The following is a 56951-nucleotide window of genomic DNA, read 5'->3' on the forward strand; positions in this document are numbered from 1 at the left end:
CCGGGGCCGCCGCCCATCCCGGGGATGCCCGGCATGCCCGGCATTCCGCCGCCCTGGGCCATGCGGGACATCATCTTGCGCGCTTCGAAGAACCGCTCGACGAGGTTCTTGACGGCGCTGACCTCGACGCCGGAACCCTTGGCGACACGGGCGCGGCGGGAGCCGTTGATGATGTGCGGGTCCTGGCGCTCGGCCGGGGTCATCGACTTGATGATGGCGGCCATGCGGTCGACGTCGCGCTCGTCGATGTTGTTGATCTGCTCCTTGATCTGCCCCATGCCGGGCAGCATGCCGAGCAGCTTGGAGATGGAGCCCATCTTGCGGACCTGCTCCATCTGGGCCAGGAAGTCGTCGAGCGTGAACTCCTTGGGGCCCTTGGCCAGCTTGGCCGCCATCTTCTCGGCCTCGGCCTGCGAGAAGGTCTTCTCGGCCTGCTCGATGAGGGTGAGCATGTCACCCATGTCGAGGATCCGGCCCGCCATGCGGTCGGGGTGGAAAGCGTCGAACTCGTCGAGCTTCTCACCGTTCGAGGCGAACATGATCTGCTTGCCGGTGACGTGCGCGATGGAGAGCGCGGCACCGCCCCGGGCGTCGCCGTCGAGCTTGGAGAGCACGACGCCGTCGAAGCCGACGCCGTCGCGGAAGGCCTCGGCGGTGTTGACCGCGTCCTGGCCGATCATGGCGTCGACGACGAAGAGGATCTCGTCGGGGCTGACGGCGTCGCGGATGTCCGCGGCCTGCTGCATCAGCTCCTGGTCGATGCCGAGACGGCCGGCGGTGTCGACGATGACGATGTCGAACTGCTTGGTACGGGCGTACTCGATGGAGTCCTTGGCGACCTGGACCGGGTCGCCCACGCCGTTGCCGGGCTGCGGCGCGTAGACGGCCACACCGGCGCGCTCGGCGACGACGCTGAGCTGGTTGACGGCGTTGGGGCGCTGGAGGTCGCAGGCGACGAGCAGCGGGGCGTGGCCCTGTCCCTTGAGCCAGAGGCCGAGCTTTCCGGCGAGGGTGGTCTTACCGGCACCCTGGAGGCCGGCGAGCATGATCACGGTGGGCGCGGTCTTGGCGAAGCGCAGCCGCCGGGTCTCGCCGCCGAGGATCGAGACGAGCTCGTCGTTGACGATCTTGAGGACCTGCTGGCCGGGGTTGAGGGCCTTGCTGACCTCTTCGCCGCGGGCGCGTTCCTTGACGTTCGCGATGAAGGAACGGACGACGGGAAGCGCGACGTCGGCCTCGAGGAGGGCGATACGGATTTCCCGCGCCGCAGCGTCGATGTCCTGCTCGGAGAGGCGGCCTTTGCCCCGGAGGGACTTGAAGGTCGCGCTGAGGCGGTCGGAAAGCGTATCGAACACGGTGGTCGCGATTCCTCGGGTCGGGGGCGTGTGGTCGTCCCCCAGGGTATCGGCCCTTTCCCGGTGGTGGGCCCGGCGGTCCGTCTGCGGTCCGGGGCCCACCGCCGGGCGCGCTCAGCGCAGGGCTGCCTCGACCGACGCCGCGAGCGCGGCGGCGGCCCGGGGAGGCAGGGGTTTGCCGTCCGGGTCGGTGACGTACAGGGTGTCCACCGCGTTCGCCCCGAGCGTGGAGACGTGCGCGCTGCGGACCCGGACGCCGCCCGCGTCCAGCGCCCTGCCGATCCGGTGGAGCAGTCCCACGGCGTCGGGGGCCCGCACCTCCAGGACGGTGGCCAGCGAGGACACGTCCACCACCGCCACCCGGGGCGGCGGCGGGACCACCCCGCGCCGGCGCGGGTACGCGGCCTCGCGGTCGGCCAGCTTCGCCGGGACGTCCAGCGAGCCGTCCAGCGCCCGGACCAGGTCCGTGCGCAGCCGGGCTGCCTCGGGCAGGGCCCCGTACTCGGCGGCCACCCGCCAGCGGAACACCAGTACCTCCCCCAGCCGCTCCGGCAGCTCCAGCGACCGCAGGTCGGCGGCCCGGACGGTGAGCCGGTGCAGCGCCAGTACCCCGGCCAGCGCGGGCAGCACCCCGGGCTGGTCGGGCACGGCCACCACCAGGTCGACCCCGACCGCGTCCTCCTCGTGGCGCGTCTCCAGGGCCAGCACCGGCTCCCCGGTGCGCAGCGCCTCCACCGCCAGGCGTTCCTGTTCGGTGACCGGGATGCCGAGCTCGGTGGTGGCGGCGGCCGCGCCCTTGAGGACCGCCCCGACCCGGGACACCAGGTCAGCCACGAGGGAGCCCCGCCACGCGCTCCAGGCCGCGGGGCCGGTGGCCAGGGCGTCGGCCTCGGTCAGCGCGTGCAGGAGTTCCAGGGTGCCCGCCGAGCCCACGGCCTCGGCGACGGAGCGCACGGTGGCGGGGTCGTCCAGGTCTCGCCGGGTGGCGGTGTCGATGAGCAGCAGGTGGTGGCGTACGAGGACGCCCAGCACCGCCACGTCCTCGGCGTCGAAGCCGACCCGGGCGGCCATGTCGCGGGCGATGGTCTCCCCGGCCAGGGAGTGGTCGCCGGGCCAGCCCTTGCCGATGTCGTGGAGCAGGGCGGCCATCAGGAGCAGGTCCGGGCGGCTGACGCGGCGGGTGAGGGCGGCGGCCCGGACCGCCGTCTCCACCAGGTGCCGGTCCACCGTCCAGGTGTGCACGGGGTTGCGCTGCGGCCGGCACCGCACCCGCTCCCAGTCGGGCAGCAGCCGGGTGATCAGCCCCTCGGCTTCGAGTGCCTCCCACACCCCGACCGTCGGCTCGCCCGCCCCGAGCAGCGTGACCAGCTGCTCCCGGGCCTCCGCGGGCCAGGGCACGGGCAGCGGCTTGCCCTGGGCCGCGAGGCGGCGTACGGAGTGCAGTGAGACCGGCAGGCCCGCCTGCGCGGCGGCCGCCCCGAAGCGCAGCGCGAGGACCGGGTCCCGGTCGGGCCGGGCGGCGAGGGCCAGGACGGCCTCGCCGTCGGACTCGACGACGCCCTCGGCGAGCGGCGCGCGCTCCACGGCGGGCCCGCGCGTGCCCAGCAGCAGGCCGCGCAGCCTCGGCCGGGCCGCGCGGGAGCGCAGTACCCGCCCGACCTCCCGCCAGGTGACGTCCCCGGCGTAGGAGATGACCCGCGCGGCCTCGTACACCTCGCGCAGCAGTGCGTCCGCGTCGAGCAGTCCGAGCCGGGCGGCGACCTGGTCCTGGTCCTGGAGGGAGAGCCGGTCGGTGGCCCGGCCCGTCACCAGGTGCAGGGCGTCGCGGGCGTCGAGGAGCCGTCGGCGGGCCTCGGCCAGCCCCTCCCTCGGGGCGTCGGCCAGCCACGACGCGGCCACGGCACGCAGCGCGGCGGCGTCGCGGAGCCCGCCGCGCGCCTCCTTGAGGTCGGGCTCCAGCAGGAACCGCAGCTCCCCGGCCTTCTCGGCGCGCTCGCGGCACAGGGCGTGCAGCTGCGGGAGCCGTTTCCCGGCCTGGTTGCGCCAGTCTGCGAGGACGGAGGTGCGCAGCCCGGCGAGGAGCCCCGCGTCGCCGGCCACGGGCCGGGCGTCGAGCAGCCCGAGCTGCACCTTGAGGTCCTCGGCGGCGGTCTTGCGGGCCTCGCCGGGGGTGCGCACCGAGTGGTCCAGGGCCATGCCGAGGTCCCAGACGGGGTACCAGAGGCGGTCGGCGAGCGCGGCCAGTGCCCTGGTGTCGGCCTTGCCGTCGTGCAGGAGCAGCAGGTCGAGATCGCTGCGGGGGGAGAGTTCGGCGCGGCCGTAGCCGCCGACCGCGACCAGGGCCGCCCCGCGGACGCCGGTCTCCCGTACGGCCCTCGTGAACAGGGCGCCGAGCCACTGGTCGGTCAGCAGGGCCAGGGCGGAACGCCGGGAAGGCCCGGACCGCGACTCCTCCTGGAGGAGCCGCAGCCGGGCCTCGGCGTAGCCGCCGGGTCCCGAGCCGTCCCCGTCCTGGCCGGACGGTTCGGCGGTCGTGTTCTCCACACTCGTCACCCGGGGGCTCCCGTCGCCTACAGCGCGTCCGCGCCGCGCTCGCCGGTGCGGACCCTGATGACCGAGTCCACCGGCACGCTCCACACCTTGCCGTCACCGATCTTGCCGGTGTGGGCCGCGGTGACCAGCACGTTCATCACGTCGTCGGCCGCGTCGTCCTCGACGACCACCTCGATGCGGATCTTCGGTACGAGGTCCACCGTGTACTCGGCGCCCCGGTAGACCTCGGTGTGGCCGCGCTGGCGGCCGTAGCCGCTGGCCTCGGAGACCGTGAGTCCCTGGACCCCGAACCGCTGGAGGGCGTCCTTGATCTCGTCGAGCCGGTGCGGCTTGACGATCGCGGTGATCAGCTTCATGCGTCAACCTTCTTGGTCGCGGCGGCGGCGTGGGCGGGTACGGCGGTGCTCCGGGAGGAGGCGCCGCCGCCTGCCCCGCTGAAGTCGTAGGCGGTCTCGGCGTGCTCGACCTGGTCGATGCCCGAGACCTCGTCGTCCTGGCTGACCCGCATCCCGATCGTCTTGTCGAGCAGGAAGGCGAGCAGTGCGGATGCGAGGAGAGAGTAGGCGAGGACGGCGAAGACGCCGACAGCCTGCTTGCCGAGCTGGTCCAGGCCGCCGCCGTAGAAGAGGCCCTTGGCGTCGGACTGGACGCCGCCGGTGGCGAAGAGGCCGACGAGGAGGGAGCCGATGATCCCGCCGACGAGGTGGACGCCGACCACGTCGAGCGAGTCGTCGAAGTTGAACCTGTACTTCAGGCCGACGGCCATGGCGCAGACGACGCCGGCGATGGCGCCGATGGCGATCGCGCCGAGCGGGGAGCAGGAGCCGCCGGAGGGCGTGATCGCGACGAGGCCGGCGACCGCGCCGGACGCGGCGCCGAGGGTGGTGAAGGAGCCGTGGCGCAGCTTCTCGTAGCCGAGCCAGGCGAGCATGGCGGCGGCGGTGGCGACCTGGGTGTTGACGAACATGACGGCGCCGACGCCGTCGTCGTTGCCGAGCCAGGAGCCGGCGTTGAAGCCGAACCAGCCGAACCAGAGCAGACCGGCGCCCAGCATGACCAGCGGGAGGCTGTGCGGGCGCATCAGGTCCTTCTTGAAGCCGACGCGCTTGCCGATGACGAGGATCACGCCGAGGGCGGCGGCGCCGGCGTTGATGTGGACGGCGGTGCCGCCCGCGAAGTCGATGACGCCGAGCTTGAAGAGCCAGCCGCCGGTGCCCCAGACCCAGTGGGCGACGGGGAAGTAGACGAGGCTCACCCACAGGGCGGTGAACAGGGCCCAGGCGCTGAACTTGACGCGGTCGGCGAGGGCGCCGCTGATCAGGGCCGGGGTGATGACGGCGAACATCAGCTGGAAGACGGCGAAGACGTAGACCGGGATGGTGTAGCCGTCCCAGAGCTCGGTGATGCCGATGCCGCTGAGTCCGACGTAGTCGGAGTTCCAGCCGATGAGCGAGCCCGCGTCGGTCCCGAAGGTGAGGCTGAATCCGTAGAGGACCCACAGGATCGTGACGATCCCGAGGCTGATGAAGCTCATCATGAGCATGTTGAGGCTGCTCTTGACGCGGACCATGCCTCCGTAGAAGAAGGCGAGTCCCGGGGTCATCAGCATGACCAGGGCGGAGCAGATGAGCATGAACCCGGTGTTCGCGGCAGACAGGGCCGGGGCGTCTGCCGCGAGGGTCGTGATGGCTGATGCCATCGGCGTCTCCTCGTCGTCGGTACGTTCGCGTGCGGGCGATCGTGGCTACCTAAGCGGCGCTCGGCATAAGCCCTGCTGGTGCGGGCCTAGAGGCTGGCCGGTTATTGCCCCTGAGATTCCCGCAGCCCGGTTTCCGGCGCCGCCGCTCGATGTTTCACGCCGATGACGAAGGCGTCCGGGCTGTTACAGCCCGATGAACACGAAAAAGGAGCCGGCCGCGGCGGGGACCCGGGTGGCCTGGCTGGGGGAGCCTGGTAGGGCTTCACGGGGGTCGGCCGCCGCGGCCGGGGCTTGGTGGGGACGGCTGCCGGGGCCGTCAGACGGCCTCCGCCGCTTCCGGGAGCCGGGCGGCGAGGTGGTCGGTCAGCCGGACCACGTCGGCGACGTCGCCGTACTCACGGGCCGCGCTGTCGACGGTCTTGCGCAGACGGGTGTTCACCCGTTCGGACCGTACTTTGCGCGCCACGTCCAGGGCCTGGTCGACGAGGACGGCCGCCTGCTCGGGCTCCCGCTGGAGGAGGTGGACCGTGGCCATGCCGATGAGGTTCAGGGCGTACGAGCGCTGGTGTTCGGGGTCCTTGGCGAACAGCTCGACGGCCCGTTCCATGACGGGCTCGGCGAGGGAGGCGTAGGTGGGGCTGCGCCCGGCGACGTAGGCCAGGTCCCGGTAGGAGTGGGAGTTCTCGCCGTTGAGCTCGGCCTCGGAGAAGAAGCGGATCCAGTCGGGCTCGGGCTCGGCGCCGAGGCCGACGTCGCCGAAGGTGTCCTCGGCCATCCGCACGGCGCGCTTGCAGCGGCTGGGCTGGCCCATGTTGGCGTACGCGCGGGCCTCCATCGCATACAGCATGGCCTGGGTGCGGGGCCCGGCGCAGTCGCGGCTTCCGTACTGGGCGAGGTGGATGAGTTCGAGTGCGTCCTCGGGGCGTCCGAGGTGGATCATCTGCCGGCCCATGTTGGAGAGGATGTACGAGCCGAGGGGCTTGTCGCCGCCCTCCTTGGCGGCGTGCAGGGCGAGGACGAAGTACTTCTGCGCGGTCGGGTGCAGTCCGATGTCGTAGCTCATCCAGCCGGCCAGTTCGGCGAGTTCGGCCGCGACCTTGAACAGGCGCTTCATGACGGGCGCCGGGTGGCTCTCCTGGAGCAGGTCGGTGACCTCGTGGAGCTGTCCGACGACCGCCTTGCGGCGCAGTCCGCCGCCGCACTGGGCGTCCCACTGGCGGAACATCACGGTGGTGGCTTCGAGCAGGTCGAGTTCCGGATCGGACAGCCCGGCGGGCCGGTAGCCGCCGACGGGGGCCGCCGGCCCGCCCTCGGTGCGGGATCCGGGGTCGGCGGCCGGGACCGGGACGAGCCAGCGCTGCATGGGCTCGATGAGGGCGGGTCCGGCGGACAGGGCGAGCGAGGTCCCGAGGAAGCCGCGGCGGGCCAGCATCAGGTCGCTGCGGGAGAACTCGCTGAGCAGCTCGACGGTCTGCGGTCCGGCCCAGGGCAGGTCGACGCCGGAGACGGAGGGGGTCTGGTGTGCGGTGCGCAGACCGAGCTGTTCGATGGCGACGACGGAGCCGAAGCGTTCGGAGAACAGCTCGGACAGGATGCGCGGGACGGGTTCGCGGGGCTGTTCCCCGTCGAGCCAGCGGCGCACGCGCGAGGTGTCGGTGCTGATGTGGTGGGCGCCCATCTGGCGGGCCCGGCGGTTGACCTGGCGGGCGAGTTCGCCCTTGGACCAGCCGCTGCGCACGAACCAGGAGGTCAGCTGTTCGTTGCGGACGACGGCTTCCGAAGACGCCGGCGAGGACGCGGACGCCTCCGAAGCCGCGGGCGACTGCCCGTTCGTTCCGCTTGCGCCGTTGCCGCTCACTGGAACGCCCCCATCCGTTAAGCCTCTTCCCCACAAACCCTGGCCGGATCGGCGGCCACCGCCAGGCACTTCACACATCCTTCACGGATTGCCACCGGCATACCCACGGATGGGCTCACCTCTGGGGTTCGTGCACCGAAAGTAATCCTACGATCACCCCTCGGGCGAGGCCGACCGTGGAAACGCCACCATTCGCCACCCCTTCGAATGAACTCGCCACCGGCCAGGCGCGATTCACTTGACAGGAAGGCGAAACGGAACGGTTGGACGGGAGTGCGGCCGGGGCGCGCGCGGCGAGGAGTGCGCCGGGCCGCCCTGACGCGAGCCGTACCCCCGCCCGACCGGACAGCAGGTCTCGCCGGCGTCGTAACCACCGGCGCGTCCGACCCGTTGGAGGGGGCATGGGCATGGGCTTCACGATCGGCGGCAGCCGCAGCACCAAGGAGTTCCGTTCCGGCTCGCGGCGGCGCGGACGGGCCTCGGAGTGCACGGCGGTGGCGGAGTACACCGGGCTGTGGGGCTGGGACGCGGTCCCCGGTGCCCGCGCCGCGGCACCCGGCCGCGACTGCTCCTGCGGTCATACGAATTGCCGCGCGCCGGGGGCGCACCCGCTGGACTTCGCCCCCACCGTGCCCGCGGGGGCGACCCTGGGCGAGGTCGCCGAGATCTGGGACGAATATGCGGGCGCCGCGATCCTGCTCCCCGTCGGCCGCGTCTTCGACGTCATCGAGGTGTCCGAGGAGGCCGGGCGGCGCGCGCTGGTCCGGCTGGAGCGGATGGGCCTGCCGCTCGGGCCGGTCACCGTGACCCCGGACGGCCGGGCGCAGTTCTTCGTGGCGCCGGGCGCCTCGGCCGGGCTGCCGCAGCTGCTCTACCGGATGGGCTGGGACGACGCCGATCTGGACCTGCGCGCCCTGGGCACCGGCGCCTTCCTGACGGCCCCGCCCTCCGACCACGCGGGGCTCGGCCCGGCGCTCTGGCTGCGCCCGCCCGCGCTCGACTGCGTGGGCGGGCCGCCGCAGGCCCGGCTGCTGCTGGGGACGCTCGCGTACATCTGCCACCGCTTCCGCCGCTGAGCCCCGTACGCGCACCAGTGCCCCCGCGTCCGGACCGGATGCGGGGGCACTGGTGGGGGCACTGGCGGCGGCCGCCGGCGGCTCGGGCGCGGGCCCTCAGTCGCCGATCAGCGCGTCGACGAACGCTTCCGGCTCGAAGGGCGCCAGGTCGTCCGGGCCCTCGCCGAGACCGATCAGCTTGACCGGGACGCCCAGCTCGCGCTGGACGGCGACGACGATGCCGCCCTTGGCGGTGCCGTCGAGCTTGGTCAGCACGATGCCGGTGATGTCCACGACCTCGGCGAAGACGCGCGCCTGGGTCAGGCCGTTCTGTCCGGTGGTCGCGTCCAGGACCAGCAGGACCTCGTCCAGCGGGCCGTGCTTCTCCACGACGCGCTTGACCTTGCCGAGCTCGTCCATGAGCCCGGTCTTGGTGTGCAGCCGGCCGGCGGTGTCGATGAGGACGACGTCCGCGCCTTCGGCGATGCCCTCCTTGACCGCGTCGTAGGCGATCGAGGCGGGGTCGCCGCCCTCGGGGCCGCGGATGGTGCGCGCGCCGACCCGGTCGCCCCAGGTCTGCAGCTGGTCGGCCGCGGCGGCGCGGAAGGTGTCGGCCGCGCCGAGCACGACGCTGCGGCCGTCGGCGACCAGCACCCGGGCCAGCTTGCCGGTCGTGGTGGTCTTGCCGGTGCCGTTGACTCCGACGACCATCACGACGCCGGGGGTGTCGACGCCGCTCTCGGTCCTCACCGCACGGTCGAAGTCGGTGCCGACCAGGGTCAGCAGCTCCTCCTTCAACAGGCTGCGCAGTTCGGCGGGGGTGCGGGTGCCGAGCACCCGGACCCGCTCGCGGAGCCGGTCCACCAGTTCCTGGGTCGGTACGACGCCGACGTCGGCGATGAGGAGGGTCTCCTCGATCTCCTCCCAGGTGTCCTCGTCGAGGTGCTCGCGGGAGAGCAGCGTGAGCAGCCCCTTGCCGAGCGAGTTCTGCGAACGGGCGAGCCGTGCGCGCAGCCGGACCAGGCGGCCGGCGGTGGGCTCGGGCACCTCGATCTCGGGGGCGGGCGCGAGCCCGACCACGGGGTCCTCGACGGCGACCGGCGATTCGACGGCGGTCTGCGCGTCGGGGAGCTCGACCTCCTCGATCGTGCGGCGCGGCTCTTGCGCCGTCGGTGCGGCGTCCTCCCCCACCTGCGGTTCGGCGGGCGGGGCAGTGATGGTCGGCGTGCTCGGCGGCGCCGTGGGCGGCAGCTGCTTCTTCTTGCGGCTGCTGACCACGAGCCCGCTGATCGCGCCGACCGCGACCAGGGCGATGACTACAGCGAGAATGAGGATTTCCATAACCCACTCAGTATGGCGTGAGGTGTCCCGGGGCCCGTGAGCAGGAGCTGTGGCCGGCGGGCGAATCCTCAATTTGTGCTTTTCCGTGTGTAAATACCATGATGTACGACTCCCCCCACGTCCCCCGGAGTAGTGCATGCCTGCCGAGCCCGCAGAGTCCGCGGTCGAGACCCGCGGACTGGAGCCCGTCCCCGACAGCGAGCGCGCCGGCCGCGTCCGCGAACTCGTCCCCACCTGGGTCGCCGCCAACATCAGCGTGCTGCTGCTGACCATGGGCGCGGGGCTGGTGATCTTCAACAAGCTGAACATCTGGCAGGTGCTCGTCGTGGCGCTCGCCGCGCCCGTCGTCTCGTACGGGATGGTCGGGCTGATCTCGATCGCGGGCAAGCGCGGCGGCGCCCCCGGCATGGCGCTCTCGCGGGCCGTTTTCGGGCAGCGCGGCAACCTCTTCCCCGGCGCGCTGATCTGGGTGGCCCGCTGGGGCTGGGAGACCATCAACGCGGTGAGCGGTGCCTACGCCGTCCTGACCGTCCTCGACCTGCTCTTCGGTGTGCGGGCGAACACCCCGCTGATCGTCGTCACGCTGCTGTTCTTCGTCAGCTGCACGTTCGTGGTCTCGGGGCTCGGCATCAACGCGCTGCGGGTCTGCTCGAAGTGGTCGACGTACCTCTTCGGGGCGTTCAGCGTGCTCGTGCTCGGCTACCTGGTCCTCACGACCGAGTGGGCCGCCGTCTTCGACAAGCCGGCCGGCTCCACCGCGATGATGATCGCGGGCATCGGCACGATCGCGGCCGGCGGCATCAGCTGGGTCCCGTCCGGCCCGGACTTCACCCGCTACCTGCCGCGCACCGCCTCCGCCAAGGGCATGGTCGGCGCGACGATCGGCGGCGCGGGGATCGTCGTCCTGCCCATGGTGCTGATGGGCGCGGTGATGGCGGTCGGCACCCCCGACCTGGCCAGCGCCGCGGACCCGGTCTCCTTCATCGGTGAGCTGCTGCCGGTCTGGCTGGCGGTCCCGTACCTGCTCATCGCCCTCGTCGGCATGCTGCTGATCAACTCGATGTCCATGTACTCGGCCGGGTTCACCGCGCAGACCCTCGGCATCAAGGTGCCGCGTGCCTGGGCCGTCAGCGTCAACGCCGTCATCAGCCTGGTGTTCGGCTTCCTGCTGATGGTGGTCGCGAAGAGCTTCTTCGGCTCGTTCATCTCCTTCCTGACCCTGCTGGCCGTGGCCTTCTCCGCGTGGATCGGCGTCTTCGGCGTGGACATGCTCCGGCGCAAGACCTACGACGGCCCCGCGCTGCTGGACACGACGCCGGGCAGCGCCTACTGGTACCGGGGCGGTTTCGCCTGGCAGGCCATGACGGCCTGGGGCGTGGCGCTGGTGGTGGGCCTGCTGTTCACGAAGGTGGACTGGTTCGCCGGACCGTTCTGCGACACCTGGGCCGGGCGCAACGGGCTCGGCTGGGTGGTCGGCATCCTCACCTCCGGCGCGCTGTACGCCGTACTGCCGCGCACCGCGCCGCTCGAAGACGCGGCCGGGGCGAAGGAGCCGGCGCTCGCCGGAACCCTGTCCAACTGACGCTACGTCAGCTAACGTCCCCCTTCGCCCGCGCATCCCACCCGGCGAAGGGGGACTCCGCCATGCCCGTCACCGTGGCCCGGTTCAATCTGGTCGACCCGAACGGCACTCCGGAGAGCCTGCGCGCCCGCTACCGCACCGCGCTGGAGATGGCCCGGTACGCGGACGACCGCGGGGTCGACACCATCCAGACCGAGGAGCACCACGGCACCGGCAACAACTGGCTGCCCTCGCCCTTCGCCTTCGCCGGCGCCGTGTTCGGGGCCACGCGCCGGATCGCCGTCACCGTCTCGGCGATCATCGGGCCGCTCCACGACCCGCTGAAGGTGGCGGAGGACATCGCCGTCCTCGACCTGCTGGGCGGCGGCCGGCTGGTGACCGTCGCGGGCATCGGCTACCGGCCGCAGGAGTACGAGCAGCACGGGGTGGAGTGGGGCCGGCGCGGCAAGCTCCAGGACGAGCTACTGGAGACCCTGCTCAAGGCGTGGACCGGCGAGCCCTTCACCTTCCGCGGCCGCACGGTACGGGTCACCCCGCGGCCGTTCACGCAGCCGCACCCGCTGCTGCTGGTCGGCGGCAGCTCCGAGGCGGCGGCCCGGCGCGCGGCCCGGCTGGGCCTGCCGTTCTTCCCGAGCGCGCACCTCCCGGAGCTGGAGGCGTACTACCGGGCGAAGCTGGTGGAGTACGGCACGGAGGGCTTTTGCATGATGCCCGCCGCCGAGACCCCGCTGCTGCACATCGCGCAGGACCCGGACCGCGTCTGGGCCGAGCACGGCGAGTGCTTCCTGCACGAGGCGGCGACGTACGCGTCCTGGCAGTCCGAGGACATCCGCAGCGCGGTGCGCTCGGCGGCGCGCTCGGTGGCGGAGCTGCGCGAGGAAGGCGTGTACCGGGTGCTGACCCCGGAGCAGGCGGTGGCGTACGCCCGCGGCGCGGGTGAGGCGGGGAACCTGGTGCTGCACCCGCTGTGCGGCGGGATGCCCGTCGACGAGGGCTGGCGCAGCCTGCAACTGCTGTGCGAACAGGTACTGCCCCGGCTCAAGGGATGAGCCGGGGCAGTACCTGTGTGAGAGGAGAGGGGGTGGTGGCGGGGATGGTTACCCCATCTCCTCCAACGCCTTGCCCTTGGTCTCCGGCACCCACTTGAGGATGAACGGGATCGAGAGCGCGGCGAAGACCGCGTAGATGACGTACGCCCCGGACAGGCTCCAGTCGGCCAGCGACGGGAACGTGACGGTGATGAGCCAGTTGGCGATCCACTGGGCGGAGGCGGCGACACCGAGCGCGGCGGCGCGGATGCGGTTGGGGAACATCTCTCCGAGCAGCACCCAGACCACCACGCCCCACGACAGGGCGAAGAAGAGGACGAACGAGTGCGCGGCGACCAGCGCCACCGTGCCCTGGGTGTCGGGCATGGTGATGTTGTCCCCGGTGCCCTCCTTGAAGGAGAACGCCCACGCGGCGACACCGAGGGAGATCGCCATGCCCACGGAGCCGATCAGGGCGAGCGGCTTGCGGCCGAGCCGGTCCACGAAGATCATCGCGATCACCGTGCCGATGATGTTGATCATCGAGGTGGTGAAGGAGTAGAGGAACGAGCTGGTGGGGTCGATACCGACGGACTGCCACAGCGCGGAGCTGTAGTAGAAGATCACGTTGATGCCGACGAGCTGCTGGAAGACGGAGAGGCCGATGCCGATCCAGACGATGGGCAGGAAGCCGAAGCGGCCGCCGAGCAGGTCCCGGAAGGTGGACTTGTGCTCGGAGCGCATCGCGTGCTCGATCTCGGCGGCCCGCGCGTCGAGGTCGACGCCCGAACCCTCGACCTCCCCCAGCACCTTCTTGGCCTCGTCGGTACGGCCGACCGAGATCAGGAAGCGCGGGGACTCCGGGATGACGAAGGACATCAGCCCGTAGAGCACGGCGGGGACGACCATGACGCCCAGCATCCACTGCCAGGCCTCCAGGCCCCCGATCTCGCCGCGCTGGTCGCCGTTCGCCAGGTTCAGGATGCCCCAGTTGACGAGCTGCGAGACGGCGATGCCGGTGACGATGGCCGCCTGCTGGAAGGAGGCCAGCCGGCCGCGGTAGGCGGCCGGGGAGACCTCGGCGATGTAGGCGGGGCCGATGACCGAGGCCATGCCGATCCCGAAGCCGCCGATGACGCGCCACATGGCGAGGTCCCAGAGGGCGAACGGCAGGGCCGAGCCGATGGCGCTCACGGTGAACAGGGCGGCGGCGATCTGCATGCAGCGGATACGGCCGATCCGGTCGGCGATGCGGCCGGCGGTGGCGGCGCCGATCGCGCAGCCGATCAGGGCTGCCGCGATCACTTGCGCGAGGGTCCCGGAGCCGACGTCGAAGCGGTCCCGGATCGCGACGACGGCGCCGTTGATGACCGAGCTGTCGTATCCGAAGAGGAAGCCGCCCATGGCCGCGGCCGCGGTGATGAAGATGACGTGCCCGAGGTGGTCGGGGTGGGGCGCGCGTCCGCCGCCCGAGGCCGACGCCTGCTCTGTGCTGCTGGTCAAGGTCTGCTCCTGCGTGCCCGGCTGCGGTGGCGGGTGGGGGTGGTTTCTTCCAGTGGCGCACAGGTGGGAGACCTGCACCACCCGAAGGGAAAAGGCAGCGGAGCAGAGCTTATGTGTTCAGTATGTGAAGTCAATACCTCGGTGGAGTTACCTCAGAGAGAACTGAACTTCACTTCTTGAATGCACAGTGGTCGGGTTCGGGGTGCTGGTCAGCGCAGGCGCTGACTGATGACCTTCGAAACGCCGTCGCCCTGCATCGAGACGCCGTAGAGGGCGTCCGCGATCTCCATCGTCCGCTTCTGGTGCGTGATGACGATCAGCTGAGAGCTCTCCTGGAGCTCCGCCATGATGCGGATGAGCCGCTGCAGGTTGGTGTCGTCAAGGGCTGCCTCCACTTCGTCCATCACGTAGAACGGGCTGGGCCGGGCCTTGAAGATGGAGACCAGCAGGGCTACGGCCGTGAGTGAACGCTCCCCGCCGGAGAGCAGGGAGAGCCGCTTGACCTTCTTGCCCGGCGGCCGGGCCTCCACATCCACCCCGGTGGACAGCATGTCGTCCGGATCGGTGAGGACGAGCCTGCCCTCCCCTCCCGGGAACAAACGCGCGAAGACACCCTCGAACTCCCGGGCCGTGTCCTGGTACGCCTCGGTGAAGACCTGCTCCACCCGCTTGTCGACCTCCTTCACGACTTGAAGGAGGTCGGCCCGAGTCTTACGGAGGTCCTCCAGCTGCTCGCTGAGGAACTTGTGCCGCTCCTCCAGGGCCGCGAACTCCTCCAGCGCGAGCGGGTTCACCTTCCCGAGCTGCTGGTACGCGCGCTCGGCCGCCCTGAGGCGCTTCTCCTGGCGGGCGCGGTCGAAGGGGCCGGGTCGGTTGCGGGGGTGCTCCGGGTCCTCGGGGAGCTCCTCCCCTTCGGCGGGCGGCGACGGCGGGACGGGCTGGTCCGGCCCGTATTCGGCGACCAGTCCGGCCGCCTCGACCCCGAACTCCTCCAGGGCCCGGCCCTCCACCTGCTCGATCCGCATCCGCTTCTCGGCGCCGAGCACCTCGCCCCGGTGCACGGAGTCGGTGAGCTTGTCCAGCTCCCCCTTGAGGTCGCGGCCCCGGGCGCGGGCGTCGGCGAGCTCCTGCTCCCGCAAGCCCTTGGCCTGCTCGGCGAGGGAACGCTCCCGCTCGGCCCGGCCGATCGACACCTCCAGGTGCGCGAGCAGCTGCCGGGCCCCGTCGGCCACCCCCCGGCCGACCTCGGCCTCGTGGCGCAGGCGCCGGCGGCGGTGCTCCGCTCGGGTCCGGGCCTCGCGCTCGGCGCGGGCGGCGCGGTCGAGCGAGTCGGCACGGCCGGCCAGGCCCTTGACCCTCTCCTCGTGGGTCCTGAGCTGGAGCCGGGCCTCCATCTCGGTCTGCCGGGCGTTGGCTCCGTCGGCGGCGAGCCGGTCCCGGGCGGAGGTGTCGGGCTCCTCCTCCACCGGCGTCTCCTCGGCGATCGCGAGCCGCTCGGCGCACTCCTCGACCTCCAGGCGGGCCTGGTCCAGCGCGTCCTGCGCCCGGGCCGCGGCCGCGGCGCTGCGCTCGGCCTCGCCCGCGGCGCCCTTGGCCTGCCCGGCCAGCCGGCCGAGCTGCTGCGCGACCTGGGCCCTGGCCTGCTCCCCGGCCCGGCGCCGCTCGGCCAGCTCCTCCACGAGGGCTGCCGCGGCACGGCGCCGGTCCTGGGCGGCGGCCTGGGCGGCGGCGAATTCCGCGCACGCGGCGTCCAGACGGGTGATTTCGGCGTCGGCCTCGTCCACGGCGGCCTGCACTTCGAGGAGGCTGGGCGCCCCGGCGGAGCCGCCGTGGGCGATGTGGGCCCCGAGCACGTCCCCGTCGGCGGTCACGGCGACGAGGTCGGGGTGCTCGGCCACCACCGCCTCGGCCTGCGCCAGGGTCCCGACGACGACGTACCCCCGCAACACCCACCGCACGGCCCCCATCACCGCGGCGTCCCCGTCCACCAGCTCCACGGCGGGCAACCCCGGGCCGGCCCCCACCGCGGCGGCACCGCACGCAACCTGCGCAGGACCCCCGCCGAAGGCCTCGGCCCGGCCGGGACCGTTGCCCGCGCTCCCGCCCCGCGCCGCGGCGCCGGCCGGGGAAGCGGCGCCGCCCGAGGGCCCACCGGGGGCGCTGTCCGCGCTGCCGGCCTGCCCGCCGGGCTCCGTCCGGGGGCCGCCGGGGCCGGGCTTGGGGCCGGCTCCGCCCGGGAACCCACCGGGGACGTCCTCTCCGGTGCTGCGCTGCGGCCCGAACGCGGCCGGGGTCACGCCCTCGGCGCTGCCCCGGCCGCCACCCTGCGGCCCGCGCTGCGCGGAAGTTCCGCAGGGGGTGGCTCCGTTCGGGGTGGCGGCGGGAGTGGCCGACTGGGGTGGGACGGTCGCAGGGGGGCGGGGGGTGATGAGGAGGGTGGCGCGGCCGGCGTCGGCGTCGCGGAGGTGGCGCAGGGCGTCGGCCGCCTCGGCCGGGGAGGCGACCGCCAGCGCGTCGGCCGCCGCGCCCAGCGCCGCCGCGACCGCGACTTCGTACCCCGGCGCCACCCGCACCCGTTCGGCTGCCGGCCCCAGCAGCCCGCCCAGCCGCGCCGCCAGCAGCGCCCCCGTGCCGTCCTTGCGCCGCAGACCCAGCGCCAGCGCGTCCCGCCGCGCCGATACCGCCGCGCGCGAGCGCTCCGCGCTGGTCAGCGCCTCGCGCGCCCCGGCCAGCGTCGCCTCTGCCTGCTCCAGCCCGGCCCGCGCAGCCTCGTACTCCGCCTGCGCCGACGGCTCGTCCCCGCCCCCGACCTCCTCCGCCAGCGCCTCGTACTCGGCCTGCGCGGCCTCCGCCCGGCTCCGCGCCTCGTCCCGCGCCGCGATCAACCGGTCGATCTCCGCCTGCGCCGCACCCGCCCGCGACCGCGCGGCGCCCAGCCGCCCCGTCAGCCGGGCCAGGCCCTCGCGCCGGTCGGCGATGGCCCGCGCCGCGTCCCGCAGCCGCCGTTCCTCCTCCGCCAGTGCCCGCTCCAGCTCCGCCCGGTGCTCGACGGTGTCCTCCAGCGCCCGCGAGGCCGCCTCCAGCGCCGCCGTCAGCTCCGCCTCCTGCTCGCGGATCCGCTCGGCCTCCCGTTCCAGCTCCTCGGGATCGCGCCCGCGCCGTTCCTCCTCGGGCGGCGCCGAGGCCGACTTGACCCGCGCCTCGGCCAGCGACGCCGTCCCCCGTACCCGCTCGGCGAGCTGGGACAGCTCGTACCAGGTCTGCTGCGCCCGCTGCAGACGCGGCGCGAGGTCCCGCACCGCTTCCTCCAGCTCGGCCTCGCGCCGCACCGCGCCCGCGAGTTCCCGCTCCGCCGACTCCTTGCGCTCCTTGAGCGCCGCCTCGTCGGCGATCTCCGCTTCCAGCGCCCCCCGCAGCGTGACCAGGTCGTCGGCGAGCAGCCTCAGCCGCGCGTCCCGCAGGTCGGCCTGGATCACCGCAGCCCGGCGGGCCACCGCCGCCTGCCGCCCGAGCGGCTTCAACTGGCGGCGCAGCTCGTCGCCGAGGTCCTGCACGCGCGCGAGGTTGGCCTGCATCGCGTCCAGCTTCCGCAGCGCCTTTTCCTTCCGCTTGCGGTGCTTCAACACCCCGGCCGCCTCCTCGATGAAGGCGCGGCGGCCCATCGGGTCGGCGTGCAGGACGGAGTCCAGCTGGCCCTGTCCGACGATGACGTGCATCTCGCGGCCGATGCCGGAGTCGGAGAGCAGCTCCTGGATGTCGAGCAGGCGGCAGGTGTCCCCGTTGATCTGGTACTCGCTGCTGCCGCCGCGGAACATGATCCGGGTGAGGGTGACCTCGGCGTACTCGATGGGCAGGGCGCCGTCGGAGTTGTCGATCGTGAGGGACACCTCGGCGCGGCCGAGCGGCGGGCGGCCCGTCGTGCCGGCGAAGATGACGTCCTCCATCTTCCCGCCGCGCAGGGATTTGGCTCCCTGTTCCCCCATGACCCAGGACAGCGCGTCCACCACGTTGGACTTACCCGAACCGTTCGGGCCCACGACGCAGGTGATCCCGGGTTCGAACCGCAGGGTGGTGGCGGAGGCGAAGGATTTGAAGCCACGCAGGGTCAGGGACTTGAGGTGCACGCCGCCGGACTCTACCTTTCGCGTTCGGTTTCGCCCTTGAAGGTCCCGGGCAGATCAGACGCTAAAGGAAACGGCCCCCATCTGGCCCAATGCCCCCGATCGGCGCACAGGTCACCGGAGGCGAAGGCGCAGAGAAGGGGCGAGGAGGCGGCGGAAAGGAAGAAGGGACGCCGAAGCGTCCCTTGCAGATCGTGCTGGCTGGAGTCGAGCGTCGACGCGAGAGCGCGGATCAGGTGAGCGCAGGCTCCGCCTGGGATACGTCGAGGGTGTCCAGCAACGTGTCTCCGTGCTGAGCGGCGGCCGCATTCAGTGCGTCGTTTTCGGACTGGATCCGTCCGAGTTCGGACTCGAGGTCCTGGACGCGCTGCTGAAGCCGTCGCATCTCGGCGAGGAGTCGCGGGTCAGAACCGCCGACGTAACCGAGAAGCGCCTTTGCCATGATGGATGGTCCTCCACACTGAGTGACCGACCGAAGCGGTGTGGGTCGTGAGGGAATCGCACCCGCGGCGGTCCGGCAGCAACTGTCAGTCACTGCGCTTGCTACTGTCAGCGCTGCCGAACAGCTCAGGTGCGCGGGGCTTCCAGCGTCTCACCAAAAAGTTTGACGGTCAACACGATCACGCCCTGTATCGGCGGGCAGCCCGGGCCTCGCACGGGGCGCGGAGATCATCCTCATCTCCGAGCCTTCCACGTTTCACCGGGCGCGGCAACGCCTCCGCGAGGAATTCGCAGTTCCGAGGCGGTGCGGACCGCCCGCGGATGCGATCAGCCCATGATCGGCTGATCGGTCACCGGATGGCGAACCCGTCGTAGCCACCGCGCGGTGTGCCCCAGATCTCTGTTACTCCGTCCACCCTCCCGGGCGTGTCGCCCGAGCGCAGCCAGTCCAGCAGCCGGTGGCAATTCTCACGTTGACCCTCGGCCACCACCTGTACTCGGCCGTCGTCCAGGTTCAGCGCGAAGCCGACGACGCCTCCGATCTCCAGCGCATTGGCCCTGGTGAACCAGCGGAAGCCCACTCCCTGTACTCGGCCGCGCACCCAGGCGGTCAGCCGGACGTCTTCGTTCATGCGTGAACGCTAACCGGACGATCACTTTCCAGGCACATCACCCCCCTGGGCCCATGGCGTACAGTCGCGCACCAATGAACTCACCCATTTGGGGGAGTTAGGGATGATCTTGTGAGGAAGGCCAGCCGGATGGGACGCCACCGACTCCACGCCGCACCGCCCGCCGGCGGCAAGCGCCGCACCGTCGTGCGCAACGGTCTGCTGGGCGTCTCCGTGGCCGTCGCCCTCGGCACGGCGGCCGTGACCACCGGTCTCGTACCGGTGGGCGACTCCTTCCCCTACGTGGGTACGGACTCCGGCTCCAAGACAGAGGCCAAGGCGTCGCCGACGCCGGACGCCGGCAGCTCCCTCCAGCAGCAGGGCGGCCTCACCGGGCTTCCGGGCCGGGCCGTGCCCTCCCCCGCAGCGAGCAGCGCCTCCCCCACCCCGTCCGCTTCGCCTTCCCCCTCGGCCTCCGCCTCCCCGTCGCCCACGCCCACGCCCTCGGCGTCCACCAAGGCTCCGGAGCCGGTGAAGACCACCGCCGCCCCGAAGCCCGCGGCTCCCAAGCCCGCCGCCCCCAAGCCGGCAGCGCCCAAGCCGGCCGCGCCCAAGCTTGCCGTCCCGGCTCCCGCGACGGGTGACAGCCACTCCTCCGAGGAGGCGGCCGTCCTCACCCTGGTCAACCAGGCGCGCGCCCAGGCGGGCTGCGGCGCGGTCCGGGCGAACCCCCCGCTCGCCTCCCTCGCGACGGCGTTCAGCAAGGACATGGCGGTCAGGGGCTTCTTCGACCACACCGACCCCGACGGGCACACCCCCTGGGACCGGGCCCAGGCCGCCGGCATCTCCGGCCTCGGCGGCGAGAACATAGCCCGGGGCCAGGGTGACGCGGCTTCGGTGATGAACGCCTGGATGAACAGCCCGGGCCACAAGGCGAACATCCTCAACTGCGAGTTCCGCACCCTGGGCGTCGGCGTCTACTTCGGCGCCGGCGGCCCGTGGTGGACGCAGGACTTCGGCTTCTAGCCGAGGCCCCGCGTCCGGCAGGAACCCCCCTGTCCCTGCCCCTGTCGCTGACCTGACCGGGCTCAGGCGGCCAGGGCGGCGCGGCCGGCCACGATGACGCGGGCGTGCTGCGCGACGCGGCGGCCGAGGTGTTCGGCGGTGGCTATGTCGGCCTTGTGGACGTCCTCCACCCCGTGGTCGGTGTGGGTCTGGGCGGCCGCACCGGCCGAGAAGCCGAGCCGGTTGAGGTCGTGCTCGGAGGCGGTGCTGGTGTTCCAGCCCGGCTTGAGACCGAGGTTGACCCAGCTCATGGCGTGCTGCGCGGCGAGGGTCTGGAAGAAGCCCAGCGTGCCGGACTTGTCGCCGTTCTTGGAGCCGGAGTTGGTGAAGCCGGCGGCGACCTTGTCCTGCCAGACATCGCCGAACCAGCGCTTCGAGGTGGCCTCGGCGAAGGTGTGGAAGGCGCCCGAGGCGGTGCCCATGTAGGTCGGCGAGCCGAAGACGATCGCGTCGGAGGCGTCGAGGAGCGCCCACTGCGCGTCGTCGATCTCGTCGACCTTGATCAGGTGGACCGTGGCTCCGGCCTCGGCGGCACCGGCCCGGACGGCCTCGGCGAGGACCGCGGTGTGTCCGTATCCGGAGTGGTAGGCGACGGAGACGACGGGGGCGTGGGCAAGGGCGGACATGGCGGTTCTCCTAAGAAGTGCTCGGGGCGCCCCCGCGGTGAGTGGCGGCGACGAACCCAAGAGAAGCACTAACTTTTGGAAAGCGCAAGCGCATGGTTAGCGCTGTGGAGGGGTACGCTGGTGTCATGGAGAAACCCCTCTGTCCCGAGACGACGTACACGGACCTCCCGTTCGACGTGTACGCGCGCACGTGCCCTTCACGGGAAACCCTGGAGCACGTCACGGGCCGCTGGGGCAGCCTCACCGTGAGCGCCCTGCGCGAAGGCCCGTGCCGGTTCAACGAGCTGCGCCGCCGGGTCGACGGCGTGAGCGAGAAGATGCTCTCGCAGACCCTGCACGCACTGGAGCGCGACGGCATCGTCAGCCGTGACGCCCAGCCGACCAACCCGCCCCGCGTGGACTACGAGCTGACGCCGCTGGGCCGGGAGGTCGCCGACCGGCTGCTGTCGCTGATCCACTTCGTGGAGGGCAGCATGCCCGAGGTCCTCGCCGCCCGGGAGTCCTACGACGGCAGCCGCGGCGGCCGCTGACAGCGCGGGCAGAAGTAGCTCGACCGGTTCATCCACGGCCGGCGCCGCATGGGCGTACCGCAGCGCCGGCAGGGCTCGTCCTCGCGCCCGTACGCATCGAGCGAGCGGTCGAAGTAGCCGGACTCCCCGTTCACGTTGACGTAGAGACTGTCGAAACTGGTCCCGCCGACCTGGAGGGCGGCGTTCATGACCTCCCGGACGTGCGTCAGGAGTTCCGCGCTGCGGGGGCGCGTGAGCGTGGCGGTGGGGCGCTCGTAGTGCAGCCGCGCGCGCCAGAGCGCCTCGTCCGCGTAGATGTTGCCGACCCCGCTGATCAGGGACTGGTCCAGCAGCGCCCGCTTGAGGGTGGTCCGCTTGGCGCGCAGGGCGAGGTGGTAGGAGGGCTCGTCGAAGAGGGGGTCCAGCGGGTCGCGCGCGATGTGCGCGATGACGTCGGGCAGCCCCTCGGGGCTCTCGGGGGCGGTCTCGTGCAGCGAGAGGCCGCCGAAGGTGCGCTGGTCGACGAAGCGCAGCTCGGTCCCGGCGTCGTCGGTGAAGCGCACCCGGATCCGCAGGTGCTTCTCGTCGGGCGCTTCGGTCGGCTGCACCAGCAGCTGCCCGCTCATGCCCAGGTGCCCGAGCACCGACAGGTCCCGGCCCTCCAGGGGCAGCCACAGGTACTTGCCGCGCCGCATCGCCACCCCGAAGGTCTGGCCGGTCAGCCGGGCGACGAAATCGGCCCCGCCGCCGGGATGACGGCGAACCGCCCGGGGGTGCAGGACCTCCACGGCGGCGACCGTCCGCCCGGCCACCCAGCGCTCCAACCCCCGCCGCACCACTTCGACTTCGGGCAGCTCGGGCACGGTGTTCCTCCGACGGGTACGTTTTTGCGGCTCACTCGCGAGCCTACCGGCCTGCCCCGCCGCGACTCCCCCGGGCCACCGGCGGACGAGCCCGTGACAAGGGCGGGCCGCCTCCCCGAGGAGCCGGCAAAACAGGACGCCCGCCCCTGCGAGGCAGGGGCGGGCGGTGGTTCCCGAAGGAAGCGTCAGGCGCCCGTCGCCGGACCGGCGGGCGTCGGCGCCCCGCCGTCCACGGCCGTGGCGTCGTCGGGCCCGGCCGTGGCCGGGACCGCCGCCGGAGCGGCGGCGGCCGCGGCCTGCGCCGCGATCCGCTCGTCCGCCGCGGTACGGATCCCGCGCCACGCGGACTCCGCCGCCTGCTGTTCCGCTTCCTTCTTGCTGCGGCCGGTGCCGGTGCCGTACGAGACACCACCGACGCGAGCGGCAGCTGTGAAGGTCTTCTCGTGGTCCGGTCCGGTCTCGGTGACCAGGTACTCCGGTACACCAAGGCCTTCGGCCGCCGTGAGCTCCTGGAGACTGGTCTTCCAGTCCAGGCCGGCCCCGAGGTTGGAGGACTTCTCGATGAGCGGGTCGAAGAGCCGGTGAACCAGCTCCGAGGCCGCGTCGAGGCCCTTGTCGAGGTAGACCGCGCCGATCACCGCTTCAAGCGTGTCGGCGAGGATGGAGGCCTTGTCCCGGCCGCCCGTGCCCTCTTCGCCCCGGCCGAGCCGGATGAAGGAGCCGAGGTCGAGGCCGCGCCCGACCTCCGCCAGTGCGCGCGAGTTGACCACCGCGGCCCGCAGTTTGGCCAGCTGGCCTTCCGGCAGGTCGGGGTGGGTCGTGTACAGCGTGTCCGTGACCACCAGGCCGAGCACGGAGTCCCCGAGGAACTCCAGGCGCTCGTTGGTGGGCAGACCGCCGTTCTCGTACGCGTACGAGCGGTGGGTCAGTGCACGCACCAGAAGGGCGGACTCGAGTTGGTACCCGAGCCGCCCTTCCAGAAGCACGTGGGACGAGGCCGCGTTGTTACTGTCTGCCTGCTTCTCAGCGTTGGACAGCTCAGACATTGCGCCTCTCACCAGCCGCTCAGACCTCGAGGACCTGGCGCTTGTTGTAGGTGCCGCAGCTCGGGCACGCAATGTGCTGGAGCTTCGGCTCCTGGCAACGCTCGCACGAAACCAGGGTGGGGACCGCAGCCTTCCACTGCGACCGGCGGTGGCGCGTGTTGCTGCGCGACATCTTCCGCTTCGGAACAGCCACGGCTACTTCTCCTGCTTCTCGGCGGCGCTCTGAACTCCGTCAGATGCAGTGCCGCTCATGTTGTCCTTCTCGTCGTCCTGATCGGTCACGACGAGTTCCTGCAGAGCCGCCCAACGGATGTCGACGGCGTCATGGTGGTGGTCCGGGTCCTCGTTCAGATTGAGCCCGCATTCGGGGCACAGTCCGAGACAGTCCTCCCGGCACACCGGCTGCAGCGGCAGTGCGAGCACCACCACGTCACGCAGCACGGGTTCGAGGTCGAACAAGCCGTCCTCAAGGTGGAGCGTGTCCTCGTCGTCCTCGGCGTCGTCGGCCGGCTCCGCCTTGGAGCGGGTCCGGTCGTCGGCGTCAGGGTACGAGAACATCTCCTGGAAGTCCGCCTTGAGCTCGCGCTCGACGGTCTCCAGACACCTTACGCACTCCCCCACGGCCCGGCCACGAGCGGTGCCTGTGACAAGCACCCCTTCCATGACCGACTCCATTCGGAGGTTGAGCTTCAACGGGGCGCCTTCCGGCACTCCGATGACGTCGGCGAGACCGAGGTCCGCCGGCGCCGCGATCTCGCGGGACAGCCGCTGCATGGCACCAGGACGCCGACCCAGCTCGTGCGTGTCGAACACGAGGGGGTTGCGGTGGTCGAGGCGGGTGTTCAGGGCCGGTTCCTGCTTTCACAGATCGCTGAAGATCGAGGACTGCGCCACAAGTGGGGCACTTGAGGGCAGCATGGATCGCGGTGCATACGCGCGACCGAACAGCCAGGATACCCGGCGCCGCGCCCAGCGCCCAATCCGGCCTAACGCCCCTGCTCGTACTGCCGCAGCTGGTCCAGGTCGATCATGCTCGTGTCGAAGAGGCTGGTCTCGTCGAGCGCGGGCTGCTGGGCGGCCTGGGGCTGGTGGTACGCCGCGTAGGGATCGGGCTGCTGCTGGTAGGGCATCCCGTACGGGTCCGGCTGCTGGACCTGCTGCTGGTAGCCGTACTGGTCCTGGTAGCCGGAGTACGGGTCCTGCTGCGGCTGCTGCTGGCCTTCGTAGGCATAGCCGCCGTACGCGTCGTAGGCCGGTTCCTGACGGGTCTGGGCGGGGACCGGAGCCGCGGCGGGTGCGGGTACCGGTTCGGCGAGGCCCGCCAGGAAGTCCGCGTCGCTCGCCGAGCGGGACTGCGAGGCGTCCGCAGCGTCCTGGGCGGCCATGTGCGCGCCCAGGTCGTCCGTCGGGACCCGGCCCAGCAGCTTCTGGCGGCCCCGGCCGACGGCCTCCAGGGTCTTGGAGAGCACCGCCTCGAAGGTCGCCAGCTTGGCGTCCACGTACGCGTCCGCCTGCTCGCGCTGCGTCTGCGGGTCACTGCTGCGCTCGGGGGCGTCCGTTTCGGGGTACCCGTGCTCGTCCAGCCCCGGTCCGCGGCCCAGCAGCTTCTCGCGGCCGCGGTCCACGGAGCCGATGGTCTTGCTGAGGACGACCTCGAAGTTCGCGAGCTTGCTGTCGACGTAGTCGTCCGCCTCGGCCCGGATCTCCCCGGCCTCCCGGCGGGCGTCCGCGAGGATCCGGTCGGCCTCGGCCTGCGCCCGCCGCGCGATCTCGGTGCCGGAGATCAGCGAACCGCGCTCGGCGTGCGCGGACTCGATGATGCGGTCCGCCTCCCGGCGGGCCTCCTCGACCATCTGGTCCCGGCCGCCGATCAGCTCCTGTGCCTGGGCGAGCGAGCCGGGGAGCGCCTTGCGGACCTCTTCCAGCTCGGCGAGCAGCTCCGCGCGGTTGATCACGCAGGAGGCCGACATGGGCATGGACCGGGCGCCGCTGACGGCCGCGACGATCTCGTCGAGCTTCTTCTGCACGTCCATGGGGGCTCGCACTCTCTCGGCCTCGGGCGGTTCCCGAGTCGGACGGGACGACTTTAAGGCCGCCGGGCGGGCGCGCGGGACCGGCTGGGGGAACGCCCCGCGGTCAGCGTTCGGCGAGTCGTGCCAGGAGCGCCGCGTGTACGTGCGCGGGCAGCAGGTGGGCGACGTCGCCGCCCCACGCCGCGACCTCCTTGACCAGGGAGGACGACAGGAAGCTGTAGGTGGGGTTGGTGGGCACGAACAGCGTTTCGACGCCCGACAGCCCCATGTTCATCTGGGCCATCTGCAGCTCGTAGTCGAAGTCGCTGACGGCGCGCAGACCCTTGACGATCGCCGGGATGTCCCGCTGCTTGCAGAAGTCGACGAGCAGTCCGTGGAAGGACTCGACCTGGACGTTGCCGTAGTCGGCCGTCGCCTCGCGGATCAGCTCGATCCGCTCCTCGACGGTGAACAGCCCCTTCTTGGACTGGTTGATCATCACGGCGACGTGGACGACGTCGTAGAGCCGGGAGGCCCTGCCGATGATGTCGAGGTGTCCGTTGGTGATGGGGTCGAACGACCCGGGACAAACGGCGCGGCGCAAGTGAAGTCCCTCGCTCTCCGGTGCGGGCATCATGACTCTTCGCTGGTGAAGGCGGCGCGACCGTACCAAAGGGTTCCTTCGCCGTACTTCCGCGACCGGAGCGGCTCGAACCCGTCGGGCCACGGGAAGGCGCCGCTCCTGGTGCTGCGTTCCACGGTGACCAGTGCGTCGTCCGTGAGCCAGCCATTGGACCGGAGTGTGAGCAGGATCTCCCGGAGATCATCGTGCCCGACGGCGTACGGGGGGTCGAGGAACACGATGTCGTAGGACTCCCCCTGGGGGGGCGCCGCGACGATCTGCTCCGCCTTCCCGGCCCGGAAGTCCGCGCCCGGCAGACCGACCGCCTTGATGTTGTCGCGGATCGCCTTGGCGGCCTTCGCGTCGGGCTCGACCAGCAGTGCGTGGCCGGCTCCGCGCGAGAGCGCCTCCAGGCCGACCGCGCCGGAGCCGGCGTACAGGTCAAGTACGCGGGACCCTTCCACGCCGTGCAGGGATTCCCAGGTGGAGAAGAGCCCTTCGCGCATCCGGTCCGAGGTCGGGCGGGTTCCGGTGCCGGGGGGCACGGCCAGCCGTCGCCCGCCGGCGCTGCCGGCGATCACGCGCGTCATCTGGGTCCTTGGGGTGGGGAGGAAGGGGAGTGCGGGGATGCTTGTGCGCTCCAACGATATGTCGTACCGGTCAGCCCTTCTCCAGGTACTGCTCGCGCTCGGTGTCCAGCAGGGCGTCCAGCGCGGTGCGCAGGCCCGGCAGGCCGGTCAGCTCGGGGTCCTCGGCGACCACGCGGGTGGCTTCCTCGCGGGCCTGGGCGATGACCTCCTCGTCCTCGATGACCGCGAGCATCCGCAGCGAGGAGCGCACGCCCGACTGGGCCTGGCCGAGCACGTCGCCCTCGCGGCGCTGCTCCAGGTCGATCCGGGACAGTTCGAATCCGTCGAGGGTGGCGGCGACGGCTGCGAGGCGGGCCCGGGCGGGGCTGGCCTCGTGCATCTCGCTGACCAGGAGGCACAGTCCGGGGGCGGAGCCGCGGCCGACGCGGCCGCGCAGCTGGTGGAGCTGGGAGACGCCGAACCGGTCGGCATCCATGATCACCATCACGGTGGAGTTCGGGACGTTCACCCCGACCTCGATGACGGTGGTGGCGACGAGCACCTTGACCTCGCCGGCGGCGAAGCGGCGCATCACGTCGTCCTTGTCGGCGGGGTCCATCCGCCCGTGCAGCACCTCGACCGACAGCCCGGCGAGCGGGCCCTTGACCAGCTGTTCGGCGATCTCCAGGACGGCCAGCGGAGGCCGCTTCTCGCTCTCGTCCTCGGCGGACTTCTTCTTCGGGTCGTCCGCCTCGTCGCCGATGCGGGGGCAGACGACGTAGGCCTGGTGGCCGTTCTCGACCTCCTCGCGGACCCGCTCCCAGGCCCGGGCGAGGAAGTGCGGTTTGTCCTTGGCGGGGACCACGTGCGTGGCGATCGGGGAGCGGCCGGCGGGCAGCTGGTCGAGGACGGAGGTCTCCAGGTCGCCGAAGACGGTCATGGCGACGGTGCGCGGGATGGGGGTGGCGGTCATGACGAGCAGGTGGGGCGGCTGCTTGCCCTTCGAGCGCAGGGCGTCGCGCTGTTCCACCCCGAAGCGGTGCTGTTCGTCGACCACGACGAGGCCGAGGTCGTGGAAGCGCACCTTGTCCTCGATCAGGGCGTGGGTGCCGATGACGATGCCGGCTTCGCCGGTGACCAGGTCGAGGAGTGCCTGCCGCCGGGCGGGCATTCCCATGGAGCCGGTCAGCAGCACCACTTTGGTGCCCTGGTCGCTGCCGCCGAGCATGCCGCCCTCGGCGAGCTCGCCCATCATCTCGGTGATGGAGCGGTGGTGCTGCTGGGCGAGCACCTCGGTGGGCGCGAGCATCGCGGCCTGCCCGCCGGAGTCGACGACGGCGAGCATGGCCCGCAGCGCGACCATCGTCTTGCCGGAGCCGACCTCGCCCTGGAGGAGGCGGTGCATGGGGTGTTCGGTGGCGAGGTCGTCGAAGATCTCCTTGGAGACGCTCTGCTGGCCCTCGGTGAGGGTGAAGGGCAGCTTCGCGTCGAAGGAGTCGAGCAGGCCGCCGGGGCTGGGGCGGCGGGCAACGGCCGGCAGCTGGGAGTCGGCGTGCCGGCGGCGGGCCAGGGCGACTTGGAGCACGAAGGCCTCGTCCCACTTGAGGCGCTGCCGGGCGTCCTCGATGTCGGCCTTGGTTCCCGGCCGGTGGATCTTGAGCAGCGCTTCGGGGAGCGGGACCAGGCCGCGCCCCTCGCGCAGCGCCGCGGGGAGCGGGTCCACGGTCTCCTGGGCCCTGGGCAGGACGGCGTCCACGCACTTGGCGATCTTCCAGGACTCCAGTTTGGCGCAGGCCGGATAGATCGGGATGAGCTGGTTGGCGAAGGCGGTGGCCGCGTCCCGGTCGGAGGCGTCGGCGCCGAGCGGCTCGTAGGCGGGGTGGGAGAGCTGGAGCTTGCGGTTGAACATGCCGACCTTGCCCGCGAACATGGCGCGGCTGCCGGGCAGCAGGTCCTTGTGCGGTTTGTGGACGCCCGCGCCGAAGAAGACGAGCTGGAGCCGGCCGCTGCCGTCGGTGATGGTGACTTCCAGGCGTTTCCCGCCGCCCCGGCTGCCCTGGTAGGTCAGGAGCCTCGCGTCGGCGACCTGCGCGACGACCGTCACGTGCTCGTCGATCTGGTCGGCGAGGTCGGCGAGGGGCGTCAGCTCTCCCCGCTCCGCGTACCGCCGCGGGTAGTGGTGGAGGAGGTCCAGGGCCGTGTGCAGGCCGAGCTGCTCGGCCAGCACCTTCGCGGTGGCGGGGCCGAGCGTCTTCTTGAGGTCTTCGTCGAGCGCGGGCACGTGTTCCATTGCACACCATGGCTCCGACAACGCGGCTATTCGACCCCGATGAGCAGCGGCGCCGAGTACCGGCCGCCGCGGTAGGTGACGGTGTCGACCGCCAGGTGCCCGTGCTGGACGTACGCCTCCAGGCGCGCCGCGAGGGCATCGGGGACCTCCGGTCCGAGGACGAGGGTGACGAGTTCCCCGCCGGAGCCGAGCATCCGCGCCAGGACGGCCTCCGCGGTCTCAGGCAGGCCCGATCCGATGACGGCGACGTCGCCGTCGATGAGGCCGAGCACGTCCCCGGCCTGGCAGATGCCGACGGAGGTGAAGGACTGCCGTTCGGCGACGGCCAGTTCCCCGTAGCGGGTGGCGCCCGCGGCGGCCGTCATGGCCACCACGTCCTCGTCGAAGGTGGCGTCCTGGTCGTGCACGGCGAGCGCGGCCAGGCCCTGGACCGCCGAGCGGGTGGGGATCACGGCCACGCGTACGCCGTCGGCGCGGGCCTCCTCGGCGGCCGCGGAAGCCGCCGCGCGCCACTCGCTGTCGTTGGGCAGCACGACCACCTCGCGGGCATGGGCCAGCCGGATCGCGTCGGCCAGTCCGGCGGCCGCCGGTGCCTCCCCGGGCCGGGCGAGGACGGTGGTCGCGCCCGCGTCCCCGCACAGGCCGGCCAGTCCCTCGCCCGGGACGACGGCGACCACGGCCCGCTGGACCCGCTCGGTCCGCGCGCGGCGCCGCTCGTCGCCGAAGTGGGTGATGCGGATGCGGTAGGGCCGCCCGGCGACCACCCCGGCCTCCACGGCCGCCCCGGGGTCGTCGACGTGGACGTGGACGTTCCAGAGCCCCTCGCCGCCGACCACCACCAGCGAGTCGCCGAGCCCGTCCAGCCGGGCCCGCAGGGTGGCCACGGCGACTTCGGTGGCCTCCAGCAGGTAGATCACCTCGTACGCGGGCCCGCCCAGGTCCTGCGCCTCGCAGGGCTGCGGCGGCTGCGGTACGGGCACGGCCCGGCCGCGTACGGGTTCCGGGGCGGGCTCTTGGCCGGACAGGGCCTGCCACAGTGCCCCGAGTACGGCGACCACCCCGCAGCCCCCGGCGTCGACCACCCCGGCCCGGCCCAGCGCGGCCAGCTGCCCCGGGGTCTCGGCGAGGGCGGCGCGGGCCCCGTCGTAGGCGGCGCGGGCCACGTCGGCGGCGGTCCCGGCGGCGGCGCCGGCCGCCCGCGCCGCGGCGGTGGCGACGGTGAGCATCGTCCCCTCCACGGGGTGCGCGACGGCCTGGTACGCCTCCTCGGCCGCCCGGGCCAGCGCCTGCGCGAGCATCGGGCCCGGCGCCTGTGCCCGCCGGTCCGGTTCCGCGCCCAGTACGTCGGCCACCCCGCGCAGCAGCTGGGCGAGGATGGTGCCGGAGTTGCCCCGGGCGCCTATGAGGGCTCCGTGTGCGAAGGCCCGTACGGCTTCGGGGAGGGAGGGGGCGGCCGTGGTCCGCGTCACGTCCTCGAAGGCGGCGGCCAGCTCGCGGTCGGCGGACTCGGCGGTGAGGTAGAGGTTCGTGCCGGTGTCGGCGTCGGCGACGGGGTAGACGTTGATGGCGTCGATGTCCTCGCGGGCCCGGTCCAGGGCGGCCAGGGCCAGCGAACTCCAGGTGCGCACCGCTTCGGCGTCGAGCTCGTCGGCGGACTGCGGCGCAGGCTCGTGCGGCACCGGGCGTTCCTCCTTGTGCGGGCCAGGGTTCACCGCAGGGTAACGAAGGCCGGCCGCCCGGGGCGGGGCCGGTGGAGCCCATGGTAGTTTTCTTGGACGGGCGCAGTCGTTGTATGCTGCTCCGGTTGCCCGATGAGAGTCGGGCCATTTCCCCCGGCAAACCACTTCGGATCTCTGATTCCGGTGCGCCGGATTCACTGTAAGTGCATCTGAAGTCTTTGGAGTGACCTGTGGCTGCCAACTGCGACGTTTGCGCCAAGGGGCCGAGCTTCGGCAACAACATCTCCCACTCGCACCGCCGCACCTCGCGTCGCTGGAACCCGAACATCCAGCGCGTCCGTGCCGTGGTCAATGGGACGCCGAAGCGCCTCAACGCCTGCACCTCGTGCATCAAGGCCGGCAAGGTCTCGCGCTGACGCCTTCCGTCGTCGTAGCGCAGCCCTTTCCGGTTGCCAAGAAGGCCGGTCCACCCAGTGGACCGGCCTTTTGCCTTTCCCGCGCGTGTGGGGCCGGTGGGTCCACCGGCCCCACACGTCGTTGCCCGGCCGTCCGGACCGGTGGCGGGCCCGACGGGGTGGGCAGGGCTCAGGCCCGCCGGCGCCAGGCGTGGTCAACGGGGCCGATGCCCGCACCGAGCGCGAAGCCGGCCGCGATGGCACCGGTGACGTACTCCTTGGCCGCCTTGACGGCCGCGGGCACCTCCAGGCCTTGTGCGAGGCCCGCCGCGACGGCACTGGCGAGGGTGCAGCCGGTGCCGTGGGTGTGCCGGTTGTCGTACCGGGGGGCGCGCAGCCAGTGTTCCTCGGCGCCGTCGGTCACCAGGTCCACGGCTTCGTCGCCGTGCGCCGTCAGGTGGCCGCCCTTGATCAGGGCCCAGCGCGGGCCGTAGCCGAGGACCGCGTCGGCGGCCCGGCGCATGTCGTCCTCGCTCTCCACGACGACGCCGGTGAGCTGCGTCACCTCGTCGAGGTTCGGCGTCGCCACCGTGGCCCGGGGCAGCAGTTCCCCGCGTACGGCGTCCAGCGCCGAGGCGGCGAGCAGCGCGTCGCCGTGCTTGGAGACGCCGACGGGGTCCACGACCACCGGGGCCGCGGTGCCGGCGAGGAGTTCGGCCACCGTCTCCACGAGGACCGCCGAGGACAGCATCCCGGTCTTGACGGCCTGCACCCCGATGTCGTCCACCACGGCCCGGTACTGGGCCCTGACGGCTTCGGCGGGCAGCTCCCAGACCCCGTGCACGCCCAGCGAGTTCTGCGCGGTCACGGCGGTGAGGACGCTCATCCCGTGCACACCGAGCGCCAGCATCGTCTTGAGGTCGGCCTGGATGCCGGCGCCGCCGCCGGAGTCGGATCCGGCGACGGTCAGGCACAGCGGCGGGCGGTTCACCGCGGGGGTTCCTCGTCGGCCGGGTCGGCGCCGAAGTGGTCCCACCCGCCGGTGCTGGTCCAGGGGGCGCCGTCGACGGTCACCTGGGGCAGCGCGGAGCGGTTCTGCACCTCGCCGATCACCTTCCAGCGGGCGGGCAGTTTCACGTCGGGCGGGAAGGTCGCCACGATCGCGTGGTCCTCACCTCCGGTGAGGACCCACTGGAGCGGGTCCACGCCGACCGCCTGGCCGATGTCGTACATCTGGCTCGGGATGTCGACGGCCGCGGAGCGCAGGTCGATCCGTACCTTGCTGGCCTCGGCGATGTGACCGAGGTCGGCGACCAGGCCGTCACTGACGTCGGTCATGGCGGTGGCGCCGAGGCCGGCGGCGGCGGGGCCCGCGTGGTAGGGCGGCTCGGGGCGCCGGTGGGCCTCCACGAAGGCCCGCGGGGAGCGGAAGCCGCGCGAGAGCACCGCGAAGCCGGCCGCGGACCAGCCGAGCCAGCCGGTGACGGCCACCACGTCGCCGGGGCGGGCGCCGGAGCGCAGCACCGGTTCGTGGTTGCGCAGGTCGCCCAGGGCGGTGATGGCGACGGTGATGGTGTCGCCGCGCACGACGTCGCCTCCGACCACGGCCGCGCCGGCGACCTGGCACTCGTCGCGGATGCCGTCCATCAGCTCGGTGGGCCAGGTCACCGGCAGTTCCGCCGGGACGACGAGGCCGAGCAGGAGCGCGGTCGGCACCGCGCCCATGGCGGCGATGTCGGCGAGGTTCTGGGCGGCGGCCTTTCGGCCGACGTCGTAGGCCGTGGACCAGTCGCGCCGGAAGTGCCGGCCTTCCAGCAGGATGTCCGTACTCGCCACGACCCGTCGGTCGGGGGCCGACACCACCGCGGCGTCGTCCCCGGGTCCGAGCCGGACCGCCGGGGTGGTGGTGAGCCGTGAGGTGAGCTCCCGAATGAGCCCGAACTCCCCCAGCTCGCCCACAGTGCCCTTCATCGCTGTGCCCCTTCTTGCCCAGTCCGCTTGCGGTCGCGAGCCGTCACAGCTCTGGGTACCGTCAACAGATACGTCAACTTCTGCTCCATGTGCGCCCCGCCGTGCGCGGTGCCGGGCTCGCGGGTCTCCCCGTGGCGCTCGGCGACGCGGTACCGTGGCGTCCCTTCTTCCCCGGGCCCACCCGCAGTTCCAGGGCCCAACCGAAGGTTAGGGGAAATGATCCTCGTGGCCGCCCTGGAGGTTCCGTGGTACAGGCGTACATCCTCATCCAGACCGAGGTGGGCAAGGCGTCGTTCGTCGCCGAGTCCATCGGCCGGATCCCGGGGGTGATCCAAGCCGAGGACGTGACGGGCCCGTACGACGTGATCGTGCGCGCCCAGGCCGACACCGTCGACGATCTCGGCCGCATGGTGGTCGCCAAGGTCCAGCAGGTGGAGGGGATCACCCGCACCTTGACCTGCCCCGTGGTCCATCTGTAGCCCCGTCTACTCTTGGCCGGTGATGTCTGCACACCACCGGCCGCTGCGTCTCCTGGCCCTGCCCGCCTGCACCGCCCTGCTGGCCCTGGCGGGCTGCGCTCCGGATGGTTCACCGGCCCGGCTGGAGCCACCGCCCACGCCGCCCGCCGAGGTCGCGGGACTCTGTGCGGCACTGCACGAGGAGCTCCCGGACTCGGTGGCCGGTCTGGAGCGGACCGGCACCGCACCGCAGTCGCCGCTGACCGCCTCTTGGGGCGGTTCGGCGATCGTACTGCGGTGCGGTATCCCCAAGCCGCCGCGGATGGCCGATCCGAAGCAGGACGGCGTCGAGGTCAACGGAGTGGGCTGGCTGGTGGAGAAGGTGCCCGACGGCGAGGGCGGCGGCTACCGGTTCACGACCGGGCTGCGGCTGGCGTACACCGAAGTCCGGGTGGACAAGGAGCACGCCACCGACGCGCAGATGCTGGTCGGGCTCTCCGCGGCGGTCGCCAAGACCGTTCCCGAGGGCATCGCCTCCTACTGAGGCACCGCCCTCTCCCCCGTTCCCACGAGGACCGCCCGCCGGAGATCCGGCGGGCGGTCCTTTCGTGCGTGGGCCCGGCCCGGGTCAGCGCAGTCCGGTGGAGCGGCGCAGCGCGGCCTGGATCAGGAGGTCCACCAGCTCCGGGTACTCGACGCCCGACTCCTGCCACATGCGCGGGTACATGGAGATGGGGGTGAAGCCCGGCATGGTGTTGATCTCGTTGATGACGAAGGTGCCGTCCTCGGTGAGGAAGAAGTCGGCGCGTACCAGGCCCTCGCAGGAGGCGGCCTCGAAGGCCTCGACCGCGAGCCGCTGCACCTCGGCGGTCTGCTCCGGGGTGAGCGGGGCGGGCACGATCCCGGAGGCGGAGTCGATGTACTTCGCCTCGAAGTCGTAGAAATCGTGGCTGGACACCGGCGGGATCTCGGCCGGGGCGCTCGCGCGGGGCCCGTCCTCGAATTCCAGCACGCCGCACTCGATCTCGCGGCCGCGCAGCAGCGCCTCCACGATGATCTTCGGGTCGTGGCGCTGGGCCTCGGCGACGGCCGCGTCGAGGGCGGCGGGGTCGTCGACCTTGGTGATGCCGATGGAGGAGCCGGCCCGGGCGGGCTTGATGAACAGCGGCCAGCCGTGTTCGGCGGCGAAGTCCAGGATCTTGCCGCGGGCGGCGTCCGGGTCGGCCCACTCGCGGGGGCGGATGGTCACGTACGGGCCGACGTTCAGCCCGAAGGAGGTGAACACCCGCTTCATGTAGTCCTTGTCCTGGCCGACGGCCGAGGCGAGGACTCCGGAACCGACGTACGGGACGCCGGCGAGTTCCAGGAGCCCCTGGAGGGTGCCGTCCTCGCCGTACGGGCCGTGCAGCACGGGGAAGACGACGTCGACCTCGCCCAGGGCCTTGGGAACGGCGCCCGGCTCGGTGTAGACGACCTCGCGGTTCGCCGGGTCGACGGAGAGGACGACCGCGCCGTCCGCGGAGTCCGCGAGCTGGTCGACGTTCGGGAGCTTCCGGTCGGCGATGGCCATCCGGGAGGGCTCGTCGGCGGTCAGCGCCCACCGGCCGTCCGTGGTGATGCCGATGGGCAGCACCTCGTACTTGGACCGGTCGATGGAGCGCAGCACGGCGCCCGCCGTGACGACCGAGATGGCGTGTTCCGAGCTGCGGCCGCCGAACACGACGGCCACGCGGGGCTTGCGGCCCTGCTGCTCAGGGGTCTGGGGGAGGTTCTCGCTGCTCATATCGCCACGAGAGTACCCGCTCGGACGTCCGGAAAGGACTCAGCGGCGTTCCGGTTTGGCGCTGCGGCTCATGAGTTCCTTCAACGCGACCAGCGTGGGCTTGCCGTGGTGCACGATGTCGACGACCGTCTCGGTGATCGGCATGTCCACTCCGTGCCGGTGGGCCAGATCTGCCACGGACTGGCAGGACTTGACCCCTTCCGCGGTCTGCTTGGTGACCGCGATGGTCTCCTCCAGGGTCATCCCGCGGCCGAGGTTCGTGCCGAAGGTGTGGTTCCTGGAGAGCGGCGAGGAGCAGGTGGCGACCAGGTCGCCGAGGCCGGCGAGGCCGGAGAAGGTGAGCGGGTCCGCGCCCATGGCGAGGCCGAGGCGGGTCGTCTCGGCGAGGCCGCGGGTGATCAGCGAGCCCTTGGTGTTGTCGCCCAGCCCCATGCCGTCCGCGATGCCGACGGCGAGGCCGATGACGTTCTTGACGGCGCCGCCAAGCTCGCAGCCGACCACGTCGGTGTTGGTGTACGGGCGGAAGTACGGCGTGTGGCAGGCGGCCTGGAGGCGCCGGGCGACGGCTTCGTCCACGCAGGCCACCACGGACGCGGCGGGCTGGCGGGCGGCGATCTCGCGGGCCAGGTTGGGCCCGGTGACGACGGCGACGCGCTCGGCGGGGACACCGGCGACCTCTTCGATGACCTCGCTCATCCGCTTGGCGGTGCCGAGTTCGATGCCCTTCATCAGGGAGACGAGCACGGTGTCGGGGGCCAGCAGCGGCGCCCAGGCGGCCAGGTTGCCGCGCAGGGTCTGGGAGGGGATGGCGAGGACCGTGAAGTCGGCGCCCTCGGCGGCTTCGGCGGCGTCGGTGGTGGCCCGGATGTTGCCGGGAAGTTCGACGCCGGGCAGGTAGTCGGGGTTGCTCCGGCCGGTGTTGACGGCGTCGGCCAGCTCCTTGCGGCGTCCCCAGAGGGTCACCTCGCAGCCGGCGTCGGCGAGGACCATGGCGAACGCCGTGCCCCAGGAGCCGGTTCCGTACACGGCTGCCTTCACGGGACCTGTCACTTCATGCCCTCCCCCGCGGCCTTGCGCCGCTGTTCAGCCCTGGCTTTGCGGTGGTCGTACGGCTGCTCGGGCGCCTTCTCGCCGCGCAGTTCCTCCAGCAGCCCGGTGACCGCCGCCATGATGGCCTCGGTGGCCGCCTTGAGCACGTCGGGGGTGGGCTCGCGGTCGTAGAACTCGGAGAGGTCCACGGGCGGTCCGGCGAGCACCTGGAGGGTCTTGCGGGGGAACAGGCTGAGCTTGTTCTCCTTGGCGTAGGGCGGCATCGCGAGGTTCGCGCCCCACTGGGCCACCGGGATGACGGGGGCCCTGGTGACCAGTGCCACCCTGGCCACACCGGTCTTTCCGGCCATGGGCCACATCCCGGGGTCGCGGGTCAGGGTGCCCTCGGGGTAGAAGGCCACGCATTCCCCGCGTTCGATGGCGGCGACGGCCGCCCGGAAGGCGTCCAGGGCGTTGGTGGTCTCCCGGTAGACGGGGATCTGTCCCGAGCCGCGCAGGATCATGCCGACGAACGGCACCTTGAACAGGGCGGCCTTCGCGAGCAGCCGCGGCACCCTGCCGGTGTTGTACTGGAAGTGCGCGTAGGACAGCGGGTCCAAGTACGAGTTGTGATTGACGGCGGTGATAAAACCGCCGTCGGCCGGAATGTGCTCCATTCCCCGCCAGTCCCGCTTGAAGAGCACTACCAGCGGCGGTTTCGCAATGACCGCCGCCAGGCGGTACCAGAAGCCGATTCTGCGGCGGGACACTCGGACACCTTCCTCTAGGACCGGGGCGCGCTGGCACCTCGCGGGCCGGACAAGTGTCGCCCCAGGTCCGGTCTCTGTCGAGAACACCGTACGCCCCGCTCAGGCCGCCCGACCCACCCGTGTCCGGGCTGAGGAGACAATGGGGCGACTGATGACCGGGCCGTGACCTGACCACGGCCCGAACGCGTGCGGGGGCGCACCGGAGGGAAGGGGGCCGTGACGAACGCCGTCTGGAGTCTGGTGGTCCCGTTGAAGCCGCTGGCGCTGGCCAAGAGCCGGCTCGCGGCGGCCGTCGGCGGCTGGCGCCCGGGGCTCGCGCTGGCCTTCGCGAAGGACACCGTGGCGGGGGCGCTGGCCTGCGCCGCGGTGGCGGATGTGGTGGTCGTCACGGACGACGCGGTGGCCGGTGCGGAACTGGCGCGGCTGGGGGCACGGATCGTCCCCGACGTCCCGGGCGCGGGGCTCAACGCGGCGCTGGCCCACGGGGCGCGGGCCGTTCGCTCGGGGCGGCCGGGGTCGGCGGTGGCCGCGCTGAACGCGGACCTGCCCGCGCTGCGGCCGCCCGAATTGCTACGCGTGCTCGATAACGCCTCGGTATTTCCGCGGGCTTTTCTGGCGGATGCGGCAGGAATCGGGACGACCTTGCTTTCCGCTGCTCCGGACGTGGAATTGGCGCCCTCGTTCGGCGGCCCGTCGCGGGCCCGGCATTCGGCGTCCGGGGCGGTGGAAATCGCCCTGACCGGCGTCGACAGCGTCCGACGGGACGTGGACACCGGCGCGGATCTGCGCACGGCCCTCGCCCTGGGGGTGGGCCCTCACACGGCCCTATACAGTGCCGGTATGCAGGCCACCGCGTACACGTACGACTCCCAGACCCGCAGCGGCAGTGTGCTGCTGGACGACGGCACCCCCGTGCCCTTCGAGGCCGCGGCGTTCGACGCGGGCGGCCTGCGACTGCTGCGTCCGGGACAGCGCGTGCGGATCGAGACGGAGGGTTCGGGCGCGGACCTGCGCATCACCCTGGTCACCCTGCAGACGTTCTGACGGGGGGCCGGGGCCCGCGCCAACGGCGCGCGGACGCACCGCGGGCCGGCTTCCCCGCCCTGGGGAAGCCGGCCCGGCGTGTGTGACCCGCCCTGTTACTTCTTGCGGGCGGTGGTCTTCTTCGCGGTGGTCTTGCGCGCCGTCGTCTTCTTGGCGGGCGCCGTGGTCTTCGCGGTGGTCTTCTTCGCCGCCGGAGCCGTCTTCTTGGCCGTGGACGTGGTCTTCTTGGCCGTGGTCTTCTTCGCCGCGGCCGTGGAGGAGCCCGCCGCCGTCTTCTTCGCGGCGGTGGTGGTCTTCTTGGCGGCCGCGGTCGTCTTCTTGGCGGCGGCCTTCTTGGTGGTGGCGGCGGTCGTGGTCTTCCTCGCGGAGGTCGACTTGGCGGCCGTCTTCTTCGCGGTGGCCTTCTTGCCGACGGCCTTGGCGATGGTGGGCGGCGCGCCCGTGAGGCTGCCCTTCGGCGCCTTCTTGACGGCGACCTCTCCGCCCTTGGGGAGCTTCTTGGTGCCGCTGACCAGGTCCTTGAAGCCCTGGCCCGCACGGAAGCGGGGAACCGAGGTCTTCTTGACCCGGACGCGCTCACCCGTCTGCGGGTTACGGGCGTAGCGGGCCGGACGGTCGACCTTTTCGAACGAGCCGAAGCCGGTGACCGAAACCCGGTCGCCCGCGACGACCGCGCGGACCATCGCGTCCAGTACCGCGTCGACCGCGTCCGCGGCCTGCTGGCGGCCGCCGACCTTGTCGGCAATCGCTTCTACGAGCTGCGCCTTGTTCACGTCTTCCCCTTCGGAGACTTCGCCAGAACGAATGTGTTCAAGCTTATTTCGCACGTTAGGCGGATATATACCGCAAATCAAACACGAAACGGGCTAATCACCCTAGTGCCGCAACGTCGTAAGCCGTTACGGAGTTCCTTCGCATCAGTCGCCTTCAGGGAATCGACCCTCGTCGAGGTCCTTCATCAACCTGTCCAGGCGCCTTGCCGCATCGGCGAGATCATGCTTCGCCGCTGCCGTGACGACCAACAGCTTCCGGGACAGCGCCATCCTTACGCCCTCCGGGACTTGCAGCGTGCGCACCCTTGCGTGTGCTTCTTTCAATCGGTTCGCGACCACTTCGTAGAGCTCAAGTTGACTGTCGCGTTCCATGCACAGATTGTGCCATCTGGGGCGAGTTGTCGCCTCACGGGGCCTCAACACACGACTGTGCCCCCCGCCGGGAGGCGGGGGGCACAGTGGGGGCGATGTGATCACCCGAGGACGAATAAGCGCTGATCAGGCTGGAATCACGCCTGAATCGTGCGCGGCTTGAAGGCGGCCCGGGTGCTTTCGAAGGCGGCGATGTCCGCTTCGTTCTGAAGGGTGAGGGAGATGTCGTCCAGGCCCTCCAGCAGACGCCAGCGGGCGTTGTCGTCGAGTTCGAACTCCGCGTCGACGCCTTCGGCTCGGACCTTGCGGTCCACCAGGTCGACGGTGATCTCGGCGGTGGGGTCCGCCTCGGTCAGCTGCCACAGCCGCTCGACGGTCTCCTGCGGCAGGACCACGGTCAGCAGGCCGTTCTTCAACGAGTTGCCGCGGAAGATGTCGGCGAAGCGCGAGGAGATGACGGTCTTGAAACCGAAGTTCTGCAGGGCCCAGACGGCGTGCTCGCGCGAGGAGCCGGTACCGAAGTCCGGGCCGGCCACCAGCACGGTCGCGCCGGCGCGCTCCGGACGGTTGGTGACGAACTCCGGGTCCTTGCGCCAGGCCTCGAAGAGCCCGTCCTCGAACCCGTCGCGGGTGATCTTCTTCAGCCAGTGCGCGGGGATGATCTGGTCGGTGTCGACGTTGCTGCGGCGCAGCGGGACGGCCCGGCCGGTGTGGGTGGTGAAAGCTTCCATGATTCAGACTCCGGCGGGGGCGGTGACGTCGGACAGGTCGGCGGGCGAGGCCAGATGGCCCAGTACCGCGGTCGCGGCGGCCACCTGCGGGGAAACCAGGTGGGTGCGCCCGCCCTTGCCCTGGCGGCCCTCGAAATTGCGGTTGGAGGTGGACGCGGAGCGCTCACCGGGGGCCAGTTGGTCGGGGTTCATGCCCAGGCACATCGAGCAGCCCGCGTGCCGCCATTCGGCCCCGGCCTCCTTGAAGACCTTGTCCAGACCCTCCTCCACGGCCTGGAGCGCGACCCGGACCGAGCCCGGGACGACCAGCATCCGTACGCCGTCGGCGACTTTGCGGCCCTCGACGATGCCCGCGACGGCCCGCAGGTCCTCGATGCGGCCGTTGGTGCAGGAACCTACGAAGACGGTGTCGACCTTGATGTCACGCAGCGGCTGTCCGGCCGTCAACCCCATGTATTCCAGGGCCTTTTCGGCGGCGAGGCGCTCCGAAGCGTCCTCGTACGAAGCCGGGTCGGGGACGCTCGCCGACAGGGGCGCCCCCTGGCCCGGGTTGGTGCCCCAGGTGACGAACGGCGACAGCGAGGCGCCGTCGATGACGACCTCGGCGTCGAAGACGGCGTCGTCGTCGGTGCGCAGCGTCTTCCAGTAGGCGACCGCCGCGTCCCAGTCCTCGCCCACCGGGGCGTGGTCGCGGCCCTGGAGGTAGTCGAAGGTGGTCTGGTCGGGGGCGATCATGCCCGCGCGGGCGCCGGCCTCGATCGACATGTTGCAGATGGTCATGCGGGCTTCCATCGACAGCTGCTCGATGGCCTCGCCGCGGTATTCCAGGACGTAGCCCTGGCCGCCGCCCGTGCCGATCTTCGCGATGATCGCCAGGATCAGGTCCTTGGCGGTGACGCCCTCGGCCAGCGCGCCGGTGACGGTGATCGCCATCGTCTTGGGGCGGGCCAGCGGCAGCGTCTGGGTGGCCAGCACGTGCTCGACCTGGCTGGTGCCGATGCCGAAGGCCAGCGCGCCGAAGGCGCCGTGCGTGGAGGTGTGGGAGTCGCCGCAGACCACGGTGGTGCCGGGCTGGGTCAGTCCCAGCTGCGGTCCCACCACGTGGACTACGCCCTGCTCGACGTCGCCCAGCGAGTGCAGCCGGACCCCGAACTCGGCGCAGTTGCGCCGCAGCGTCTCCAGCTGGGCCCGGGAGACCGGGTCCGCGATCGGCTTGTCGATGTCGATGGTGGGGGTGTTGTGGTCCTCGGTCGCGATGGTGAGGTCCAGGCGACGGACCTTGCGGCCGGCCTGGCGCAGACCCTCGAAGGCCTGGGGGCTGGTCACCTCGTGCAGCAGGTGCAGATCGATGAAGAGGAGATCGGGCTCGCCCTCGGCGCGCCGGACGACATGGTCGTCCCAGACCTTCTCCGCGAGTGTCCTACCCATCGCTTTCCCTCCGGCTCACCGTCCCGGGCCCAGTGGTTCGTGGACCCGTACATACAGACTCGCTGTTTCTTGGAAAAATTGAACTTGCGTTTCACAGTGTGAGACGTGAATATCGTTTCATGGACAACTCTAGCGGCGTCGGCGTTCTCGACAAGGCAGCTCTGGTACTGAGCGCACTGGAGTCCGGTCCGGCCACCCTCGCCGGGCTGGTCGCGGCGACAGGGCTCGCACGACCCACGGCACATCGCCTTGCCGTGGCACTGGAACACCACCGGATGGTGGCGAGGGACATGCAGGGCCGGTTCATCCTCGGTCCGCGGCTGGCAGAGCTTGCCGCCGCGGCCGGCGAGGACCGCCTGCTGGCCACGGCCGGACCGGTGCTCACCCACCTCCGCGACGTGACGGGCGAGAGCGCGCAGCTCTACCGGCGTCAAGGCGACATGCGCATCTGCGTGGCGGCGGCCGAGCGGCTGTCGGGCCTGCGGGACACCGTCCCGGTGGGCTCCACGCTCCCGATGAAGGCCGGCTCGGCCGCGCAGATCCTGATGGCATGGGAGGAGCCCGAGCGGCTCCACCGCGGGCTCCAGGGCGCGCGTTTCACGGCGACGGCCCTGTCGGGCGTACGGCGCCGCGGCTGGGCCCAGTCGATCGGCGAGCGGGAGCCCGGCGTGGCCTCCGTCTCGGCGCCGGTGCGCGGGCCGTCGAACCGGGTGGTGGCCGCGGTGTCGGTCTCCGGCCCGATCGAGCGCCTGACCCGGCACCCGGGCCGGATGCACGCCCAAGCGGTCATCGACGCCGCCGGCCGGCTGACGGAGGCCCTGCGCCGCTCCGGCTGACCTCCTCCGCCCTTTCCCCCCGTCCTTCCGGGCCCGGGGGCGCGTACGACGCCGCACACGTCCGAACACGCGCCCCCGGGCCCGTACTTATGGCCGCCGCCAGGCCCTGGCCCCGTTGCCCGCGCATGGCGAACACGACGAAAATGACGAACACGACGAAAGAGGCCCTCCGCGATGATCGCGGAGGGCCTCTCCCATACGTACCCCCGACCGGATTCGAACCGGCGCTACCGCCTTGAGAGGGCGGCGTGCTAGGCCGCTACACAACGGGGGCAAAGCACTGCGTTACTGCTGCACTGCGCTGGGCTACCAGGACTCGAACCTAGAATAAGGGAACCAGAAACCCTCGTGTTGCCAATTACACTATAGCCCATAGTGGTCTAGACCATGCTAGACGTAGTACCCCCGACCGGATTCGAACCGGCGCTACCGCCTTGAGAGGGCGGCGTGCTAGGCCGCTACACAACGGGGGCCCTAGCGATCCTGCATCAAGACGTCCGGGAGCTACCCAGTGGAGGTCTTGCGGGAAGGATCTGTACCCCCGACCGGATTCGAACCGGCGCTACCGCCTTGAGAGGGCGGCGTGCTAGGCCGCTACACAACGGGGGCAAAGCACTGCGTTACTGCTGCACTGCGCTGGGCTACCAGGACTCGAACCTAGAATAAGGGAACCAGAAACCCTCGTGTTGCCAATTACACTATAGCCCACCAAAATGCAAGCCCCTGGGGGACTTTCATTCGGTTAGCGCCTCCGTCCGGCCTTCCGGCCCGCTCGGGCGGCGCAGAAAGAACATTACCGGATGCCTGACCGTGCTCCAAAACGGGTATCGGCGGCCAGCAGTGCCGGGAGCTGGGCAAGACCGGAGATCCGGTGCACTCCTCCGGGTGCCGGTCCGGGCATGCCGCAGCGGTCGAGCCACACGGCCGTCAGGCCCGCGTCGCGGGCTCCACGGGCGTCGATCTCCGGCTGGTCACCGACGTACGCCACCTCGTGCGGCGGCAGCCCGAGCGCCTCGCAGGCCCCCAGGAAGGCGGCCGCGTCCGGCTTGCTGACGCCGAGCTCGGCGGCGCAGACCAGCACTTCGAAGCGCTCGCGCAGCCCGAGCCGGCGCAGCTTGGGATCCTGGTTGGCGGTGGAGGAATTGGAGAGCACGCCGTGCCGGTAGTCGCGGGCCAGGGCGTCCAGCACGGGCAGCACGTCCGGGAACAGCGCCCAAGCCGCCTGGTAGTGCACGACGTACCGGTCGAACCAGTCCTCGGCCTCGGCGTCGCCCATCTCCGGGGCGCCCAGGAAGTCGCGTACCCGGTCCCGGCGCTGGGCCCGGAAGGTCGTCTCACCGGCGGCGAAGCGCGCCCAGTGGCGTTCGGTCGCGGCGCGCCACAGTGCCAGGGCCGCCGCCGGGGACCCGTAGCGCTCGGCCAGCCCGTCGTCGGCCAGGTGCCGTGCGAGACCGGCGGTGTCGGCCCCGGTGTAGTCGAACAGGGTGTCGTCGACGTCCCACAACAACGCGCGGATCGGCATGCCGCCGAGCCTACGCCGCGCGGCCGCCCCGGGAGGGCACGACGGAGAAGTCCGTCACTACCTGTTCCGGCAGACGCCGAAGGGGCGGCGCCGTCGGGCGGCCGCCCCTTCGGGGGTGGTGCGGGGTCAGGCGGTGAGCTTGGCCAGGGCCGCGTCGATGCGGGCCAGGGAGCGCTCCTTGCCCAGGATCTGGAGGGACTCGAAGAGCGGCAGGCCGACGGTACGGCCGGTGACCGCGACGCGGACCGGGGCCTGGGCCTTGCCCAGCTTGAGGCCGTGGGCCTCGCCGGCGGTCAGGACGGCCTGCTTGAGGGCCTCCGGGTCGCTCCAGTCGGCCGTCTCCAGGTGGGAGCGGACGGTGGTCAGCAGCGCTGCGGGCTCGCCCTTCATCGCCTTGTCCCAGGACGCCTGGTCCTCGACCGGCTCCTTGCGGAAGAGGAAGTCGACGTTCGCCGTGATGTCCGACAGGACGGTCACCCGGGTCTGCGCGTAGGGCGCGATGGCCTCCCACGCCTGCTCGTCGAAGTCCTCCGGCTCCCAGTTGGCGTGCGGCGCCCGCAGCCACGGCCGGCACGCGTCGGCGAAGGCCTTCGGGTCCATCCGGCGGATGTGGTCGGCGTTGATCGCCTCGGCCTTCTTCAGGTCGAAGCGGGCCGGGTTGGCGTTCACGTCCGTGATGTCGAACTTCGCCACCATCTCCTCGATGGTGAAGATGTCCTGGTCCTTGGAGAACGACCAGCCGAGGAGCGAGAGGTAGTTCAGCAGGCCCTCGGGGAGGAAGCCGCGCTCGCGGTACAGGTTGAGCGAGGCCTCGGGGTCGCGCTTGGAGAGCTTCTTGTTCCCCTCGCCCATGACGTACGGCAGGTGGCCGAACTCCGGGATGCCGGTGGCGACGCCCAGCTCCATCAGCGCCTTGTACAGCGCGATCTGGCGCGGCGTGGAGGACAGCAGGTCCTCGCCCCGCAGCACGTGCGTGATCTGCATCAGCGCGTCGTCGACCGGGTTGACCAGGGTGTACAGCGGGGCGCCGTTGGCCCGCAGGATGCCGAAGTCCGGCACGTTCTCCGGGGTGAAGGTCAGCTCTCCGCGGACCAGGTCGGTGAAGGTGATCGGCTCGTCGGGCATCCGGAAGCGGACGATCGAGAGGCGGCCCTCGGCCTGGTACGCGGCCACCTGCTCGGCGCTCAGGTCGCGGCAGTGACCGTCGTAGCCCGAGGGCTTGCCGGCCGCGCGGGCGGCGTTGCGGCGCTCCTCCAGCTCCTCGGTCGTGCAGTAGCAGTCGTACGCGTAGCCGCCGTCCCGCAGGCGCTGGGCGACGTCCGCGTAGATGTCCATCCGCTGCGACTGGCGGTACGGGGCGTGGGGGCCGCCGACCTCGGGGCCCTCGTCCCAGGTGAAGCCCAGCCAGCGCAGCGAGTCGAGCAGCTGGTGGTAGGACTCCTCGGAGTCGCGGGCCGCGTCGGTGTCCTCGATGCGGAAGACGAACGTACCGCCGTGGTGGCGGGCGAACGCCCAGTTGAAGAGGGCGGTCCGGATCAGGCCCACGTGGGGGTTGCCGGTCGGGGAGGGACAGAAACGTACGCGGACGTTCGCGTTAGCCACGCTTGATCACCTTGTTGGTGAGAGTGCCGATGCCTTCGATGGTGACGGCGACCTCGTCGCCGACGTTGAGGGGGCCGACTCCGGCCGGGGTTCCCGTGAGGATGACGTCGCCCGGGAGCAGCGTCATGGCCTCGGTGATGTGCACGACCAGGTCCTCGATCGAGCGGACCATGTCGCTGGTGCGGCCGAGCTGGCGCTGTTCGCCGTTGACCGTGCACTGGATGGTCAGATCGGACGGGTCCAGGTCGGTCTCGATCCAGGGGCCCAGCGGGCAGGAGCTGTCGAAGCCCTTGGCGCGGGCCCACTGCTTCTCGCGCTGCTGGACGTCGCGCGCGGTGACGTCGTTGGCGCAGGTGTAACCGAGGATCACGTCCTTGACGCGCTCCTTGGGGACCTCGCGGCACATCCGGCCGATGACCACGGCGAGCTCCGCCTCGTGGTGGAGGTCCTGGGAGAAGGAGGGGTACGTGATGGGGTCGCCCGGGCCGACCACCGAGGTGGAGGGCTTGAAGAAGGTGATGGGCGTCTCGGGGACGGTGTTCCCGAGCTCCGCCGCGTGCTCCGCGTAGTTGCGGCCGATGGCCACGACCTTGTTCGGGAGCACGGGCGGCAGCAGCCGGACCTTGTTCAGCGGGACCTTGGTGCCCGAGAGCTCGAAGTCCGCGAACGGGATGCCCTTGATGATGTCGAGGACGAGCTCGCTTTCGGCGCCGGGGGCAGTGCTGCCCTCGACCGCGCCGAAGGCGACGTTGCCGTCGATCGAGAACCTGGCGATGCGCACCTGTTGCCTCTGCCCCTCTGTTTTCCGCTGCGTGATTCCGTCGGCCGGAGTCTGCGGACTCCAGGCTAACGCGGTGAGCGGGGGCGCTTCGCGCCCTTTGGGGCGGGCCCTACTGCGCGGCGGCGGCGACCGGCGCGTCCATCAGGACGGTGCGGCGGGGGTTCGCGGTCTGCGCGGGGAGCTCGACGGAGTGCTCCGGGGCCGGTACCGACTGCAGTTCCTCGGCGTCCTGGAGGTGCGCCAGGGTGGTGCGGCGGGGGTTGGCTATGTTGCGGAACATCAGAGTCGTCTTCTGCGCGTTCATGGGAGTTCTGGGCCCTCGGCTCGCTCGTCGGTGTGGTGGTTGTCGGATGCGCCAACCCTGCAAAGGGAAAGGCTAAACATCCGAATCCCCCACCGAACCGGGAAGTAATGGCCACGGCTGTGTGAGTTTCCTCACCAGCGGCCGGGCATTACGGGCATAACAGGCAGTCAATGGGGCGCCGCGAAACGGACATTGCGCCACTGAACGCTTCATTCCGCTCCTGATCATCTCGACTGGGACACCTTGACAGCAGCGGTGTTTGGTCGGCGTAAGTCCGGTTTACCCCGAAAGGGTCTCCACGTCGTGTAGCGCGTCTGTCACAAGCCGTGACGGGCTCGCCGGGGCGACACGCGCACCTTGTTGGAGATCCCCCACTGTGCTGGAATTCGCGGGACCGCCGCGGGAAACAGCCGGCGCGCAGGTGGCGCGACTCAGCGCCGAGCGCGGTGGCAAGGAGAGGGAGACGCGCCGGTCACCGACGACCACCCCACCATGGGGCCGTCAGTGCCCCACGACTCGACACCGTCCCACCGCTCCACCGGCGGGACGCCTGGTCCAGAGGTTGCGACGCTAGTGCAGGGACGATTCAAGAGGGATGGCAAGGGTTCTCCCCAGGCCCACGAGGGCCGAGGGGAAGCTGCGTCGGAGCAGGAGCCGCGCGGCGGGACCGACCGTGGCTCCTCGACCCAGCACGCCCAGAACCGGGGGCCGGCTGCCGACGGAGCGGGCCACGGTGCCGCAGGCCCCGTGAAGGGGAAGGCCAAGGGCCGGGCCAAGCCCAAGGGCGTGGCGGCGCGGACCAAGGACAAGGGCGAGCCGGCTCCCGAGCAGGACGTGGCGATACCGAAGGCCCCCAGCGGGCCCGGCTCACGCCTCGCCATGCAGAACTGGCGCATCAGCACGCGACTGGTGTCGCTGCTGACCCTGCCGGTCGTCGCCGCCACCACCCTCGGTGGCTTCCGCATCAACGACTCGCTCAACGACATCGCGCAGCTGGAGCACATGCAGCTGCTGACGACGATGACCCGGCAGGCCACCAACCTGGCCGCCGCGCTCCAGGAGGAGCGCGACAAGTCGGCGGGTCCGCTGTCGGTCGACAAGTCGGGCAAGTCGAACTCCCTCGTCGAGGGTGTCCGCGACCAGACCGACGCCGCGAAGAAGGCCTTCGACGTCGCGACCGACAAGGTCGACAGCACGCAGGACAAGGACGAGACCCTCAAGTCCATCCGCAACAACATCCTGCAGATCGGCCGTCAGCTCACCGGCATCGAGGACATCCGCAAGAAGGCGTACCAGAGCAGCGCCCAGCAGACGGTCACCGAGTACAACGCGCTGATCGTCTCGCTGCTCTCGCTCTCGCAGGACATGGCCCAGGCCACCTCCAACCCCGAGATGATCAAGCGTACGCGTGCCCTGGCGGCGTTCTCCTCCGCCAAGGAGTACGCCTCCATCCAGCGCGCGATGATCGCCGCCTCGCTCCCCGAGAGCGGCGACCACCCCGGCACGCTGAGCGAGAACGACCGCCTGTACGCGATGTCCGCGCTGCGCGGCGAGAGCCAGGCGAAGAAGACCTTCGAACTCGTCTACCAGGGCAAGCCCGAGGAACTCCTCGCGAGCCTCGGCGACGGCAACGCGGAGATCAGCAAGGCGGACCACTACACCCGCCGCGTGCTGTCCTCGCCGGGACAGTTCTCCAAGGAGCAGGAGTACCGCTCCTGGATGGACTGGTACGACTCCGACGGCACCAAGCTCACGGCGATGAAGGTCATCGAGCTCACCCTGCTCGAGGACATGGAGCAAAAGGCCCGCGAGCTCAAGAGCGCGTCGCAGCAGGACGCCATCATCAACGGTGCGCTGATCCTCCTCGTCCTCGGTGTCTCCCTCGTCGGCGCCTTCGTCATGGCCCGCTCCATGATCCGCTCGCTGCGCCGCCTCCAGGACACCGCGACCCGCGTCGCCCAGGACCGGCTGCCCGAGCTCGTCAAGCAGCTGTCCGAGACCGACCCGCAGGACGTCGACACCACCGTGGAGTCCGTCGGTCTGCACACCCGCGACGAGATCGGCCAGGTGGCCGCGGCCTTCGACGACGTGCACCGCGAGGCCGTCCGCCTCGCCGCCGAGCAGGCACTGCTGCGGGGCAACGTCAACGCGATGTTCACCAACCTCTCGCGCCGCTCGCAGGGTCTGATCCAGCGCCAGCTCTCGCTCATCTCCGAGCTGGCAGTCGCGCGAGGCCGACCCGGACCAGCTGTCCTCGCTCTTCAAGCTCGACCACCTCGCGACCCGTATGCGCCGTAACGGCGAGAACCTCCTCGTCCTCGCGGGCGAGGAGCCGGGCCGCCGGTGGACCCGCCCCGTCCCGCTCGTCGACGTGCTCCGCGCCGCGGCGTCCGAGGTGGAGCAGTACGAGCGCATCGAACTGTCGTCGGTGCCCGGCACCGATGTCGCCGGCCGCGTCGTCAACGACCTCGTGCACCTCCTGGCCGAGCTGCTGGAGAACGCCACCTCGTTCTCCTCCCCGCAGACCAAGGTCAAGGTCACCGGCCACGCCCTGCCGGACGGCCGGGTGCTCGTCGAGATCCACGACACCGGTATCGGCCTCTCCCCCGAGGACCTCGCCGCGATCAACGAGCGGCTCGCGTCGCCGCCGACCGTGGACGTCTCCGTCTCCCGCCGCATGGGCCTGTTCGTGGTCGGCCGCCTGTCCCTGCGACACGGCATCCGGATCCAGCTGCGCCCCTCCGACTCGGGCGGTACCACCGCGCTCGTCATGCTGCCGGTGGATGTCGCCCAGGGCGGCAAGAAGCCCGCGCCGATGCCCGGCCAGGGCGGTCAGGGCGGTCCCGGTTCCGGATCCCCCCAGGGCGGTCCGGGCGGTTCCGCCGGCCAGGGTTCCGTAGGCGGCGGTGGCGCGCGTCCCCCCGTGGGCGCCGGTCCACAGCGCGGCCAGGTCTCCGCCGCCGGGCAGCGTGCCGCGCTGCCCGGGCGGGACGGTTCCGCCGGTCCGCAGGCGCGGCCGCAGGGCCAGGGTCCCGGCCCGCAGGGCGGTCCGGGCGGCCGGCCCCAGCAGGGCGGCCCGATGGCGCGTCCGCAGGCCGGTCCGGGTGCCCCGACGGGTCAGGGCGCGGGCGGTTTCACCCCCGGTGCCCCGCTCCCGGGCCGCAACCCGAACGGCGGCCCGGCGGGCGGTCCGCTCGGCGGCGCGCCCGGCGGTCCGCAGCAGCGGCCCGGTACCGGCCCCGCCGCCTTCCCGCAGGGCAACGGCTTCGAGCGGCCGCAGCAGCCCGCTCCGGCCACCGCCCAGGGCCAGGGCCCGGGTCAGTCCCAGGGCCAGCCCCAGGCGCCGGTCCAGCGCAAGCGTCCGCAGCTGCCGCCGCGCGGCGGCGCCCCTCGTCCGGAGCTCCCGGGTGCGGGCGGCACGCCCGCCGGTGCCCCGCAGAGCACCAGCTGGGGCGCGGGCCAGGGCGGCCACGAGGTCCCGCGGGGGCACGACGAGCTGTCGGGCCCCGGTGCGACGGCCGAGTTCCCCCGCCCGGACTTCAATGCCCCGGCCCCGCGTGCCACCGGCGGCAACCCCGGGAGCAGCACCACCGGACAGTTCGAGCGCCCCGACGTACGCGGTCCCCTGGACCCGTCCGCCACCGGGCAGTTCGAGCGCCCGGGGGACTTCCAGGCACCTCGCGGCGGCGGCCCCGGCGTGGGCGGCCACAACGGCCGCCAGGCCCAGGCCCCCCAGCCCGGTGGCTACTCCCCGGCGCAGCGTCCGCAGGCGCAGCCCGAGGCGCTGCCGGCGGCTCCGGCCGCCGGTGAGGCACGCAGCCCCATCTTCGACACGCTGGAGTCGAACTGGGCCCGCCAGGACGGCGGTCCCTCCGTACCCCGGCAGCCGCAGCAGCAGTTCCAGCAGCAGGCTCCCGCCGCGCCGGCTCACCAGCAGCCGCTCCCCCAGCGCGGTCAGGAGCTCGCGGCCGACCAGACGGCGACCGGCGCGGTGCCGACCGTAAGCTGGCGGTCCTCGCCGAACGACGAGCTGATGCGGCAGGCCGAGCGCGTGCGCCAGCCCGCCGCCGGCGGCATCACCACCTCGGGCCTGCCCAAGCGGGTGCCGCGGGCGAACCTCGTGGCCGGCACCGCCCAGCAGCAGTCCGAGACCCAGGCCGGCCCGCAGGTCTCGCGTGCCCCGGACGACGTCCGCGGCCGCCTCACCAACCTCCGACGCGGTATCCAGCAGGGGCGCCAGGCCGGCACCACCGGCCCCGCGACCGGCAGTTACCAGATCGACCCCACTTACCAGCAGGAGCGATAGTTGAGTTCGATGAGCCAGGCGGCACAGAACCTGAACTGGTTGATCACCAACTTCGTGGACAACACCCCCGGGGTGTCCCACACGGTGGTGGTTTCCGCCGACGGACTCCTTCTGGCGATGTCGGAAGGTTTCCCCCGTGACCGGGCCGATCAGCTGGCGGCCGTGGCCTCCGGTCTGACCTCGCTGACCGCCGGCGCCTCCCGCATCTTCGAGGGCGGCGCCGTCAACCAGACCGTGGTGGAGATGGACCGGGGATTCCTGTTCCTCATGTCCGTCTCCGACGGTTCCTCGCTGGCCGTACTGGCGCACCCCGAGTGCGACATCGGCCTCGTGGGCTACGAGATGGCCCTCCTCGTGGACCGGGCCGGCAGCGTCCTCACCCCGGAACTGCGATCGGAACTCCAGGGCAGCCTCCTCGGCTGACCGCGACCCTCCCGGCCGGACGGTACTTCCGGCCGGGGGGCACGGGGCCCCCGCCCCGCAACCAAGTACCACCGCCAGGCCGTCATACCGTCCCCCCCACCGGCCGCCCCGTGAGACGGCACGCTGACCACTGCTGTCCAGCCCGGAGGATCAATGACCCCGCCCCCCGCCTACCCGGACTCGTACGGAGACTCGTACTCGGAAGGCGACCAGCCGCTGGTGCGTCCCTACGCGATGACCGGCGGCCGGACCCGGCCCCGCTACCAGCTCGCCATAGAGGCGCTGGTCAGCACCACGGCCGATCCGATGCACCTGTCCGGCCTGCTGCCGGAGCACCAGCGCATCTGCACCCTGTGCCGTGAGGTGAAGTCGGTCGCGGAGGTCTCCGCACTGCTGTCGATGCCGCTCGGTGTCGCCCGGATCCTCGTCGCAGACCTGGCCGAGGCCGGAATGGTGGCCATCCACCAGCCGGGCAATGGAGAGGCCGGCGGAACGCCGGATGTAACGCTGCTCGAGAGGGTTCTCAGTGGACTTCGCAAGATCTGACGGCGGAGCGGCTCCTCGCTCCACCACCTCCGCGAAGATCGTGGTGGCGGGCGGCTTCGGCGTGGGCAAGACCACGTTCGTCGGCGCGGTCTCCGAGATCAATCCGCTGCGTACCGAGGCCGTGATGACGTCCGCGAGCGCGGGCATCGACGACCTGACCCACACCGGGGACAAGACGACCACCACGGTCGCCATGGACTTCGGCCGCATCACCTTGGACCAGGACCTGATCCTGTACCTGTTCGGCACCCCGGGCCAGGACCGCTTCTGGTTCATGTGGGACGACCTGGTCCGCGGCGCCATCGGCGCGATCGTCCTGGTCGACACCCGCCGCCTGGCCGACTGCTTCCCCGCGGTCGACTACTTCGAGAACAGCGGCCTGCCGTTCGTGGTGGCGCTCAACGGTTTCGAGGGGCACCAGCCGTACACCCCGGAGGAAGTCCGCGAGGCCCTGCAGATCGGCCCCGACGCCCCCATCATCACCACCGACGCCCGCCACCGCGCGGACGCCAAGAGCGCGCTCATCACGCTCGTGGAGCACGCGCTGATGGCGCGGCTCAAGTAACGCCGGTCCCATGTCGGTTCGGGAGAGGGCGGGCTGTGTCATAGAACACGGCCCGCCCTCCTCGTTCATAACGTTTCGACAGACAATTGAAGCCAGTTGCGCACAGCGTGCGTTCACGCGGTATCCCTGTGCTCACAACTGGCCCGGTTTTTGCCGCAGGTCGCTCTTTATGTCCGATTTATACGTGACATAAGGTTGTTGGAATGGCTGATTCCAAGTGTTTGGAACGAGGCCGTCAACCGTGCTGGAATTCAACGAACTAGCTAGTAGCACCGCCGAGAGGTTGTTGGACGAGTGAGGCGAAGCAACGCGAGCCCCGGGGTCGAACCCGCGCGGGGCAACTTCACCCCGCCGCCGCGAGCGGCCGCGTCGCCCATTGACGTACCCGTGGAGCCACCCGCCGCCAAGGGCAGCAGCAGCAAGTTCGCCCCGCGCAACTGGCGTGTGCCGACCAAGCTGAACGCCATCCTCCTCGTGCCCGTCCTCGTCGGACTGGTCATGGGCGGGTTCCAGGTGAAGGGCTCGGTCGACAGCTGGAACGAGGCCAAGGACGCCGAGAAGACCGCCCGCATCGTCCAGGCGGCGGCCGAATACGGCCAGGCCCTCCTCAACGAGCGTGACCTCACGGCCGAGCCGCTCCTCAAGGGCGAGCGAAACAGCCCGGTCGTGCAGAAGGCGTACGCGGCCACGGACGCGGCCAAGGAGAAGTTCGCCGAGGCTTCCAAGGACCTCCCGAAGAACAAGGGCCTGGAGCACCGCCTGGCACTCTTCCACCAGGAGGAGCCCAAGCTGGAGCAGGTCCGCAAGACGGCCTACGTAGCGCCGGAGACGGCGAAGAAGGCACTCCCCAACGCGGCGGGTCCCATCCCGACCGAAGAGGGCTACGTGCTGGTCCAGCACTACCTCATGACGTTCTCCAACGAACTGGGCCTGGGCACCGGCAACGTGACCAGCTACGGCCGCATGGTCTACGCGGTCGAGCTGGCCAAGGCCGCCAACTCGCTCCAGCGGTCGGTGGGTACGCACCTCCTGGTCCGCCCGAACGAGAACGAGGACGTCCGCAAGGGCCAGCTCGTCGCGTTCTCCTCCTACGCCTACCTCGAAGAGATCGCCATCGGCGAGTACGTCGCCGCCGGCACCGACGCGGACACCAATCGCCTCAAAGAGGTCATGGCGGAGAAGTCCAAGGACGGCGCCGCCAAGCTGACCGCCGCCAAGCTGGCGGCCGAGCAGGCCGGAACCACCTTCAAGGCCCCGCCCGTCGTCAACGGCTCCGCCCTCACCGGCATGACGGAGGCGATAGCCAGCGGCGTCGGCAAGGACAAGCTCGCCGCCGCCGGCACCACCGCCCCCGCCTGGCAGGCGGCGGCCACCGCCAAGTTCGACGGCTACGCCGAGATCGAGAAGGAACTGCTCGGCAAGGCCGTCAAGGACTCCGTCGCGCTCTCCGACTCCGCCCGCAACGACGCCATCATCACCGGTGCCGCCGTGGTCGTGGCCCTGCTCGCCGCCTTCATCCTGGCCGGCATGATGGCCCGCCAGATGAGCCGTTCGATGCGCCGCCTGCGCAGCGCCGCCTTCGACGTCGCCGAGCAGCGTCTGCCGACGCTCGTCGACCAGCTCTCGCGCACCGACCCCGGCAAGGTCGACACCCGTGTGACGCCGATCCCGATCGACTCCCAGGACGAGATCGGCGAGGTCGCCCGCGCCTTCGACCAGGTCCACCGGGAAGCGGTCCGGCTCGCCGCCGAGCAGGCCCTCCTGCGAGGGAACGTCAACGCGATCTTCACGAACCTCTCCATGCGCAACCAGTCGCTGATCGAGGGCCAGCTGACCCTGATCACCGACCTGGAGAACAACGAGGCCGACCCGGACCAGCTGGAGAACCTCTTCCGGCTGGACCACCTGGCCACCCGTATGCGCCGCAACGGCGAGAACCTCCTCATCCTCGCGGGTGAGGAGCCGGGCCGCCGCTGGGACCAGCCGGTGCCCCTCGTCGACGTGCTGCGCGCCGCCTCCTCCGAGGTGGAGCAGTACGAGCGCATCGAACTCTCGGGCGTCTCCGAGGCGGAGATCCACGGCCAGGCCGTGACCGACCTCGTGCACCTGCTCGCCGAGCTGCTGGAGAACGCGACCACGTTCTCCTCCCCCCAGACCAAGGTCCGCGTCAACGCCACGCGTCTGCCGGACGGCCGCGTCATGGTGGAGATCCACGACAAGGGCATCGGCCTCACCGCCGAGGACTTCGCGGACATCAACCACAAGCTGGCCAACCCGCCGACCGTGGACGCCGCGATCTCGCAGCGCATGGGTCTGTTCGTGGTCGGCCGGCTGGCGGACCGCCACGGGATCCGCGTCCAGCTGCGTCCCTCCGGCGAGGCGGCCGGTACGACCTCGCTGGTCATGCTCCCGGACGCCATCACCCACGGTGGCGGTGGCGAGGGCATACCGGAGGACGACTTCACGGTCTCCTCGATGATCCCGGAGCAGCAGGCCCAGCTGGCCCCGCCGCTGCGCACGGCCGCCGAGCTCGGCTTCGACGACTCGCGCTACGACGCCCACGGCGACGGCGCGCAGGGCGGCGAGGAGCGCTCGCTCGACCCGGTCGGGCGGTCCCTGACCCAGCAGGAGCGCCGGGCCGCGCTGGCGGCCCAGGTGGGCTTCCCGCAGGACCAGGACCAGGACCAGCAGTCCGGGCATTCTTCGCAGGAGTATCCGGAACCGCAGCCGGAGCACGGGTACCAGGAGTACCAGGGCTACGAGCAGCAGTCCGAGCAGGGTTACGAATCCTCGTACGAAGCTTCGGGCTCCGAGCAGTCCTACGAGGCCTACCCGCAGCAGAACTACGCGTATCCGGAAGCGGAGTACCAGGACCAGGGCCAGGGCGCCCAGTCCTACGAAGAGGGCTACGGATCTCAGTCCCAGCAGGCAGAGTGGCCCGAACAGAACACCTACTCGGGCGCCTACCAGCAGGATTACGGGACCGAATCGGAATCCCAGGCCGCTCCCGAAGCGGCTCCGGACCGCGTAGGCTTCGATCGTCCGGGCGCCGCTGCCGACACCGGCCACCACATGACCGGGGCGGGCCTGCCGCGCCGCGGCAGCCAGCAGCAGTGGCAGTCGGGACAGCAGAAAGCGGAGTCCACCGGATCCCTCTTCGAGCAGCGGCCGCAGCGTCAGCAGCAGCCGGCCGGCGCGGAGCTGGAGCCGGAGGAGACGGAAGGCAGCGCGGCATGGCGTTCGAACAACGACGAGCGCTGGCAGCAGGCCGCCAAACTCCGTGAGCCGAAGGCGGGCGGGGTCACCCCGTCCGGTCTCCCTCGGCGGGTGCCCAAGGCCAACCTGGTCGAGGGTGCTGCGGAGACGACCCCGCAGGGCGGCCCCCAGGTCTCCCGCGCCCCGGAGGACGTCCGCGGCAGGTTGAGCAACCTGCGGCGGGGTGTCCAGCAGGGACGCAGCGCGGGTTCCGAGCAGTCAAGTAACAGCTATGACCAGGAGCGTTAGTGTGAGCCCGATGAGCCAGGCGGCACAGAACCTGAACTGGTTGATCACCAACTTCGTGGACAACACCCCCGGGGTGTCCCACACGGTGGTGGTCTCCGCCGACGGCCTTCTTCTGGCGATGTCCGACGGATTCCCGCGCGACCGCGCCGATCAGCTGGCGGCCGTGGCCTCCGGTCTGACCTCGCTGACCGCCGGGGCCTCCCGCATCTTCGAGGGTGGCGCCGTCAACCAGACCGTGGTGGAGATGGACCGGGGATTCCTGTTCCTGATGTCCGTCTCCGACGGTTCGTCGCTCGCGGTGCTCGCGCACCCCGAGTGCGACATCGGCCTCGTGGGCTACGAGATGGCCCTCCTCGTGGACCGAGCCGGCAGTGTCCTCACCCCGGAACTGCGTTCGGAGCTGCAGGGAAGTCTTCTCAACTAGCAAACAGGCAGTGCGTTTCGCGTCATCGCACCATAGGGTGCGGTGGCGCGGTTCTACAGGGAGTACTGCGTTCTTGAAGCAGGAGGAGGAAGCGTGACAACACCCGGAGGACATCCTTATGGCGGCGCGCAGCAGCCGCAGGGTGGGCACGACCAGAACCGCTTCAACTTTCCCTCCGCTCCCAGCCGGCCCGTGCCGGAGCACAACCCCTACCAGCAGCAGCCGTACGGGCAGCAGCCGCAGCAGCCGCAGGCTCCCCACCGGCTTCCGCAGCAGCAGCCGCGGGCCTCGCGTCCGCAGGCGCCCAAGGCGCACAACCCGCTGGTGCGTCCGTACGCGATGACCGGCGGCCGTACCCGGCCGCGCTACCAGCTCGCCATCGAGGCGCTGGTCAGTACCACGGCGGATCCCGCCCGGCTGCAAGGGCAGTTGCCCGAGCACCAGCGCATCTGCCGCCTGTGCCAGGAGATCAAATCCGTCGCGGAGATCTCGGCACTCCTCTCCATTCCTCTTGGTGTCGCCCGCATCCTCGTCGCCGACTTGGCGGAGGCGGGCCTTGTCGCCATTCATCAGCCCGGCGGCGACGAGTCTGCCGGCGGCCAGCCAGATGTGACACTGCTCGAAAGGGTGCTCAGTGGACTTCGCAAGCTCTAACGGCGGAGCGGCTCCTCGCTCCACCACCTCCGCGAAGATCGTGGTGGCGGGCGGCTTCGGCGTGGGCAAGACCACGTTCGTCGGCGCGGTCTCCGAGATCAATCCGCTGCGTACCGAAGCCGTCATGACCAGCGCTTCCGCCGGTATCGACGACCTGACCCACACCGGGGACAAGACGACCACCACGGTCGCCATGGACTTCGGCCGCATCACCTTGGACCAGGACCTGATCCTGTACCTGTTCGGCACCCCGGGCCAGGACCGCTTCTGGTTCATGTGGGACGACCTCGTGCGCGGTGCCA

The 56951-nt window shown here is 71.3% G+C and carries 49 protein-coding genes, 5 tRNA genes and 2 pseudogenes (2 of these 56 cut by a window edge); 18 read left to right on the forward strand and 38 right to left on the reverse strand.

Annotated elements, in window-relative coordinates:
• From ffh to nsdA, 5 genes are all read right to left on the reverse strand, one after another.
• Positions 1-1355 carry the 5' portion of a signal recognition particle protein gene (gene ffh, locus IE207_RS26710; RefSeq protein ID WP_190186868.1) on the reverse strand. The gene continues 220 nt to the left of window position 1, outside the view, so the window shows 1355 of its 1575 coding nt (coding positions 1-1355); it begins with the start codon at positions 1353-1355; the stop codon falls past the left edge of the window.
• A gap of 114 nt (positions 1356-1469) precedes the next feature.
• On the reverse strand, positions 1470-3908 hold the full coding sequence (locus IE207_RS26715) for a [protein-PII] uridylyltransferase (RefSeq protein WP_190186869.1): 2439 nt from the start codon (positions 3906-3908) through the stop codon (positions 1470-1472).
• Between the two features lie 17 nt (positions 3909-3925).
• Entirely contained in the window at positions 3926-4264 is a 339-nt protein-coding gene (locus IE207_RS26720) for a P-II family nitrogen regulator (RefSeq protein ID WP_190186870.1), read from the reverse strand.
• Entirely contained in the window at positions 4261-5607 is a 1347-nt protein-coding gene (locus tag IE207_RS26725; protein ID WP_190186871.1) for an ammonium transporter, read from the reverse strand. Before IE207_RS26725 ends, IE207_RS26720 begins: the two co-directional genes overlap by 4 nt.
• Before the next feature lie 316 nt (positions 5608-5923).
• The gene (gene nsdA, locus IE207_RS26730) at positions 5924-7465 is read right to left on the reverse strand and encodes a transcriptional repressor NsdA (RefSeq protein ID WP_190186872.1); all 1542 of its coding nucleotides are present in this window, start codon (positions 7463-7465) and stop codon (positions 5924-5926) included.
• Between the two features lie 407 nt (positions 7466-7872).
• Between nsdA and IE207_RS26735 the strand changes: the two genes are divergently transcribed.
• Positions 7873-8541, forward strand: a complete 669-nt coding sequence (locus IE207_RS26735) for a bifunctional DNA primase/polymerase (protein ID WP_190186873.1) — start codon at positions 7873-7875, stop codon at positions 8539-8541.
• Positions 8542-8637: 96 nt separating this feature from the next.
• Here IE207_RS26735 and ftsY read toward each other — a convergent pair whose 3' ends face one another.
• Positions 8638-9861, reverse strand: coding sequence for a signal recognition particle-docking protein FtsY (gene ftsY, locus IE207_RS26740; RefSeq protein WP_190186874.1), 1224 nt, complete (start codon positions 9859-9861; stop codon positions 8638-8640).
• 136 nt (positions 9862-9997) lie between these two features.
• Here ftsY and IE207_RS26745 point away from each other — a divergent pair, with 136 nt between their 5' ends.
• Together IE207_RS26745 and IE207_RS26750 are read left to right on the forward strand one after the other, a co-directional pair.
• Positions 9998-11443, forward strand: a complete 1446-nt coding sequence (locus tag IE207_RS26745) for a cytosine permease (RefSeq protein WP_190186875.1) — start codon at positions 9998-10000, stop codon at positions 11441-11443.
• A 62-nt stretch (positions 11444-11505) separates the two neighbouring features.
• Positions 11506-12492, forward strand: coding sequence for an LLM class flavin-dependent oxidoreductase (locus IE207_RS26750; protein WP_190186876.1), 987 nt, complete (start codon positions 11506-11508; stop codon positions 12490-12492).
• Positions 12493-12540: 48 nt separating this feature from the next.
• Here IE207_RS26750 and IE207_RS26755 read toward each other — a convergent pair whose 3' ends face one another.
• The 4 genes from IE207_RS26755 to IE207_RS26770 all read right to left on the reverse strand — a co-directional run bounded on the left by IE207_RS26755 (position 12541) and on the right by IE207_RS26770 (position 19168).
• Positions 12541-13974 (reverse strand): sugar porter family MFS transporter, encoded by a 1434-nt coding sequence (locus IE207_RS26755; RefSeq protein WP_190186877.1) that lies wholly within the window; start codon positions 13972-13974, stop codon positions 12541-12543.
• A gap of 209 nt (positions 13975-14183) precedes the next feature.
• A complete protein-coding gene (locus tag IE207_RS26760; protein ID WP_190186878.1) occupies positions 14184-18098 on the reverse strand; it encodes an AAA family ATPase in 3915 nt (1304 codons plus the stop codon).
• A 229-nt stretch (positions 18099-18327) separates the two neighbouring features.
• Positions 18328-18537, reverse strand: coding sequence for a hypothetical protein (locus IE207_RS26765; protein ID WP_136213338.1), 210 nt, complete (start codon positions 18535-18537; stop codon positions 18328-18330).
• 349 nt (positions 18538-18886) lie between these two features.
• Positions 18887-19168, reverse strand: coding sequence for an acylphosphatase (locus IE207_RS26770; RefSeq protein ID WP_190186879.1), 282 nt, complete (start codon positions 19166-19168; stop codon positions 18887-18889).
• Between the two features lie 129 nt (positions 19169-19297).
• Here IE207_RS26770 and IE207_RS26775 point away from each other — a divergent pair, with 129 nt between their 5' ends.
• A complete protein-coding gene (locus tag IE207_RS26775; RefSeq protein ID WP_190186880.1) occupies positions 19298-20173 on the forward strand; it encodes a CAP domain-containing protein in 876 nt (291 codons plus the stop codon).
• A 62-nt stretch (positions 20174-20235) separates the two neighbouring features.
• Here IE207_RS26775 and IE207_RS26780 read toward each other — a convergent pair whose 3' ends face one another.
• Complete coding sequence (locus IE207_RS26780) at positions 20236-20838, reverse strand: flavodoxin family protein (RefSeq protein ID WP_190186881.1); 603 nt, start codon at positions 20836-20838, stop codon at positions 20236-20238.
• 125 nt (positions 20839-20963) lie between these two features.
• Here IE207_RS26780 and IE207_RS26785 point away from each other — a divergent pair, with 125 nt between their 5' ends.
• Positions 20964-21368 carry a winged helix-turn-helix transcriptional regulator gene (locus IE207_RS26785; protein ID WP_190186882.1) on the forward strand — a complete coding sequence of 135 codons (405 nt, stop codon included), beginning with the start codon at positions 20964-20966 and terminating at the stop codon, positions 21366-21368.
• Here the strand turns inward: IE207_RS26785 and mutM are convergent.
• The 9 genes from mutM to fakA form a co-directional block, all read right to left on the reverse strand.
• A complete protein-coding gene (gene mutM / locus IE207_RS26790) occupies positions 21341-22210 on the reverse strand; it encodes a bifunctional DNA-formamidopyrimidine glycosylase/DNA-(apurinic or apyrimidinic site) lyase (protein WP_190186883.1) in 870 nt (289 codons plus the stop codon). The two genes, IE207_RS26785 and mutM, sit on opposite strands and share 28 nt — an antisense overlap.
• 185 nt (positions 22211-22395) lie before the next feature.
• Positions 22396-23256 (reverse strand): ribonuclease III, encoded by an 861-nt coding sequence (rnc, locus tag IE207_RS26795; protein WP_190186884.1) that lies wholly within the window; start codon positions 23254-23256, stop codon positions 22396-22398.
• A 19-nt stretch (positions 23257-23275) separates the two neighbouring features.
• Positions 23276-23449, reverse strand: a complete 174-nt coding sequence (rpmF, locus tag IE207_RS26800; RefSeq protein ID WP_003965982.1) for a 50S ribosomal protein L32 — start codon at positions 23447-23449, stop codon at positions 23276-23278.
• A gap of 2 nt (positions 23450-23451) precedes the next feature.
• On the reverse strand, positions 23452-24102 hold the full coding sequence (locus IE207_RS26805) for a YceD family protein (RefSeq protein ID WP_190186916.1): 651 nt from the start codon (positions 24100-24102) through the stop codon (positions 23452-23454).
• A 140-nt stretch (positions 24103-24242) separates the two neighbouring features.
• The gene (locus tag IE207_RS26810; RefSeq protein WP_190186885.1) at positions 24243-25289 is read right to left on the reverse strand and encodes a DivIVA domain-containing protein; all 1047 of its coding nucleotides are present in this window, start codon (positions 25287-25289) and stop codon (positions 24243-24245) included.
• A gap of 103 nt (positions 25290-25392) precedes the next feature.
• On the reverse strand, positions 25393-25872 hold the full coding sequence (gene coaD / locus IE207_RS26815) for a pantetheine-phosphate adenylyltransferase (RefSeq protein WP_190186917.1): 480 nt from the start codon (positions 25870-25872) through the stop codon (positions 25393-25395).
• 29 nt (positions 25873-25901) lie between these two features.
• Positions 25902-26480 carry a 16S rRNA (guanine(966)-N(2))-methyltransferase RsmD gene (gene rsmD, locus IE207_RS26820; protein ID WP_190186886.1) on the reverse strand — a complete coding sequence of 193 codons (579 nt, stop codon included), beginning with the start codon at positions 26478-26480 and terminating at the stop codon, positions 25902-25904.
• A gap of 70 nt (positions 26481-26550) precedes the next feature.
• Entirely contained in the window at positions 26551-28749 is a 2199-nt protein-coding gene (gene recG / locus IE207_RS26825) for an ATP-dependent DNA helicase RecG (protein WP_190186887.1), read from the reverse strand.
• A gap of 26 nt (positions 28750-28775) precedes the next feature.
• A complete protein-coding gene (fakA, locus tag IE207_RS26830) occupies positions 28776-30428 on the reverse strand; it encodes a DAK2 domain-containing protein (protein WP_190186888.1) in 1653 nt (550 codons plus the stop codon).
• A 230-nt stretch (positions 30429-30658) separates the two neighbouring features.
• Between fakA and rpmB the strand changes: the two genes are divergently transcribed.
• On the forward strand, positions 30659-30844 hold the full coding sequence (gene rpmB / locus IE207_RS26835; RefSeq protein WP_007266795.1) for a 50S ribosomal protein L28: 186 nt from the start codon (positions 30659-30661) through the stop codon (positions 30842-30844).
• A gap of 169 nt (positions 30845-31013) precedes the next feature.
• Here the strand turns inward: rpmB and thiD are convergent, their stop codons facing one another.
• Both thiD and IE207_RS26845 read right to left on the reverse strand, forming a co-directional pair.
• A complete protein-coding gene (gene thiD / locus IE207_RS26840; RefSeq protein ID WP_190186889.1) occupies positions 31014-31814 on the reverse strand; it encodes a bifunctional hydroxymethylpyrimidine kinase/phosphomethylpyrimidine kinase in 801 nt (266 codons plus the stop codon).
• Positions 31811-32794: a thiamine-phosphate kinase gene (locus IE207_RS26845; RefSeq protein ID WP_190186890.1), complete on the reverse strand. Its 984-nt coding sequence runs from the start codon at positions 32792-32794 to the stop codon at positions 31811-31813. The genes thiD and IE207_RS26845 overlap by 4 nt, the downstream gene beginning before the upstream one ends.
• Positions 32795-33039: 245 nt before the next feature.
• Here IE207_RS26845 and IE207_RS26850 point away from each other — a divergent pair, with 245 nt between their 5' ends.
• Both IE207_RS26850 and IE207_RS26855 read left to right on the forward strand, forming a co-directional pair.
• Complete coding sequence (locus tag IE207_RS26850) at positions 33040-33273, forward strand: Lrp/AsnC family transcriptional regulator (protein ID WP_190186891.1); 234 nt, start codon at positions 33040-33042, stop codon at positions 33271-33273.
• 22 nt (positions 33274-33295) lie between these two features.
• Positions 33296-33796, forward strand: a complete 501-nt coding sequence (locus IE207_RS26855) for a DUF3515 domain-containing protein (protein ID WP_190186892.1) — start codon at positions 33296-33298, stop codon at positions 33794-33796.
• Between the two features lie 84 nt (positions 33797-33880).
• Here the strand turns inward: IE207_RS26855 and IE207_RS26860 are convergent, their stop codons facing one another.
• The 3 genes from IE207_RS26860 to IE207_RS26870 are packed head-to-tail and all read right to left on the reverse strand — an operon-like array spanning position 33881 to position 36834.
• Positions 33881-35035 (reverse strand): D-alanine--D-alanine ligase family protein, encoded by a 1155-nt coding sequence (locus IE207_RS26860; RefSeq protein WP_190186893.1) that lies wholly within the window; start codon positions 35033-35035, stop codon positions 33881-33883.
• A 39-nt stretch (positions 35036-35074) separates the two neighbouring features.
• Positions 35075-36085 (reverse strand): NAD(P)H-dependent glycerol-3-phosphate dehydrogenase, encoded by a 1011-nt coding sequence (locus IE207_RS26865; protein ID WP_190186894.1) that lies wholly within the window; start codon positions 36083-36085, stop codon positions 35075-35077.
• Positions 36082-36834, reverse strand: coding sequence for a lysophospholipid acyltransferase family protein (locus IE207_RS26870; protein WP_190186895.1), 753 nt, complete (start codon positions 36832-36834; stop codon positions 36082-36084). The genes IE207_RS26865 and IE207_RS26870 overlap by 4 nt, the downstream gene beginning before the upstream one ends.
• A 186-nt stretch (positions 36835-37020) precedes the next feature.
• On the opposite strand from IE207_RS26870, the pseudogene cofC reads away from it, so the two are divergent.
• Positions 37021-37671, forward strand: a pseudogene (cofC, locus tag IE207_RS26875) (2-phospho-L-lactate guanylyltransferase); the annotation flags it as partial.
• A gap of 302 nt (positions 37672-37973) precedes the next feature.
• Here cofC and IE207_RS26880 read toward each other — a convergent pair.
• The 4 genes from IE207_RS26880 to leuC all read right to left on the reverse strand — a co-directional run bounded on the left by IE207_RS26880 (position 37974) and on the right by leuC (position 41182).
• The gene (locus tag IE207_RS26880; RefSeq protein ID WP_190186897.1) at positions 37974-38651 is read right to left on the reverse strand and encodes an HU family DNA-binding protein; all 678 of its coding nucleotides are present in this window, start codon (positions 38649-38651) and stop codon (positions 37974-37976) included.
• A 144-nt stretch (positions 38652-38795) separates the two neighbouring features.
• Positions 38796-39023: an SCO5555 family protein gene (locus IE207_RS26885; protein WP_136213320.1), complete on the reverse strand. Its 228-nt coding sequence runs from the start codon at positions 39021-39023 to the stop codon at positions 38796-38798.
• A 137-nt stretch (positions 39024-39160) separates the two neighbouring features.
• Entirely contained in the window at positions 39161-39754 is a 594-nt protein-coding gene (leuD, locus tag IE207_RS26890; RefSeq protein ID WP_190186898.1) for a 3-isopropylmalate dehydratase small subunit, read from the reverse strand.
• Positions 39755-39757: 3 nt separating this feature from the next.
• On the reverse strand, positions 39758-41182 hold the full coding sequence (gene leuC, locus IE207_RS26895) for a 3-isopropylmalate dehydratase large subunit (RefSeq protein WP_190186899.1): 1425 nt from the start codon (positions 41180-41182) through the stop codon (positions 39758-39760).
• A gap of 119 nt (positions 41183-41301) precedes the next feature.
• On the opposite strand from leuC, the gene ndgR reads away from it, so the two are divergent.
• The gene (ndgR, locus tag IE207_RS26900) at positions 41302-42018 is read left to right on the forward strand and encodes an IclR family transcriptional regulator NdgR (RefSeq protein ID WP_136213317.1); all 717 of its coding nucleotides are present in this window, start codon (positions 41302-41304) and stop codon (positions 42016-42018) included.
• Positions 42019-42219: 201 nt separating this feature from the next.
• Here the strand turns inward: ndgR and IE207_RS26905 are convergent.
• The 9 genes from IE207_RS26905 to IE207_RS26945 all read right to left on the reverse strand — a co-directional run bounded on the left by IE207_RS26905 (position 42220) and on the right by IE207_RS26945 (position 46227).
• Positions 42220-42292: transfer RNA gene (locus IE207_RS26905), tRNA-Glu, on the reverse strand.
• Positions 42293-42319: 27 nt separating this feature from the next.
• Positions 42320-42391 (reverse strand) — tRNA-Gln (locus tag IE207_RS26910).
• A gap of 27 nt (positions 42392-42418) precedes the next feature.
• A tRNA-Glu gene (locus tag IE207_RS26915) sits at positions 42419-42491 on the reverse strand.
• Between the two features lie 63 nt (positions 42492-42554).
• A tRNA-Glu gene (locus IE207_RS26920) sits at positions 42555-42627 on the reverse strand.
• A gap of 27 nt (positions 42628-42654) precedes the next feature.
• Positions 42655-42726: transfer RNA gene (locus IE207_RS26925), tRNA-Gln, on the reverse strand.
• An 85-nt stretch (positions 42727-42811) separates the two neighbouring features.
• Entirely contained in the window at positions 42812-43540 is a 729-nt protein-coding gene (locus IE207_RS26930; RefSeq protein WP_190186900.1) for an HAD family hydrolase, read from the reverse strand.
• 126 nt (positions 43541-43666) lie between these two features.
• Positions 43667-45142: a glutamate--tRNA ligase gene (gltX, locus tag IE207_RS26935; protein WP_190186901.1), complete on the reverse strand. Its 1476-nt coding sequence runs from the start codon at positions 45140-45142 to the stop codon at positions 43667-43669.
• On the reverse strand, positions 45135-45923 hold the full coding sequence (locus IE207_RS26940; RefSeq protein WP_190186902.1) for a fumarylacetoacetate hydrolase family protein: 789 nt from the start codon (positions 45921-45923) through the stop codon (positions 45135-45137). The genes gltX and IE207_RS26940 overlap by 8 nt, the downstream gene beginning before the upstream one ends.
• A 109-nt stretch (positions 45924-46032) precedes the next feature.
• The gene (locus tag IE207_RS26945) at positions 46033-46227 is read right to left on the reverse strand and encodes a hypothetical protein (RefSeq protein WP_190186903.1); all 195 of its coding nucleotides are present in this window, start codon (positions 46225-46227) and stop codon (positions 46033-46035) included.
• A 573-nt stretch (positions 46228-46800) separates the two neighbouring features.
• On the opposite strand from IE207_RS26945, the pseudogene IE207_RS26950 reads away from it, so the two are divergent.
• The 8 genes and pseudogenes from IE207_RS26950 to IE207_RS26985 all read left to right on the forward strand — a co-directional run.
• A pseudogene (locus tag IE207_RS26950) lies at positions 46801-50533 on the forward strand (sensor histidine kinase).
• A 9-nt stretch (positions 50534-50542) separates the two neighbouring features.
• Positions 50543-50956 carry a roadblock/LC7 domain-containing protein gene (locus tag IE207_RS26955; protein WP_306432442.1) on the forward strand — a complete coding sequence of 138 codons (414 nt, stop codon included), beginning with the start codon at positions 50543-50545 and terminating at the stop codon, positions 50954-50956.
• A 153-nt stretch (positions 50957-51109) separates the two neighbouring features.
• Positions 51110-51502: a DUF742 domain-containing protein gene (locus IE207_RS26960; RefSeq protein ID WP_136214587.1), complete on the forward strand. Its 393-nt coding sequence runs from the start codon at positions 51110-51112 to the stop codon at positions 51500-51502.
• Positions 51483-52067 carry a GTP-binding protein gene (locus IE207_RS26965; RefSeq protein WP_136214586.1) on the forward strand — a complete coding sequence of 195 codons (585 nt, stop codon included), beginning with the start codon at positions 51483-51485 and terminating at the stop codon, positions 52065-52067. The genes IE207_RS26960 and IE207_RS26965 overlap by 20 nt, the downstream gene beginning before the upstream one ends.
• Positions 52068-52361: 294 nt before the next feature.
• Positions 52362-55571: a nitrate- and nitrite sensing domain-containing protein gene (locus tag IE207_RS26970; protein ID WP_190186904.1), complete on the forward strand. Its 3210-nt coding sequence runs from the start codon at positions 52362-52364 to the stop codon at positions 55569-55571.
• A 10-nt stretch (positions 55572-55581) separates the two neighbouring features.
• Entirely contained in the window at positions 55582-55995 is a 414-nt protein-coding gene (locus IE207_RS26975) for a roadblock/LC7 domain-containing protein (RefSeq protein WP_008739857.1), read from the forward strand.
• Positions 55996-56088: 93 nt separating this feature from the next.
• Positions 56089-56649, forward strand: coding sequence for a DUF742 domain-containing protein (locus IE207_RS26980; RefSeq protein ID WP_190186905.1), 561 nt, complete (start codon positions 56089-56091; stop codon positions 56647-56649).
• Positions 56630-56951: the 5' portion of a GTP-binding protein gene (locus tag IE207_RS26985; protein WP_136214583.1), read on the forward strand. It continues 263 nt past the right edge of the window; the window shows 322 of its 585 coding nt (coding positions 1-322); its start codon is at positions 56630-56632; its stop codon lies beyond the right edge, outside the window. The genes IE207_RS26980 and IE207_RS26985 overlap by 20 nt, the downstream gene beginning before the upstream one ends.

Source organism: Streptomyces cirratus (assembly GCF_014650775.1).
In the GTDB taxonomy this organism is placed as follows: Bacteria; Actinomycetota; Actinomycetes; order Streptomycetales; family Streptomycetaceae; genus Streptomyces; species Streptomyces cirratus.

Bases quoted from the DNA above. Each gene is read 5' to 3' on its own strand.
- IE207_RS26720 (WP_190186870.1), bottom strand. From the start codon at position 4,264: ATGAAGCTGATCACCGCGATCGTCAAGCCGCACCGGCTCGACGAGATC.
- IE207_RS26725 (WP_190186871.1), bottom strand. From the start codon at position 5,607: ATGGCATCAGCCATCACGACCCTCGCGGCAGACGCCCCGGCCCTGTCT.
- IE207_RS26735 (WP_190186873.1), top strand. From the start codon at position 7,873: ATGGGCTTCACGATCGGCGGCAGCCGCAGCACCAAGGAGTTCCGTTCC.
- ftsY (WP_190186874.1), bottom strand. From the start codon at position 9,861: ATGGAAATCCTCATTCTCGCTGTAGTCATCGCCCTGGTCGCGGTCGGC.
- IE207_RS26745 (WP_190186875.1), top strand. From the start codon at position 9,998: ATGCCTGCCGAGCCCGCAGAGTCCGCGGTCGAGACCCGCGGACTGGAG.
- IE207_RS26750 (WP_190186876.1), top strand. From the start codon at position 11,506: ATGCCCGTCACCGTGGCCCGGTTCAATCTGGTCGACCCGAACGGCACT.
- IE207_RS26765 (WP_136213338.1), bottom strand. From the start codon at position 18,537: ATGGCAAAGGCGCTTCTCGGTTACGTCGGCGGTTCTGACCCGCGACTC.
- IE207_RS26770 (WP_190186879.1), bottom strand. From the start codon at position 19,168: ATGAACGAAGACGTCCGGCTGACCGCCTGGGTGCGCGGCCGAGTACAG.
- IE207_RS26775 (WP_190186880.1), top strand. From the start codon at position 19,298: ATGGGACGCCACCGACTCCACGCCGCACCGCCCGCCGGCGGCAAGCGC.
- IE207_RS26780 (WP_190186881.1), bottom strand. From the start codon at position 20,838: ATGTCCGCCCTTGCCCACGCCCCCGTCGTCTCCGTCGCCTACCACTCC.
- IE207_RS26785 (WP_190186882.1), top strand. From the start codon at position 20,964: ATGGAGAAACCCCTCTGTCCCGAGACGACGTACACGGACCTCCCGTTC.
- rnc (WP_190186884.1), bottom strand. From the start codon at position 23,256: ATGTCTGAGCTGTCCAACGCTGAGAAGCAGGCAGACAGTAACAACGCG.
- IE207_RS26810 (WP_190186885.1), bottom strand. From the start codon at position 25,289: ATGGACGTGCAGAAGAAGCTCGACGAGATCGTCGCGGCCGTCAGCGGC.
- rsmD (WP_190186886.1), bottom strand. From the start codon at position 26,480: ATGACGCGCGTGATCGCCGGCAGCGCCGGCGGGCGACGGCTGGCCGTG.
- recG (WP_190186887.1), bottom strand. From the start codon at position 28,749: ATGGAACACGTGCCCGCGCTCGACGAAGACCTCAAGAAGACGCTCGGC.
- IE207_RS26845 (WP_190186890.1), bottom strand. From the start codon at position 32,794: ATGAAGGGCACTGTGGGCGAGCTGGGGGAGTTCGGGCTCATTCGGGAG.
- IE207_RS26855 (WP_190186892.1), top strand. From the start codon at position 33,296: ATGTCTGCACACCACCGGCCGCTGCGTCTCCTGGCCCTGCCCGCCTGC.
- IE207_RS26860 (WP_190186893.1), bottom strand. From the start codon at position 35,035: ATGAGCAGCGAGAACCTCCCCCAGACCCCTGAGCAGCAGGGCCGCAAG.
- IE207_RS26885 (WP_136213320.1), bottom strand. From the start codon at position 39,023: ATGGAACGCGACAGTCAACTTGAGCTCTACGAAGTGGTCGCGAACCGA.
- leuD (WP_190186898.1), bottom strand. From the start codon at position 39,754: ATGGAAGCTTTCACCACCCACACCGGCCGGGCCGTCCCGCTGCGCCGC.
- leuC (WP_190186899.1), bottom strand. From the start codon at position 41,182: ATGGGTAGGACACTCGCGGAGAAGGTCTGGGACGACCATGTCGTCCGG.
- ndgR (WP_136213317.1), top strand. From the start codon at position 41,302: ATGGACAACTCTAGCGGCGTCGGCGTTCTCGACAAGGCAGCTCTGGTA.
- IE207_RS26930 (WP_190186900.1), bottom strand. From the start codon at position 43,540: ATGCCGATCCGCGCGTTGTTGTGGGACGTCGACGACACCCTGTTCGAC.
- IE207_RS26945 (WP_190186903.1), bottom strand. From the start codon at position 46,227: ATGAACGCGCAGAAGACGACTCTGATGTTCCGCAACATAGCCAACCCC.
- IE207_RS26955 (WP_306432442.1), top strand. From the start codon at position 50,543: ATGAGCCAGGCGGCACAGAACCTGAACTGGTTGATCACCAACTTCGTG.
- IE207_RS26960 (WP_136214587.1), top strand. From the start codon at position 51,110: ATGACCCCGCCCCCCGCCTACCCGGACTCGTACGGAGACTCGTACTCG.
- IE207_RS26975 (WP_008739857.1), top strand. From the start codon at position 55,582: ATGAGCCAGGCGGCACAGAACCTGAACTGGTTGATCACCAACTTCGTG.